Annotated in this window: 50 protein-coding genes, 1 tRNA gene, 1 pseudogene and 1 riboswitch (2 of these 53 cut by a window edge); of the genes and pseudogenes, 20 read left to right on the top strand and 32 right to left on the bottom strand. The window is 37.3% G+C overall.

Annotated elements, in window-relative coordinates; all coding sequences use genetic code 11:
- Positions 1-11 carry the final stretch of an Lrp/AsnC family transcriptional regulator gene (locus LF887_RS09270; protein ID WP_236858845.1) on the top strand. It extends 451 nt beyond the left edge of the window, so 11 of the gene's 462 nt are visible here — the last part of the coding sequence; its start codon lies off the left edge, out of view; it ends in the stop codon at positions 9-11.
- Between the two features lie 137 nt (positions 12-148).
- On the opposite strand, the gene LF887_RS09265 is transcribed toward LF887_RS09270, so the two are convergent.
- Positions 149-931 (bottom strand): enoyl-CoA hydratase/isomerase family protein, encoded by a 783-nt coding sequence (locus tag LF887_RS09265; protein ID WP_236858844.1) that lies wholly within the window; start codon positions 929-931, stop codon positions 149-151.
- Positions 932-1,034: 103 nt separating this feature from the next.
- Positions 1,035-1,919, bottom strand: coding sequence for a 3-hydroxyisobutyrate dehydrogenase (gene mmsB / locus LF887_RS09260; RefSeq protein WP_236858843.1), 885 nt, complete (start codon positions 1,917-1,919; stop codon positions 1,035-1,037).
- 181 nt (positions 1,920-2,100) lie between these two features.
- Between mmsB and LF887_RS09255 the strand changes: the two genes are divergently transcribed.
- The gene (locus LF887_RS09255) at positions 2,101-2,418 is read left to right on the top strand and encodes a four helix bundle protein (RefSeq protein WP_236858842.1); all 318 of its coding nucleotides are present in this window, start codon (positions 2,101-2,103) and stop codon (positions 2,416-2,418) included.
- 104 nt (positions 2,419-2,522) lie between these two features.
- Here LF887_RS09255 and LF887_RS09250 read toward each other — a convergent pair whose 3' ends face one another.
- The 10 genes from LF887_RS09250 to LF887_RS09205 form a co-directional block, all read right to left on the bottom strand.
- A complete protein-coding gene (locus tag LF887_RS09250; protein WP_236858841.1) occupies positions 2,523-3,599 on the bottom strand; it encodes an enoyl-CoA hydratase/isomerase family protein in 1,077 nt (358 codons plus the stop codon).
- A gap of 131 nt (positions 3,600-3,730) precedes the next feature.
- Positions 3,731-4,891, bottom strand: coding sequence for an acyl-CoA dehydrogenase family protein (locus LF887_RS09245; protein WP_236858840.1), 1,161 nt, complete (start codon positions 4,889-4,891; stop codon positions 3,731-3,733).
- Between the two features lie 90 nt (positions 4,892-4,981).
- Entirely contained in the window at positions 4,982-6,478 is a 1,497-nt protein-coding gene (locus tag LF887_RS09240) for a CoA-acylating methylmalonate-semialdehyde dehydrogenase (RefSeq protein WP_236858839.1), read from the bottom strand.
- Positions 6,479-6,612: 134 nt separating this feature from the next.
- Positions 6,613-8,064: a bifunctional 2-methylcitrate dehydratase/aconitate hydratase gene (locus tag LF887_RS09235; protein ID WP_236858838.1), complete on the bottom strand. Its 1,452-nt coding sequence runs from the start codon at positions 8,062-8,064 to the stop codon at positions 6,613-6,615.
- 152 nt (positions 8,065-8,216) lie between these two features.
- Positions 8,217-9,371 (bottom strand): 2-methylcitrate synthase, encoded by a 1,155-nt coding sequence (prpC, locus tag LF887_RS09230; protein WP_236858837.1) that lies wholly within the window; start codon positions 9,369-9,371, stop codon positions 8,217-8,219.
- A gap of 1 nt (position 9,372) precedes the next feature.
- On the bottom strand, positions 9,373-10,269 hold the full coding sequence (prpB, locus tag LF887_RS09225) for a methylisocitrate lyase (protein WP_262912518.1): 897 nt from the start codon (positions 10,267-10,269) through the stop codon (positions 9,373-9,375).
- Positions 10,270-10,723: 454 nt separating this feature from the next.
- Positions 10,724-10,917, bottom strand: a riboswitch (cobalamin riboswitch).
- 485 nt (positions 10,918-11,402) lie between these two features.
- Complete coding sequence (locus LF887_RS09220) at positions 11,403-11,573, bottom strand: hypothetical protein (protein ID WP_236858835.1); 171 nt, start codon at positions 11,571-11,573, stop codon at positions 11,403-11,405.
- Between the two features lie 248 nt (positions 11,574-11,821).
- Complete coding sequence (locus LF887_RS09215; RefSeq protein ID WP_236858834.1) at positions 11,822-12,742, bottom strand: carbohydrate kinase family protein; 921 nt, start codon at positions 12,740-12,742, stop codon at positions 11,822-11,824.
- Between the two features lie 61 nt (positions 12,743-12,803).
- Positions 12,804-14,150 carry an MFS transporter gene (locus LF887_RS09210; protein WP_236858833.1) on the bottom strand — a complete coding sequence of 449 codons (1,347 nt, stop codon included), beginning with the start codon at positions 14,148-14,150 and terminating at the stop codon, positions 12,804-12,806.
- 6 nt (positions 14,151-14,156) lie between these two features.
- Entirely contained in the window at positions 14,157-15,593 is a 1,437-nt protein-coding gene (locus tag LF887_RS09205) for a mannitol dehydrogenase family protein (RefSeq protein ID WP_236858832.1), read from the bottom strand.
- A gap of 160 nt (positions 15,594-15,753) precedes the next feature.
- Between LF887_RS09205 and LF887_RS09200 the strand changes: the two genes are divergently transcribed.
- The 5 genes from LF887_RS09200 (at position 15,754) to LF887_RS09180 (ending at position 21,534) form a co-directional block, all read left to right on the top strand.
- A complete protein-coding gene (locus LF887_RS09200; RefSeq protein ID WP_236858831.1) occupies positions 15,754-16,761 on the top strand; it encodes a LacI family DNA-binding transcriptional regulator in 1,008 nt (335 codons plus the stop codon).
- Positions 16,762-16,931: 170 nt separating this feature from the next.
- Positions 16,932-17,876, top strand: a complete 945-nt coding sequence (locus LF887_RS09195; protein WP_236858830.1) for an MBL fold metallo-hydrolase — start codon at positions 16,932-16,934, stop codon at positions 17,874-17,876.
- A 508-nt stretch (positions 17,877-18,384) separates the two neighbouring features.
- The gene (locus tag LF887_RS09190; protein WP_236858829.1) at positions 18,385-19,269 is read left to right on the top strand and encodes a helix-turn-helix domain-containing protein; all 885 of its coding nucleotides are present in this window, start codon (positions 18,385-18,387) and stop codon (positions 19,267-19,269) included.
- 78 nt (positions 19,270-19,347) lie between these two features.
- On the top strand, positions 19,348-20,433 hold the full coding sequence (locus LF887_RS09185; protein ID WP_236858828.1) for an SMP-30/gluconolactonase/LRE family protein: 1,086 nt from the start codon (positions 19,348-19,350) through the stop codon (positions 20,431-20,433).
- Between the two features lie 60 nt (positions 20,434-20,493).
- Positions 20,494-21,534 (top strand): aldo/keto reductase, encoded by a 1,041-nt coding sequence (locus LF887_RS09180; protein ID WP_236858827.1) that lies wholly within the window; start codon positions 20,494-20,496, stop codon positions 21,532-21,534.
- Positions 21,535-21,818: 284 nt separating this feature from the next.
- Here the strand turns inward: LF887_RS09180 and LF887_RS09175 are convergent, their stop codons facing one another.
- Together LF887_RS09175 and LF887_RS09170 are read right to left on the bottom strand one after the other, a co-directional pair.
- Positions 21,819-23,024, bottom strand: coding sequence for an MFS transporter (locus LF887_RS09175; RefSeq protein WP_236858826.1), 1,206 nt, complete (start codon positions 23,022-23,024; stop codon positions 21,819-21,821).
- A 2-nt stretch (positions 23,025-23,026) separates the two neighbouring features.
- Entirely contained in the window at positions 23,027-23,863 is an 837-nt protein-coding gene (locus LF887_RS09170) for an oxidoreductase (RefSeq protein WP_236858825.1), read from the bottom strand.
- Between the two features lie 364 nt (positions 23,864-24,227).
- On the opposite strand from LF887_RS09170, the gene LF887_RS09165 reads away from it, so the two are divergent.
- Together LF887_RS09165 and LF887_RS09160 are read left to right on the top strand one after the other, a co-directional pair.
- Positions 24,228-25,157 carry a helix-turn-helix domain-containing protein gene (locus LF887_RS09165; protein WP_236858824.1) on the top strand — a complete coding sequence of 310 codons (930 nt, stop codon included), beginning with the start codon at positions 24,228-24,230 and terminating at the stop codon, positions 25,155-25,157.
- Between the two features lie 113 nt (positions 25,158-25,270).
- Positions 25,271-26,209, top strand: coding sequence for an alpha/beta hydrolase (locus LF887_RS09160; RefSeq protein WP_236858823.1), 939 nt, complete (start codon positions 25,271-25,273; stop codon positions 26,207-26,209).
- 125 nt (positions 26,210-26,334) lie between these two features.
- Here LF887_RS09160 and arr read toward each other — a convergent pair whose 3' ends face one another.
- The 3 genes from arr to LF887_RS09145 form a co-directional block, all read right to left on the bottom strand.
- Positions 26,335-26,739, bottom strand: coding sequence for an NAD(+)--rifampin ADP-ribosyltransferase (gene arr, locus LF887_RS24405; protein ID WP_410681152.1), 405 nt, complete (start codon positions 26,737-26,739; stop codon positions 26,335-26,337).
- 393 nt (positions 26,740-27,132) lie between these two features.
- On the bottom strand, positions 27,133-27,831 hold the full coding sequence (locus LF887_RS09150) for a LytR/AlgR family response regulator transcription factor (protein WP_236858821.1): 699 nt from the start codon (positions 27,829-27,831) through the stop codon (positions 27,133-27,135).
- Entirely contained in the window at positions 27,828-29,495 is a 1,668-nt protein-coding gene (locus LF887_RS09145) for a histidine kinase (protein ID WP_236858820.1), read from the bottom strand. The genes LF887_RS09150 and LF887_RS09145 overlap by 4 nt, the downstream gene beginning before the upstream one ends.
- A gap of 110 nt (positions 29,496-29,605) precedes the next feature.
- Here LF887_RS09145 and LF887_RS09140 point away from each other — a divergent pair, with 110 nt between their 5' ends.
- Positions 29,606-31,981 (top strand): TonB-dependent receptor domain-containing protein, encoded by a 2,376-nt coding sequence (locus LF887_RS09140; RefSeq protein WP_236858819.1) that lies wholly within the window; start codon positions 29,606-29,608, stop codon positions 31,979-31,981.
- Here LF887_RS09140 and LF887_RS09135 read toward each other — a convergent pair.
- Positions 31,959-33,047, bottom strand: a complete 1,089-nt coding sequence (locus LF887_RS09135; protein ID WP_236858818.1) for a hypothetical protein — start codon at positions 33,045-33,047, stop codon at positions 31,959-31,961. The genes LF887_RS09140 and LF887_RS09135 overlap by 23 nt on opposite strands.
- Positions 33,048-33,399: 352 nt before the next feature.
- Here LF887_RS09135 and LF887_RS09130 point away from each other — a divergent pair, with 352 nt between their 5' ends.
- The 5 genes and pseudogenes from LF887_RS09130 (at position 33,400) to LF887_RS24400 (ending at position 38,172) form a co-directional block, all read left to right on the top strand.
- Complete coding sequence (locus tag LF887_RS09130) at positions 33,400-34,428, top strand: rod shape-determining protein (protein ID WP_236858817.1); 1,029 nt, start codon at positions 33,400-33,402, stop codon at positions 34,426-34,428.
- Between the two features lie 439 nt (positions 34,429-34,867).
- A complete protein-coding gene (locus LF887_RS09125; RefSeq protein ID WP_236858816.1) occupies positions 34,868-35,365 on the top strand; it encodes a hypothetical protein in 498 nt (165 codons plus the stop codon).
- On the top strand, positions 35,362-36,201 hold the full coding sequence (locus LF887_RS09120) for a helix-turn-helix domain-containing protein (RefSeq protein ID WP_236858815.1): 840 nt from the start codon (positions 35,362-35,364) through the stop codon (positions 36,199-36,201). The genes LF887_RS09125 and LF887_RS09120 overlap by 4 nt, the downstream gene beginning before the upstream one ends.
- Positions 36,198-36,647, top strand: coding sequence for a nuclear transport factor 2 family protein (locus tag LF887_RS09115; protein ID WP_236858814.1), 450 nt, complete (start codon positions 36,198-36,200; stop codon positions 36,645-36,647). The genes LF887_RS09120 and LF887_RS09115 overlap by 4 nt, the downstream gene beginning before the upstream one ends.
- 110 nt (positions 36,648-36,757) lie before the next feature.
- Positions 36,758-38,172 (top strand): annotated as a pseudogene (locus tag LF887_RS24400) (aldehyde dehydrogenase family protein).
- Between the two features lie 132 nt (positions 38,173-38,304).
- Here the strand turns inward: LF887_RS24400 and LF887_RS09100 are convergent.
- From LF887_RS09100 to LF887_RS09085, 4 genes are all read right to left on the bottom strand, one after another.
- Entirely contained in the window at positions 38,305-38,826 is a 522-nt protein-coding gene (locus LF887_RS09100) for a GNAT family N-acetyltransferase (protein WP_236858811.1), read from the bottom strand.
- 837 nt (positions 38,827-39,663) lie between these two features.
- Positions 39,664-41,823 carry a peptidase domain-containing ABC transporter gene (locus LF887_RS09095; RefSeq protein ID WP_236859492.1) on the bottom strand — a complete coding sequence of 720 codons (2,160 nt, stop codon included), beginning with the start codon at positions 41,821-41,823 and terminating at the stop codon, positions 39,664-39,666.
- Positions 41,823-42,905: an HlyD family secretion protein gene (locus LF887_RS09090; RefSeq protein WP_236858810.1), complete on the bottom strand. Its 1,083-nt coding sequence runs from the start codon at positions 42,903-42,905 to the stop codon at positions 41,823-41,825. The genes LF887_RS09095 and LF887_RS09090 overlap by 1 nt, the downstream gene beginning before the upstream one ends.
- Positions 42,906-43,487: 582 nt before the next feature.
- The gene (locus LF887_RS09085; RefSeq protein ID WP_236858809.1) at positions 43,488-43,664 is read right to left on the bottom strand and encodes a hypothetical protein; all 177 of its coding nucleotides are present in this window, start codon (positions 43,662-43,664) and stop codon (positions 43,488-43,490) included.
- A gap of 277 nt (positions 43,665-43,941) precedes the next feature.
- Between LF887_RS09085 and LF887_RS09080 the strand changes: the two genes are divergently transcribed.
- The 4 genes from LF887_RS09080 to LF887_RS09065 all read left to right on the top strand — a co-directional run bounded on the left by LF887_RS09080 (position 43,942) and on the right by LF887_RS09065 (position 46,647).
- On the top strand, positions 43,942-44,274 hold the full coding sequence (locus tag LF887_RS09080) for a transposase (RefSeq protein WP_236858808.1): 333 nt from the start codon (positions 43,942-43,944) through the stop codon (positions 44,272-44,274).
- Between the two features lie 19 nt (positions 44,275-44,293).
- Positions 44,294-45,184, top strand: a complete 891-nt coding sequence (locus tag LF887_RS09075) for a transposase (RefSeq protein ID WP_317207805.1) — start codon at positions 44,294-44,296, stop codon at positions 45,182-45,184.
- Positions 45,185-45,323: 139 nt separating this feature from the next.
- Positions 45,324-45,677, top strand: coding sequence for a transposase (locus LF887_RS09070; RefSeq protein WP_236855726.1), 354 nt, complete (start codon positions 45,324-45,326; stop codon positions 45,675-45,677).
- Positions 45,678-45,696: 19 nt separating this feature from the next.
- On the top strand, positions 45,697-46,647 hold the full coding sequence (locus tag LF887_RS09065; protein WP_262912550.1) for a transposase: 951 nt from the start codon (positions 45,697-45,699) through the stop codon (positions 46,645-46,647).
- A gap of 141 nt (positions 46,648-46,788) precedes the next feature.
- On the opposite strand, the gene LF887_RS09060 is transcribed toward LF887_RS09065, so the two are convergent.
- The 4 genes from LF887_RS09060 to LF887_RS09045 all read right to left on the bottom strand — a co-directional run bounded on the left by LF887_RS09060 (position 46,789) and on the right by LF887_RS09045 (position 49,595).
- Positions 46,789-46,873 (bottom strand) — tRNA-Ser (locus tag LF887_RS09060).
- Between the two features lie 376 nt (positions 46,874-47,249).
- Positions 47,250-49,022: a S41 family peptidase gene (locus LF887_RS09055; RefSeq protein WP_236858807.1), complete on the bottom strand. Its 1,773-nt coding sequence runs from the start codon at positions 49,020-49,022 to the stop codon at positions 47,250-47,252.
- A gap of 70 nt (positions 49,023-49,092) precedes the next feature.
- Positions 49,093-49,329 (bottom strand): DinB family protein, encoded by a 237-nt coding sequence (locus LF887_RS09050; protein ID WP_236858806.1) that lies wholly within the window; start codon positions 49,327-49,329, stop codon positions 49,093-49,095.
- Positions 49,305-49,595 (bottom strand): hypothetical protein, encoded by a 291-nt coding sequence (locus tag LF887_RS09045; protein ID WP_236858805.1) that lies wholly within the window; start codon positions 49,593-49,595, stop codon positions 49,305-49,307. Before LF887_RS09045 ends, LF887_RS09050 begins: the two co-directional genes overlap by 25 nt.
- A 177-nt stretch (positions 49,596-49,772) precedes the next feature.
- On the opposite strand from LF887_RS09045, the gene LF887_RS09040 reads away from it, so the two are divergent.
- Complete coding sequence (locus LF887_RS09040; RefSeq protein ID WP_236858804.1) at positions 49,773-50,918, top strand: tetratricopeptide repeat protein; 1,146 nt, start codon at positions 49,773-49,775, stop codon at positions 50,916-50,918.
- Between the two features lie 54 nt (positions 50,919-50,972).
- Here LF887_RS09040 and LF887_RS09035 read toward each other — a convergent pair whose 3' ends face one another.
- The 6 genes from LF887_RS09035 to LF887_RS09010 form a co-directional block, all read right to left on the bottom strand.
- Positions 50,973-51,530 carry a DUF6624 domain-containing protein gene (locus tag LF887_RS09035; protein ID WP_236858803.1) on the bottom strand — a complete coding sequence of 186 codons (558 nt, stop codon included), beginning with the start codon at positions 51,528-51,530 and terminating at the stop codon, positions 50,973-50,975.
- Between the two features lie 2 nt (positions 51,531-51,532).
- Entirely contained in the window at positions 51,533-51,943 is a 411-nt protein-coding gene (locus tag LF887_RS09030) for a GNAT family N-acetyltransferase (RefSeq protein WP_236858802.1), read from the bottom strand.
- 42 nt (positions 51,944-51,985) lie between these two features.
- On the bottom strand, positions 51,986-52,543 hold the full coding sequence (locus tag LF887_RS09025; RefSeq protein WP_236858801.1) for an AAA family ATPase: 558 nt from the start codon (positions 52,541-52,543) through the stop codon (positions 51,986-51,988).
- Positions 52,544-52,661: 118 nt separating this feature from the next.
- On the bottom strand, positions 52,662-53,189 hold the full coding sequence (locus LF887_RS09020) for a hypothetical protein (RefSeq protein ID WP_236858800.1): 528 nt from the start codon (positions 53,187-53,189) through the stop codon (positions 52,662-52,664).
- Between the two features lie 422 nt (positions 53,190-53,611).
- Positions 53,612-55,108, bottom strand: coding sequence for a sodium/proline symporter PutP (putP, locus tag LF887_RS09015; protein ID WP_236858799.1), 1,497 nt, complete (start codon positions 55,106-55,108; stop codon positions 53,612-53,614).
- Positions 55,109-55,284: 176 nt separating this feature from the next.
- Positions 55,285-57,671 carry the 3' portion of a M1 family metallopeptidase gene (locus LF887_RS09010; RefSeq protein WP_236858798.1) on the bottom strand. It continues 178 nt past the right edge of the window, so 2,387 of the gene's 2,565 nt are visible here — the last part of the coding sequence; the start codon falls outside the window, past its right edge; it ends in the stop codon at positions 55,285-55,287.

The following is a 57,671-nucleotide window of genomic DNA, read 5'->3' as shown; positions in this document are numbered from 1 at the left end:
TAACGATTTAATTGAAAATTTTAAGAATGGAGAATTAAAAATTAATCATGACATCAATTTTACACCTTTTACTTGCTTGAGGGTACAATTTTTCACTTTTTATTTTCAATTCTCAACTCTTAATTTTTTCATTTTTAACTCACTATGTCTAGTTTCCTTTAAACTCCGGGCTGCGCTTCTCTATGAACGCTCCGATACCTTCGTTGTGATCTTCTGTAGTGAATAATTCTCCAAATAAGGCGGCTTCCTGTTGTAATCCATCTTTGATATGCAGTTCAAAACCTGTATTTAAAGACTGTTTTGCTTTGGCTACAGCCACCGGACCTCTGGAAGCAATTGTTTCTGCAAGTTTCTGAGCTTCATTCAAAAGGTCTTCCGGAGCAAAAACATGATTCACAAATCCAAATTCTTTACAGGTGTCTGCAGAATAAAATTCTCCGGAGAAAACCATTTCTCTAGCCTTATATAATCCGATGGCCCTGGGTAAGCGCTGGGTTCCGCCAAAGCATGGCAATAATCCTAGAGTTACTTCAGGCAGTCCGAATTTAGCTTTTCCGCTGGCCAGAATAATGTCACAGGACAATGCTAATTCACATCCTCCTCCTAATGCAAATCCATTTACAGCAGCAATTACTGCAAATGGCAAGGTTTCAACAGCATTAAAAGCATTCTGAGCAGCTATTGAGAAATCTTCAGCTTCTTTTGGGCTCATTCCCTGCATTGCTTTGATATCCGCTCCTGCCACAAATGCTTTGTCACCTGATCCGGTAATGATCAGCGCCCGTATATTTTTATCTGTTTTTATTTCATCGGCAAATGATTTCAATTCTTTTAAAACGTTTTCATTCAAGGCATTTAATGCCTGTGGTCTGTTAATGGTCAAAGTCCCGATATGACCGTCCTGCTGGTATAATAATGTTTCGAAATTCACTTTTTTAATTTTTTAATTGATCTTTGAGCAGTTGAAAATTGAAAGTTATAAAGAAGTCGAGATGACATTCCATTTTTAATTTTTAATTTTCAATTCTCAACTATTAAAGCTCTGCGTTCAGAAACTGAATAATACTGGAAAAATCTGTTTTTCCTTTTCCGGCTTCGCTCCACATTCTGTATAAATTCAGGGCTGTATTGCCGAGAGGTGTTGATGTTTTTGATTCTAATCCTGCTTCAGCAGCCAATCCAAGGTCTTTTGCCATAAGGTCTACCGCAAAGCCTCCGGAATAATTTCTGGAAGCAGGTGCATTTTCCATTACTCCCGGATAAGGATTATACACCTCTAAAGACCAGTTTTTCCCTGAACTTTTTTGCATAATTTCACTTAATATCTGAGGATTAAGACCATGTCTCACTCCGAGATTAATCGCCTCGGATGTACCAATCATATGAATCGCCAGCAGCATATTATTACAGATCTTCGCAACCTGTCCAGCCCCGGATTCCCCGGCATGGAATATGTTCTGTCCCATACATTTAAGTATTGGCCTTGCTTTTTCATAATCCTCCTGTTTACCTCCTACGATAAAGGTTAACGTACCTGCCTGAGCTCCGGCTGTTCCACCTGAAACGGGAGCATCAATCATTCTACAGCCTTTTGAAACGGCAAGTTCTGCCACAGAACGGGCAGTTACCGCATCAATGGTACTACTGTCAATCAGTAATGTATTAGGTTTCAGATTATTTATAAATTCTTCAGAATACAATTCTGCAACGTGCTTTCCGGAAGGCAGCATAGATATCACCACATCTGCTTCTCCGCCAGCGGCCAAAGCAGATCCAGCAATTTTTCCTCCAGCTGCCTGCAGGGTTTCTAATGCCGTTTCCGAAAGATCAAAACCAATAACGTTATGACCGTTTTTCATCAGGTTTACCGCCATCGGCCCACCCATGTTTCCTAATCCTATGAATGCTATATTTGACATTTTTTAATTAAAAATTGAGAGTTAAAAATTGAAAATCACTAATTTATAATCACTAATTGAATATTTTAAATGATTACCACATTATAAAGAATGAAATACACTTTTTTAATTATTTAGAAAATTCTATGTAAATTGAGTTAATGAAAGAAAATGTCGTTTAAAAAAATCTTATGTCTTTGGTTTGCAAATTATCAAAGTATATCAACATTTGTCTTCTGAAAAAAGAGAGTTTGTTTTATCTAAACAACTTCTGCGTTCAGGGACTGCTGTTGGTGCTTTGATACGTGAAGCAGAACACGCACAGAGTACCAGAGATTTTCTCCATAAAATGAGTATTTCCCTCAAAGAAGCTAATGAAACTCTATATTGGATACAATTATTAAAAGACAGCAGTATCATTGACATTTCTATTTATAATTCTGTATTTCCACAAGCTGAAGAAATGGTTAAACTTCTTGTATCTATTGTAAAAACGACTAAAATTAAATTGAAAATGTAAAAAATTGAAATTGAGAATTAATTAGAAAAAATTATTTATTTTCAAACATTCATTTCCTGTTCCCAACTACCAATTTTTAATTTTCCATTATTAATTTTTCATTCTCAATTTTCAATTTTCAACTCATAAAAATACGAGTCTATCCATTCTTCAGTGATTTCGTCCAGTGTTGCCGGGTGCCATTTCGGAGACCTATCTTTATCTACTAATAAAGCTCTTACGCCTTCTGCAAAATCCGGGTGTATGCAGCATTGGCATGAAAGATTCAGTTCAGACTGGAAAACTTCTTCCAGACTTAACGTTTTACCTTCTTTCAGCTGCCTGAAAATAATATGAGCAGAGCTTGGAGATCCGGCTTCGAAACTTTCCAGACCATTATTGATCCAGTCGTCTTTATCTTCTTGATTAATTATTATTTCCCTGAATTCTTCCAAAGATTTCAAGCCTTCGAATTGCTGAATAAACGACTGATGTGCTGACGCCTGTGATTCAGGAATGATGATATCTTTTGAAATATTTTCCAGAATATCAGAAACTGTTTTATGATAAGATCCATTCCATTCTGTCTGTAGAAGATCTTTTAGAATTGTTTCTTTTGAAGAAGATTCTATATAGTAATCTGCTAATCCTAAGAATTTGCAGTCGGCACCATCCAGCCTTGCCCCTGTCAACCCAAGATAGAATCCATAGGCGGAAGGCATTTTATTCAAAAACCAGGTTCCGCCTACGTCAGGATATAACCCGATTGTAATTTCCGGCATGGCCAGTTTACTTCTTTCAGTCACAATCCTGTGTGATGCTCCGACCATTAAACCAATTCCCCCACCCATTACAATTCCGTGTCCCCAAACGATGACAGGTTTCGGATAGGTATGAACAGAATAATCCAACTTATATTCTTTTGAGAAAAAATCGAAACAATCCTGAGGAACTTCAGTATCATCAATAGAACGCTGTACAATAATGGCATCATACAGCTTTCTGACATCTCCTCCCGCACAGAATGCCTTTTCACCTGCACCCTGAAGGAATATACAATTCACCTCATCAGATATTTTCCAATCATCCAAAACAACTTTCAGTTCTTCTATCATTTCTAATGACAGCGAATTGAGCGTTTTCTCAGAATTAAGGGTGATGATTCCGACTTTATTTTTTATTTCTGTTACTATTAAACCCATTTTTTAAGTTGATTTTTTTAATTGAAAACTGAGAATGAATATCTGAAGGAGTAATATTTCTGATGAATTATAAAACCATTATCAATTTTTAATTCCCTATTATTAATTTTCCTCATTTTTCAATTCATTAATTATCTTATCTGCAAAGTAGCTCCTTCTTCAAGAATTTTTCTTGAGATGACCAGTTTCATAATTTCATTGGTTCCTTCTACAACCTGATGTACTCTGGCATCACGCATTAATCTTTCTACCGGAAAATCCTGTGTACATCCATAGCCTCCTAAGATCTGAAGGGCTTCATTACAAATATTAAAACTCATATCAGTAGCCAGCCTTTTGGCCATTGCACAATAGGTTGTAGCATTAACGTCTTTGGAATCAAGCTTAAATGCTGCCAGTTGTACCATTTGGCGGGCTGCAACCAGTTCTGTGGCCATATCCGCAATTTTAAACTGAAGCGACTGAAACTGAGCCAAAGACTTCCCGAATTGCTGCCTTTCATGCATATAACGCTGAGCCTGATTAACAGCGCCCTGAGCTGCACCTACAGAGCAGGTTCCTATATTGATACGGCCTCCGTCCAACCCTTTCAGTGCAATTTTAAATCCTTCGCCTAATTTACCTAAAAGATATTTTTCGTCTACCTCAACATCGTCTAAAAATACAAAACGAGTTGGCTGAGTATTCCAACCCAGTTTTTTTTCTTTTTCTCCAAAGCTGATTCCTTTAGTATCAGAAGGTACAGCAAAAGCACTGATTCCTTTCGTGCCTGATGCACCTGTACGGGCCATCACAATAAGTATATCGCTTTCTCCGGCTCCAGAAATAAACGCTTTGGTTCCGTTAATAACGTATTGACTTCCGTTTTTTACGGCTGTAGTTTTCAGTCCTGCCGCATCTGAGCCTGAGCCCGGTTCGGTAAGGCAGTAAGAACCCAATAGTTTACCTGATGCCAGATCCGGACACAATTCTTTGCGAATCTCTTCATTCCCAAATTCATCCACCATCCATGAAACCATATTATGTATGGTAATATAGGCTGTGGTTGAAGGACAGGCAGCAGCCAATTCTTCAAATATAATGGCAGCATCCAATCGTGATAGTCCCAATCCTCCGGCTTCCTCACTTGTATAAACTCCGCAGAATCCCAGCTCTCCTGCTTTAGCGATAGCTTCTCTGGGAAATTTCTTTTGGGCATCCCACTCAGAGGCATAGGGAAACAGCTCTTTTTCAGCAAATTTTCTAGCTGCATCCTGGAATGCCAGTTGGTCTTGACTTAGGTTAAACTCCATTTCCTTTAATTAAAAATTGTTTTAATTGAGAATTGAAAATTATTGGCAGAGAATGAAAATCATTTTCAATTCTCAACTTTCAATTTTTCACTATTTAAGATTTATTGTCATATTCACATGACCTCCCGGTACGTCTTCTTCAAACCAGCGGGCAGTAATAGTCTTGGTTTCAGTATAGAAACGAACGCCCTGTTTCCCGTAGGAATGTAAGTCGCCGAAGAATGATTTCCTCCATCCTGTGAAAGAAAAAAACGGCAATGGTACAGGAATAGAAAGATTCACTCCAATCTGTCCTACCTCAATCTCGTGCTGGAATTTTCTGGCAGCGGCTCCGGAGTTGGTAAAGATCGAAGTTCCGTTTCCGTAAGGATTTTCATTAATGATCCTGATTGCTTCATCTAAAGTTTCCGCCTTTAGCAATAATAATGCAGGTCCGAAAATTTCTTCTTTGTAGATATCCATATCAACGGATACATTATTAAATAAGGTTGGTCCTACAAAATAGCCTTTCTCATACCCTTCTACTTTACAGTTGCTTCCGTCTAATAATACTTCAGCTCCCTGATCGTATGCACTTTTAATTAATCTCAGAACTTTTTCTTTAGATTGCTGATTAATCAATGGGCCGAAAGCTGCAGATTCATCAGACCATACTCCAGGTTTGATGGTTCCTAAAGCCGTTTTAATATCTTCTACCCAATTCTGAGCCTCACCTACCAATACAGCAACACTGATTGCCATACAACGCTGACCAGCTGCACCACAGGAAGCTCCTACAAGGTTATTGATCACCTGCCCTTTATTGGCATCGGGCATTACCACCATATGATTTTTTGCTCCTCCAAAAGCCTGAACTCTTTTCAGATTGTCTGTTCCTGTACGGTAAACATGTTCAGCAACCGGAACAGAACCCACAAACGAAATAGCCCTGATGTCAGGATGGTTTAAGATATGGTTAACCTGATCTTTTGAACCGTGAACAATATTCAGGACTCCTTTGGGGAATCCTGCCTCTAAAAACAGCTCTGCCATTTTCATGGAGGTCATAGGAGTCTGCTCTGAAGGCTTTAAGATAAATGCATTACCACAGGCAATGGCCATAGGAAACATCCACAAAGGAATCATTGCAGGAAAGTTGAAAGGTGTAATTCCCGCACAAACTCCAAGAGGCTGTATATAACTGTATGTATCAACTCCTCGTGCTACATTTTCTACGGTCTCCCCCATCATCAGAGTTGGAATATTACAGGCATGTTCCACCACTTCTATTCCGCGCCATACGTCTCCCATAGCATCAGCAAAGGTTTTTCCGTTTTCTCTGGACAGAATTTCGGCAATTTCTTTTTGGTTTTCCTTTAGGAGCTGCTGGTACTTCAGAAACAGCCTTGCTCTTTCGGGAGTGGCTACTTCTTTCCATGTTTTGAAAGCTTCTTTTGCCGCTTCAATAGCTTCATCTATTTCGGATAGTTCTGTAAGAGGAACTTCCGCCAGAATTTCCTGTGAAGCAGGATTTTCTACAGGAAGATAGTTTTTAGTTGTACTTTCTGTAAAATTTCCATTAACTAATATTTTTATTTTTTGTGACATAGATTTTTTTTAGTGGAGAATAGAGAGTTGAAAATGGAAATTGAAAAATGGAGAATGGGAAATGCAATAACACCTCAACCTCTATATGTTTAATAACTTTTCATTTTCAATTTTCAACTCTTATCCTTTCATTTTTAAATTACTAAAAGATCAACAAATTCATTGACATCAAGGTTGATCAGTACATCATATTCCAAGGAATTTTCAAGAATTGTTCTCTGTTGTTTTTCAGGGAAGATACGGGCGAGATTGACTTTATATTTTTTGATCAGCTCAGGAATACCTTCTTCTCTTCTACGCTTGTGGCCAATAGGATATTCTACTACAATTTCATCCAGGATAGTCCCATCGTTCAATTCTATAGTCATCGCATTGGCAATGGAGCGTTTTTCCGGATCATGGTAATCTGTTGTAAACTGAACATCTTCTACGCATTCAATTTTATCACGAAGAATATCAATTCCGGGATCTGAAGCAATATTATCTTCATAGTCTGCCGCAGTGAGTCTGCCGTAAATCAATGGAACGGCAACCATGTATTGGATACAGTGGTCACGGTCTGCAGGATTGTTTAATGGTCCTTTTTTATCAATAATTCTTATAGCAGCTTCGTGAGTACGTATTGTAAGTTTTTTAATATCATCTGTTGTTTTTCCAAGGTCTTTTAATTTTTTGTGTAATGTCATTGCTGCTTCTACTGCTGTCTGTGAATGAAATTCTGCAGGGAAAGAAATTTTGAAGAGTACATTTTCCATCACATAAGAACTGTAGTCTCTCTGAAATTTAAACTCATTTCCTTTGAAAGAAACATCATAGAATCCCCATGTTTTTGCTGTTAAAACAGATGGATATCCCATTTCACCTGTTTTAGCGATCAAGGCAAGACGTACTGCTCTTGAGGTGGCATCTCCTGCAGCCCATGACTTACGCGAACCTGTATTCGGAGCATGTCGGTAAGTTCTCAAAGACTGCCCGTCAACAAATGCTAATGATACGGCATTGATTATTTCATCACGGTTCAGGCCGATCAGTTTTCCAACGACTGCTGTTGAAGCCAGTTTTACCAGTAATACATGGTCTAAGCCAACTTTATTGAACGAGTTTTCCAACGCCATTACTCCCTGAATTTCGTGAGCCATGATCATTGCCTCCAGCACCTGTTTCATTTTTAGAGGAGCTTTTCCTTCTGCCATATTGGTTCTGGATAACCAGTCTGCTGTTGCTAAGATTCCTCCAAGATTGTCCGACGGATGTCCCCATTCTGCGGCCAGCCAGGTATCATTGAAATCCAGCCAACGGATAATAGCTCCGATATTGAATGCTGCCTGAACAGGGTCTAGCTGAAATTGTGTACCAGGAACTTTTGCTCCGTTTGGAACGATAGTCCCCTTTACTATAGGTCCTAAAAGTTTTGTACATGCCGGATAAGTCAATGCTTCCAGGCCACACCCGATTGTGTCTAAAAGACAGTAGTGAGCAGTCTTCCAGGCTAAATCATTTTTAATTTCGTAGTTTAATACATAGTCTGCAATATCTGCTAATACGTTGTCCGGTTGTGGTCTTTCGTTTGAAATGTGTGAGCTCATTTTTTATAATTGAAAATTTTGATTAATTGAGAATTGAGGATAAGAATTGAAAGTGGGGAGTTAAAAACTGATCACCAACTGCTTACAGAGTTTAGTCTGGGCATTATTAATAATTAATTTTCCATTTTTCACTTTCAATTTTCAACTTTGAACTATTTCCTCTCGTTGATAGATATAAATTCTTTGTTTTCAGGGCCTGTATAATTGGCACTCGGTCGGATGATCTTCCCATCCTGTCTTTGCTCTATGATGTGGGCACTCCATCCTGTTACTCTTGAAATAACAAATAGAGGAGTGAACATCAGAGTAGGAACTCCCATTAAGTGATAAGAAACGGCGGAAAACCAGTCAAGATTCGGGAACATCTTCTTTTCTTCCCACATGACGGTTTCCAGTCTTTCTGCGATATTATACAGCAGCATATCTCCGGCTTCTTCAGAAAGCTGCTTAGCTACCTTTTTGATCACCACGTTTCTTGGGTCTGAGATGGTATATACCGGATGCCCGAATCCAATGATGACTTCTTTATTGGCGATACGCTTACGGATATCTGCTTCTGCTTCATCCGGGGAATTGTAACGGCTTTGAATTTCAAATGCTACTTCGTTGGCTCCTCCATGCTTTGGCCCTCGCAAAGCACCAATAGCCCCTGTTATACAAGAATAAAAATCGGAAGCTGTTCCCGCAATGACACGTGCAGTAAAAGTGGACGCATTAAACTCGTGCTCAGCATAAAGATTTAGAGATATTTCCATTGCCTTTACCCAGGAATCAGGAGCTTTTTTGCCATGCAACAGGTGTAAGAAATGCCCACCAATAGTGTCATCATCTGTTTCAACATTGATTTCTTTACCATTATGAGTATAGTGATACCAATATAATAGCCCTGAGCTAAATGATGCCAGAAGTTTGTCCGCAATATCTCTTGCTCCTGCCATATTATGATCATCTTTTTCCGGCTGAATACTTCCGACTGCAGATACCATTGAGCGCATGACATCCATTGGGTGTGCTGCTGCGGGAATACTCTTTAAAATATTTCTTACAGAATGAGGCAATCCTCTTAGAGACTTTAATTTTGCTTTATAGTTTTTCAACTGGGAGGCGGTAGGCAGCTGGCCGTATATCAGAAGATAAGCAACTTCCTCAAACTCTGTTTTTTCTGCCAGATCCAGAATATCATATCCTCTGTAATGAAGATCGTTTCCGCTCTTTCCTACACTACAAAGCGCTGTATTCCCTGCTGTGACACCCGAAAGAGCGACGCTCTTTTTAGGTTTAAATGTTGGTTCGGTGCTCGTTGACATATCAATTATTTTGTTTAAAAAGGTTATCTAATTTTTGTTCGTAATTATAATATCCGATGCTTTTATAGAGCTCTTCCCTTGTTTGCATCGTATCCAGTACATTGGCTTGTGTGCCTTCTTTACGGAGATGTTCGTATACATTCTGAGCTGCTTTGTTAGCCGCACGGAACGCAGAAAGTGGATAAAGAATCAACCCTACCCCTGCATTTTTCAATTCTTCTACAGTATACATTTCAATCATTCCGAATTCTGTTATATTGGCTAATACTGGGATTCCTGTGGCATCAACAAATTTTTGATAAAAGGTTAGGTCCGGAACGGCTTCTGCAAAAATAAAATCTGCTCCGGCCTCTTTGTAAGCTACTGCTCTTTCCAGTGTCTTTTCAAGACCTTCATTAGCGAAAGCATCTGTTCTGGCGCCAATTACAAAATTATCATCACTACGGGCATCCGCAGCAGCCTTCAGTCTGTCTACCATTTCTTCTTTGCTTACCACTTCCTTTCCAGGGCGGTGTCCGCAGCGCTTTGCACCTACCTGATCTTCAATATGTAATGCGGCTGCTCCGGCCTTGATCAATGATTTCACCGTTCTTGCCACATTAAATGCAGAAGGACCAAATCCAGTGTCTACATCTACCATTAACGGGAGGTCGCAAACATTGGTAATACGCTGAACGTCTATTAAAACATCTTCCAGCGTCGTAATTCCCAGATCCGGAATTCCTAAAGAACCTGCCGCCACACCTCCACCGGAAAGATAAATAGCATTGAAGCCAGCCTGCTGTGCGAGTAACGCATGATTGGCATTAATAGTTCCAACAATCTGAAGAGGACTTTCTTTTTCCATGGCCTCCCGAAATTTCATACCGGGAGACTTCAAACTTTCACTTTTAGTCATTATAATATTTATTGTTTAGTTGAAATTTGTTCGTAGAAGACAATAGACAAACATTGCAGTAAGCAGCTCTATCCAATGATGGGCGATAAAAAGTAATGAACGGAAGAGAAGCAAAGTAATGCTCTCCGTTTTCCGAAATTCGGAATTTTGAATAATTAAGTTCCTGCAAACCTGTTTGTTTCCAAGTCTGCTGCTCCTGCATAAATAATCGAGATCGGATAGATACACTTTTTAACTTTTTATGTTGATTAATAAAAAGTTCCTGATAAACTTCACAATACCTTTGGGAAAGAAAACTATGGAAAAGGAAAATACGGTGAACGATAGCATAATGAAAAAGCATACTGCTCCATTACCTATTTGTATCACAAAATAACATGACCTGACAAAGATTTTTGACCAAAATGTTATCCATATCGTATCATACCTGACTATAAGCTTCAGACCGCGAAAGCATCGTCAATTCGAAATAGGCAGGTCTCCTGACTTGTAACAGTTTTTATCGTCCTTCCCATATCCCGGGTATACAGTGGACCTTTATTTTGATAAAAACCTTATCCGTTACTTACAGTTGCGCGACAGTTCGTGATTTGCACACGATTCCCTTTTAATACACAGCTAAGTGTAACCATTTTCGGTTGATAAAGAAGGTGTTAAGAACTCCTTGGTGGTAAATATAAGTATTTTATGAAAATGACCAAGAGATTTTATGCAAACAATAATTATTCCAAGCTAATCAACTGTAAATGTATCATTTAAAAAAACACAATTAACAGTTCAGACATTACAATTTAGGCAATAACATTAATTTTTCGTTACTAAATTCATAAGATATGACGGTAAAATATTAAACCAACCTAAATAAAAACCTTATTTTACCTTTGCTTGACATTCACAAATAACAGATGTTTTCAAGGAAATTTTTGCCCTTTTTTACAAAAGTATTTTCTGAAATTTTCGCATAGGTAAAATCCGTATTGAGTGTCTGAAATTTTTACTGAAAACTTTACTGAAATTGTATTTTCAGAGACTTTATCGTAAGACATTTTACTTTAAAATAAGTTTCGGCCCATTGCTTTTAGCAATGGGCCAAAACTTATTTTTTACCGCTTTCAACAAGCGGAAATATTATTTTATTTTAAATCTCTAGATTTTAGCTCTTCCTGTAATTCCCAGTCGACTTTTTTTGAATTTATGACAAAAGGAATAAAAACAACAGGTAAAAATGTAAAGAATCCAAAGCCATTTTTCACTGTACTGTAAATAGAAATACCAGCCATAAACCCTACTATCACTGCATTCATTATTTTGTTTGAACTGGCTTTTTTCGCTCTTTCTATCAGTTCCTGATTGTTTAACTCATTCAGTTTATTTTCTATTGGTTATTTAGATTTAAAGGTTACGAAATTTATACTAAATTGTTGAGCTAAAACATCCAACAGTATAAATAACCAAGATACAAAAAATATTTTTCCAATAAAATAAGAACAGCTAAAGGATCAGTATTCCTTTAGCTGTTCCGGTTGTAATGTTTGAGTTCATGTTTTGAACCTTAGCTGAGAGCAGTAACGGGATAACGGTTTTTAAATCTTTTAAAATCTTTTAAAGTATATTCCGGGCAGGCGCCTTCCTGTGAAGTAATAAAGGCCCCCAGTGAAACCGCCTGAGTCATAATCTCATGAGCAGAAGCTTCATTCCCGATCCTTTTGGATAAAAATCCTGCCAAAAATGAATCTCCGCTTCCCACCGTATCTTTAACCTCAACCGGGATTGTAGGATAGAGATAAAAACGATCATCTATAGCATACAATGCTCCTTTACTTCCTTTAGAAATAATAATTTCCCGAATCCCGAATTTGTCCTGCAGATATCTGATACTGTCTTCTTCGGTTTTATATTCTTTATCTAGAAAGTCCAGAACCATCCTCAGTTCTGCTTTATTGAATTTTGCCAAATGAGTTTTATGCAGCAGTTCGTTAATAATTCTGATATCGTAATAAGGTGCTCTCAGATTGATATCGAAAACATTATAACTTCCTGTTTCAAGCAGTTCAAATAATGTATTTTTTGTTTTTTCATTTCGGGCAGCCAATGTTCCAAAGACCAAAGCATCTGCTGTTCTGGCAGACTTAAGATTTTCAGGTGTCGTTCCTATAAAATCCCAGGCTACATTTTCTACAATATCATAATGGGCATCGTTATTTTCATCCACAGTAGCAACAACAGTGCTTGTAGGATATTCCTGATTGATCTGAATAGTATCTGTAGGAATCTGCCAGTTTTTAATCTTTTGCAGCAATTCGTGACCAGGTTCATCATCTCCTACGCTGCTGATCATCTCTACATTTAGACCCATTTTAAAAAGGTGGTACGCCACATTGAAGGGTGCTCCCCCGATTCTTCTTTGAGCCCCGGGAAATATATCCCAAAGAACTTCTCCAAAACAGACTATTTTATGTTTTTTTTCTTCCATTATTAATTGAATTATATTTTTCTAGTGTTGATAGACTAAAGATAGCTGAGAAAAGTGATTATCAGCTTACGATATCTTTTTCTCTTATTCTGGAACCGAACAGGGCATAGCAAAGCATCAGTAATTCACAGATTACCGTAAGAAACCATGTCCATCTCCAGGACCCGAAAACATCTGCCAGACCTCCCTGAATAAGCGTAAAAACGGCTCCTCCAAATACGGCAGAAATAAATATTCCTGAAGCTTTTGAGGTATATTTGTTTAACCCTTTTATAGAGAGTGAATATATACAGCTCCACATAGATGAATGCAGAAGACCGATAGCCACCAGAAACCAGAGATTCTGAGTAACCATAGAAACCAAAGCAAATACACCCGCTAAAATAGTTGTTACAATCAGCTGAGCTCTCGCAGATATTTTGTTAAAAAAGCTTGATACAGATCTTCCTACAAGAAATCCACCCCAATAAAGTGTAGACAACAAAGCATGAATTCCAAAATCAACTCCGCCAATGATAATATCTGTTTTACCAAAGAAACTGATCGGGTGTCCCGAATCCATAAGCTCAAAAGCATAAAGATTAATATTGGCTCCGATAGCCACCTCTGTTCCCACATAAAAGAATATTGCAAGAACTCCCAATACAAAATGCCGGAATGACCAGATACTTCTCTCCAGTTTTTCACCATCTGCAGCTCTTGTGTTCGCAATATCCGGCAGATAAAGCCTTTTAGTTACCATAATAATGATCAGGATACACAGGATAAGCATTGAAAGCGGAAACAGCAATTGTCTTATCTCAATACTTTCTATCGAAATACCGCTGAACATTACAACTGTGACAAAAAAAGGTGCTGAAGTAGTTCCTATAGAGTTAATGGCCGTTAAAATATTCAGACGCTGAACAGGCTGAGTACCTTTCATTTCGTAAGAGGCTGCATAAGGATTCACAACCACCTGAATAATCGCTGCAGAAGTTCCCATCAGATAAGATCCTACAACAAAAATCACAAATGCAAAAGGAATGACGGCATCTTTAATACCGAATTTCAAATCGGGATACTGAGATCCGAACCATGATGAAGACAGATACATAAACAGTCCTGAAATCATAAACAAAAGCCCCCTGAGAATGGTATTTTTATATCCAAAAGCATTTACCCATTTACTTCCCAGTGTCCCATTCAGCAGGTAACCCAGAAAAAAGAAAAAGGTAGTCATTGTCGTAAATGTATTTTTGAGGCTTCCTGCATGACTGAGAAAAGTGAACTTCAAAGGAGCCTGCAGCTGTTCATTTACCGTAGTCAGAAACCCAACGATAAAGTAAATAAATGTAATGATCGCAAAGGGAAGAATGGGATTATCAGACTTTCCTCCCGAAGACTTTATATCAGTTGGTGTGATCATGGCAACTTATTTTATAATTGATTTTAAAACAGGACCACATCCTTCTTCTTTTATTGCACTCACAAAACCCGTATATAAGCCTGTAAATTTATTTGAGTCCTTAAGATTCGTTCCTTTAAAAGCTGATAATTCTAGAAAGTCAAGTGGTTCCTGGCTTTTGATCAGGTTTTCATCATTTGCTGTAAGCCACGGCTCTGCAATTTCATAGGAACTGCCAGAATCATCAGTTTTATACTTCAGATAATGCCTGTAGGAAGCAATCAGAAAAGCAGGGCGGACAAGATCGGCATCAGCTTTGATCATATTATCAAGATTAGGGATAATATACACAGGAAATTTTGAAATTCCATCAAAACACAGACGGCTCACCTGGTCACTCACACTATGATTGGAAAATCTTTCGATAAGTGTGTTTTTGTATTCATTGAGATCTGTATTTTCAGGAGCGGGAACAAAAGGAGTGATATCAGTATCCATGAAATCGCGGATAAATTTTATAATAGTCTGATTTTCCATTGCCTGGTCCACTTTTCGGTACCCCATCAGAAAAGAAGGATAAGACAACAGCGTATGTGAAGCATTTAAAAGACTAAGTTTCATATTTTCAAAAGCGGTCACATCATTGGTAAATTCTACTCCTGCTTTCTCCCAGGCAGGCCTTCCGGCAATAAAATTGTCCTCTATCACCCATTGTTCAAAATCTTCACAGTAAACGGGAGCCAGATCATCAATTCCGCTGTTGCGGTTCAGCCGGATAATGTCTTCAGATGTTGTGGAAGGAGTAATTCTGTCCACCATACTGTTGGGGAAAGTAACATTGGTATTCACCCATTCCGCAAGTTCTTTGTCTACGGCTTCTATAAATGCTGTAAAAGCTCTTTTGGCTGTATTACCGTTATGCTGAAGGTTATCACAGGAAAGTATGGTAATTCCTCCGCTATTTCTCATTTTTCTGAGGCGTAATCCTTCTGCAATAAACCCGAAAACAGTGGAAGGAGTTTCCGGACTCTGTAAGTCGTGCTGTATTTTCGGATCATGTAAAAGAAATTCTCCTGTTTCTTTATTCAGATTATAACCGCCTTCTGTGATCGTTAAGCTGATTATTTTCACATTGGTGTCAGCAATTTTCTCTTTTACGGCCTCAGGATCTTCTATTCCCCAGATGAGTTCGTTTAATGATCCTATTTTATAAACCTGGTCAGTTCCCGTTCTTCCGCACACCGTAAGTGTATACTCAAGATTCTGAGCTCTCAGATCACGAACAATTTTTTCATCTGAAGGCAGCAGACATACACCACATATTCCCCACTGCCGCTGATCCTCGGATTCCAGTAAAATGTTGGTATAAAACTGCTGGTGGGCACGATGGAAGTTTCCTACGCCAATGTGTAAAATTCCGGACGTTATTTTTTGAGTATCGTAATGATAAGAAATTGCATTCATATAGAGAATTAATAGTATTTAATCAATGTGTTAAAACTATATTAACAAACAGTTTATCATTTGTTTTTTTTGAAAAATTTACACTGGGAACGTTCTCAAAATCCCGGGCACGTTCCCAATTGCCGATTTTTTCACTAATTTTATCCCCAAAGATGGCCCAATGAAACGTATTACCATTAAAGATCTATCAAAATTTTTGTCATTATCTACGTCTACGATCTCCCGGGCGCTCCTGAACGATAAAAATGTTAATGAAGAAACCCGGAAACGGGTACTGGATGCAGCCGGTCAGTTAGGATATAAACCGAACCTTACGGCTTTAAATTTAAAGTCCGGACAGTCAAAGACGATAGGTGTCGTAGTGCCTGAAATGGTAACCCCTTTTTCAGCAAAAGTTCTTGAAGGAATTCAGAATATAATGTATCCTCTGGGCTATAGGCTGGTGATTACCCAGTGTGACGAAAATCCTGTCATTGAACGAAAAAATCTCCAGCTTCTGGAAAGTTTTGATGTGGATGGCATCATTATCAATTTATGTCATGAAACGCATAATAATGATATCTACCAGCGCATCATCAATCAGGGAACTCCATTAGTTTTTTTCGACAGAATTCCTGATAATTCTCTGGATGTTTCCAAGGTGATTGTAGATGATTATGTCCAGGCATCCCTGATGGTGGAATACCTGATCAAAACAGGAAGAAAAAGGATCGCTTACATTATGGGTCCACCTACCATCCGCAATGTCATAGAAAGGCTGAACGGATATAAAAGAATTCTGAATAAATACAATATTTTTGATGAGCAGCTGATTGTAAAAACGGAAGGAATGACTTTTGAACACGGCAGAAATGCAGCAGAGCAATTATTGCAGAAAAATATAGAATTTGACGGTATTTTTGCGTTCACTGATACCCTGGCCATTGGAGCTATGAACTATCTTTTTGAGCATAACATAAAAATTCCCGGTGATGTAGCCGTTACCAGCTTTTCCGGCACGGAATTATCAACCATGACCTACCCTCAACTAACGAGTGTACAACAGCCACTGGTAAAGATGGGTAAAGCGGCTGCGGAATTAATTCTGGAAAAAATAAAAGACCACTCAAAACCCGGCAGAACAGTCTTAATGGATGCAGAGCTTGTATACAGAGGTTCTACTCTTTAGTTTTTAGCAGCTCGACCTGATTTGATAGCTTATATATAGAATGAATTATTAGGAGGTATTAATTTCATTTTAAGAAAAGACATTGCTGGCAAACCAGTGTATAATCGATAAAAAATAACGTAAATTTGCTCTATCCTATCGCTAAGTATAGGTTTTCTAGTTTTAAAAGAATGAAAAAAACAGCACTTACTTTATTTGCTCTTGTTGTGCATATTTTCTGCCAGGCGCAAAATTTTGATCTTATTCCACTGGGGATTTATGGCGGAGAGCAGGAAGATAACCTATCCGCTTATTTAGTTGGAGCACCGAAAGATAATGCATTTATCTGTCTGGATGCAGGAACAGTAAATGCAGGAATACGGAAAGCCATTGAATTAAAAAGCCTGAATGGCCCTGAAGAAAATGTTCTTCGGGATCAGATCAAGGGGTATTTTATTTCTCATGGTCATTTGGATCACCTATCCGGGCTTATTATCAACTCCCCTGCTGATTCTAAAAAAGATATCTTCGCAATTGCACCGGTGCTTCAGATTCTACAGAATCATTATTTCATTACAGATACCTGGATTAATTTTGCAGATCAGGGCCAGAAGCCTATTCTAGGAAAATATCATTATAATGAACTTCAGGAAGGGGTGGAAACTCCTGCAAAAGAGACTCCGTTTTTTTTAAAAGCTTATGAACTGAGCCACGTTAACCCTTATAAAAGCAGTGCTGTACTGGTGAGAAGAGATGATCATTATCTGCTTTATCTTGGAGATACGGGTGCCGACCGTATTGAAAAATCCCAACAATTAGACAAACTTTGGGAAAGTGTTGCTCCGCTTGTAAAAAAAGGCCAGCTTAACACCATATTAATTGAAGTCTCTTTCCCAAACAGCCAGCCTGAAAACCTGTTGTTTGGCCACCTTACTCCTAATCTTTTATTAGAAGAGCTGGAAAAACTGAAAGAAAAAACAGGGCAAAACAATCTGAAAAAACTGAATATTGTAGTCACTCATAGAAAACCGACAAAAGATAATCCGGAAATTATAAAGAAGGAATTACTCAAAAATAATCCTTTACAGATCAACTACATCTTCCCGGAACAAGGCAAAAAAATCAGTTTACCTTAATAGAAATGAGACAGAAGCCTGTCTCATTTTTGTTTTTATAAATCATTTGTTAATTTTTAATAAGCTTATAATTTGCGGTCGAAGTGTCTTTATCTACCGAGTAGCCATCAGCTAAATCGAGAATCCAACCGTCACCTGAAATTTTCTTCCATTGAAGTCTCTTCTTCAATAATTATTGAACCGTTATAATGTTTAAAAATTTTATCAAATTTTGCTTTTAGAGCAGTAGGAATACTAATTTTAAATTCATCAATAAATAAATCCGTCAGATCTGTTTTTACTGTATTTTTTCCAGTTTGAATTAATTAATTTTAATAATTTTTTGGGTCTGCCGAGCTATTATAAGGATGGATTATTATGATATTTTTTTCATAGTTCGGCTCTTTACCATAAGACCCTGCTAATATCACTGATAATTATGACCACTTCTATAAAGGCTTCTTTTCTTTTATCCGGACAGTAGGATTCAAGATTTTATTTTCCTTATTTTTGTTATATAATATAGTATATGCACGTCGACAAATATACAGGAGAAAAGAAGGTACATCCGGGGGAACATATCATTTTAACAGCAGAGAACATTGCGACAACCGAGATATGCAGACAAGAGCATTCTCAACCCGTTCACAAGCAGAAGATGCTGAAGGATCATTTCCTGTTGTTTGTTACTCAGGGTACCCATGAAGTACGGTTGGGAAATGATTGCTATTTGGTTCATAAAGGCGAAATGGTACTTCTCAAAAAAGCAACCTATGTGGAGTTTGTAAAGCGTGGTAATCCGCATAATGATTTCATCTATGAAAGTGTTTCCTTCTCTTTAAAAAAAAGTATCATTGTTGACTTTATAAAGCTCATTGAGATCGACGGCTATATCAGCACTTCATCTGTAGCCGAAGATGAGGTTCTTATTCATCCCTATGGCGCACGCCTTCAGACATTCCTGGAATCGCTCAAACCCTATTTCGATGATAATGAAGAGGTAAAAATGGGATTATTCAAACTGAAAATCCTTGAACTGCTGTATGATCTTTCCCAAACGAATGCCCAGTTCCTACAACAGCTGATAAGACTGAACCAACACGAACCTTCTGATCTTCTGCAAACTATGGAGGCTCATTATCTTGAACCCTACTCCATCAGTGATCTTGCACTCATATCAGGAAGAAGCTTATCCAGTTTCCGCCGGGATTTTGAAACCACTTTCCATACAACACCTGCAAAATGGATCCAGGAAAAACGTTTACAAAAAGCTCGTGAGCTGTTTCTTACCACAGAACTTCAAATCACGGAAGTATGTTATGAGATTGGCTATGAAAACGTTTCCCACTTTTCCAGATTATATAAAAGTTTCTTCGGATACAGTCCCAGTGAAACTAAAAGTCAAGTAATTTGAATTTTTTAGTACAGTCCTTTTTATTTTAATGTCTGATATTTGTTGAAGCGTAACCACGCGTTCTTCAAGAAATAAGACATGAAAAAAATAATTCAATTCGCTGTAGTCTTAAGTTTCGGATATACAGGATTATTTGCACAGCAAAAGCATTCTCAGAAATTAACAACTGTTTTTGAGGATCAGGATCACCAGCTGACTGGAGTCGCCGTATCTGCCTCTGAAAGAGTATTTACCAATTATCCCCGCTGGGGTGAACCTTACAGGTATGCTCTGGTAGAAGTAACAGGTACCAGTACCTCCGTCCCTTTCCCGGATGAATCATGGAATGAATGGAAAGGTACGGGTGACAAAATGAAACATTTCCTTTGTGTACAGGCCGTTATAATTGATGATCAGAACTCAATGTGGGTAGTAGATGCCGGTTCTACACAACCTTCTCAGGATAACGATAAAGGTCAGAAGCTGGTTAAGATCAATCTTACTACCAATACCGTAGAGAGGGTCTATCCTCTTGCGGGAGCTTCTGATGGTAAAAGTTATATGAATGATACACGGATTGACACCCGTAAAAAACTGGCCTATATTACCAATTCCAATGAAGGAGGAATAGTGATTGTAGATCTGGTATCCGGAAAGGCACGCCAGGTTCTTTATATGGCTAAAGCCACTCAGACCGATCCTGCCTACCAGGTAAAAAGAAACGGGAAAACATTGCTCAGAGACGGCCAGCCTTTTCATGTACAGTCGGATGGCATTGCTTTAAGCCCTGATGGTAAACAGCTTTATTTTAAGGCATTAACAGATAATTCTCTTTATCATATTTCCACAGCAGATCTGAATAACGAATTATTATCTGAAGCGGAACTGGAAAAGAAAGTAGTATTTGACGGAAAATTTACGACTAGTGACGGAATGGCTTTTGACCATAAAGGCAATCTATATTTAGGAGATCTGGAAGGAAGAAAGATCATTCGTATTACTCCGTCATTGAAGACTGAAACCGTAATCCCGGCCAATGAAGAACTTGCATGGCCGGATAGCTATCACATTACTAAAGATGGATGGCTCTACATCAGCTGTTCGCGTATTGACGAGCAGCCTCAGTTTCACCAAGGTAAAAGTGAACGTAAAGGATCTTACAAAATATATAAGATACACCTTTAAACAAAACTTCTCTAAAAACATCGCAAAAAACAATCTAAATTAATACAAAATAAATACATTATGGAATACAGACTATTAGGAAATTCAGGATTATACGTGTCCGAGCTCTGCTTCGGAACTGGAACTTTTGGGGGAGTACATGGTTTTGAAGCATGGGGAAGCACTCAGGTAGCTGATGCTAAAAGAATCATTGACATCTGCATTGAAGCAGGAATCAATTTTTTTGATACAGCAGATATTTATTCTCAGGGAGTTTCCGAAGAAATTTTAGGGAAAGCCATCGAAGGAAAAAAACGGGAAGACCTTATTATTTCCACCAAATCCACATTTCCTTTTGGTGAAGGGCCCAACAATCAGGGATCTTCCCGCCAGCGCATCATTCAGCAGGTGGAAGGAAGCTTAAAACGGATGAATACAGACTATATCGATGTGTATCATATGCATGGTTTTGATGCTGTAACTCCTGTGGAAGAAACCCTAAGAGCATTGGATGACCTTATTGAAGCCGGAAAGATCCGTTATATTGCCTGTTCCAACTTTTCAGGATGGCATCTGATGAAATCACTGAGCATTTCTGAAAAATATGGCTGGAATAAATATATTGCCCATCAGGTGTATTATGCTTTAACGAATAGAGATTATGAATGGGAACTGATGCCACTCGCCGAAGATCAGAAAGTTGGAGCAATCGTTTGGTCTCCGCTTGCAGGAGGAAGACTTGGCGGTAAATTCAGCAGAAGTAAAGAATGGCCTACTTCAGGGCGTGTAGCAGAAGGTGGAAGCCCTGTACATGAAGACAGCATCGAAAGAGAAAATCTTTACCGTATCACAGATGTTCTGGAAGCTATTGCTGACGAAACGCAGAAAACAGTCCCCCAGGTAGCTTTAAACTGGCTTCTGCAAAGACCTACCATTTCAACTCTGATTATCGGAGCCCGCAATGAAGAGCAGCTAAGAGATAATTTGGGAGCAACAGGCTGGAAATTAACTGAGGAACAGATTCAAAGGCTTAATGATGCAAGCAAAGCAAAAGCACCATATCCGTACTGGCACCAGACAGAACGTCCGAAAATAAATCCGGCAGTCAATATTTTCATATAGAATAAGCTATTTTTTAATCAAAAGGTAAGGAAATGAGGTATTTCATATTCCTTACCTATTTTTTTCAATCTTTTTCTTATAATACACTGATCGGGTGATAATCAAAGTTTTCACAGGCCATGGCACTTCCCGAAAATAAATAAAAGTATAAAAAACTAAAATGCCTCAATAAAACTACTCTGTTAATTTTATTGGGGCATTTAAGCATGAGCCAGACAAAGGAATTATTCAAGCAATAGAACAATTATCTCATTATTGAATCACATTATTTATTCAAATTCTCTTTAGTGGGCCAATTGCTCAGGACTTAAGTAAGACTCCTCACGTTCGGCGTTGCTACTCTCTTGATATATTCCTCTTACTCTGGGATGAACAAAAGTTAAAGCAAATGCAGACAACAAAAATGCTACACTCATCCATATAATGTTATGAACACCCGTAGATTTAATTACCCAGCCCCCGGCAACGGTTCCAAAAGTTACCCCCAAATTAAAAAAAGACGGGACAAAGCTATTCGTAAATTCCAATGTTTCTCTAGGTATTTTGTATGCACCACGAGTATTTCCAATAAGAAATCCGGATGTATGTACAAATCCCCAGATAAAAATAATAACTGTCATTGGGATAAAAAAGGTCCCGAAGAAATAAGCCAAAATTTCCACCAGAATAAGAGCAACAGGAAAATAGCGAAATCCTAAGCGTACATTTTTGCTAACCATTTTGCCTACGATCCAATTGCCAAAGATACCGGCTATCCCGAACAGCAGTAACATTAAACTTACCTCCGTCCCGTTCATATGGGTAATTTTGGTAAAGTAATCGGCAAGGTAACTATAGGTAGCAAACATCCCTGCTATTTTCAGCAGGATATAAAGATAATTTATCCATACAAATGGCTCCTTCAATATGGCCAGGTTTTGGGTGTTGCCTTTCGTTCTTTCAACCGGAGTAGACGGTACTACTACAAGTAAACTCAGAAAAGCAATAATATTAACAATTCCAGAGATGATAAAGGATGCCTTCCAATTAAATAAATCAGCAAAATAAGTGGTTAACGGCACCCCTATCACCGTTGAAATACTAAGACCCATCATGACAATAGATATAGCTTTAGGAGCGTCTTTAGGAGCTACCTGCTTCATACCCAATGTAAGCGCTATGGCCCAAAAAGCAGGATAAAAAATCGCAGGTATTATTCTGGAGATTAATAAAACTGTAAAGTTTGACGCTAATGCAGACATGACGTTGGAAATCACAAAAGTAGCGAGTACAAGAAGTAACATTGTTTTTCTGTTTATATTTTTGGTGAGCGCTGTGATGAAAGGACCACAAAGCGCCACTGTAAGTGCAAACCCGCTCATCAGCCAGCCTGCTGTATCAATAGAAACATTAAAAGTCTTGGCCAGAGCCGGCAATATTCCAATGACACAAAATTCACTTGTGGCTACGCCAAATACACCAAGTGAGAGTGCATATATTGTTTTATTCATTTTTAATTTATAAAATCTGTTGAAAAGGTAATTTCTTTAAAACGTTCAAATTCTTCATTCAGCTGATGAATCTTCGTTTGAACCCTTTTATAGGCATCGGTTCCTAAAAGCAGGCGTAATGGAGGCTGTTCCATTTCTGTAATCTTCACAATTGCTTCCACCGCTTTTTCCTGATTACCAGGTTGTTTGCCATTATTGCCGAGAAAAATATTTTTATATTTCCCCGCTGTAGAAGCATAATCCGAGATTTCATTTTTTGCGATCCCCAGAGAGCTTCCTAAAAAATTGGTACGAAATGCACCAGGTTCTATCAATGTAACCTTGATTCCCAATCCTTCAACATCAAGTTTTAAAGCCTCAGTTAATCCCTCAACAGCATACTTACTCGCATTATAAATACCAAATCCGGAAGAACTTACGAGGCCGGAAGCAGAAGAAAAATTGATTATATGACCACTTCTCTCCTGACGCATAAAAGGAAGAACATACCGCAGCAGGTTAAAAGTTCCCATTACATTCACTACAAAAACCTTTTCAATTTCTGATGAAGAAGCTTCTTCAACAGCTCCGAGGAAGCCATAACCGGCATTGTTTATTAAAACATCAATTTTTCCATGTTTTGTAATAATCATATTCACTGCGGCCTCTACTTCACTCTCTTTGGTAATATCCAAACTGATCACTGTAAGATTATTATTTTCCAAAATAGAGGGCTCAAATTGATTACGATCCCTTGTGGTTGCAATTACAATCTGATCTTTTGCTAAAAGGTATTTCACTGTTAACAATCCCAATCCTTGTGAGGCTCCTGTAATAAGCCATGTTTTTTGATTTTTCATATTTTTTGTATTATTTAAATTAATATTCCGTTTTAGGGTCGTTACTTTATCTTCAAATTGATAGGTCAAAATTAGGCAGTTTAAGATTCCTGAACCTTATTGAAAAAGTAATATGACTTATGAATATCAAACTGCAGTATCTGTTTCCGAAAGCTCAAAAATATTTTTCACCTTATCTTATAAGTGAGTTATATAATAGGAATAACAGTCATACTTATATTCTAAGGTGTATTGAAACAATCAGTTGTTGCATTGCAATTTTAATGGGAATCAATCCATTTGATTTTCATAAAATATAAGAGGTTATTCATAAAAAACTACAGCCGACAATTTTCTAACTTTGTAATTATTAAAATTATAGGTCATGGCACAGTCTTCTGAAAATAAAAAAATAGATCTGTTAAAAAATATGGGTGATATTTTACCTGTATTTCATGAGTCTTTTAATAATAGCAACATACAGGTAGTAAGCCGAAAAGATGATCCCTGCAAAAATTATCTCTCCCCAAATCGCAGAGATTTTTATAAGATCCTTTATTTCTCAAAAGGCTTAAGTGTACTGACCATTGGCGTGAATACCTATTATCTGGATAATCCGACAATTGTTTTTCTGCACCCCAATGAGATCGTGTCGTGGAAAAATCTAGACGAAGGTGCTGAGGGATACTTTGTTCTGTTCAAAAAGAAATTTATTGACTCAAAGCCCATACTAAAACTGGCTATGGAACACTATGAGCTCTTCTCAAAATCTGAAAAAAATGTTATTCAGTTGAAAAATGATCATATTCCGTTATTTGACCACTGGCTTGAAGAAATGATGGGCGAAATGAAAACAAAGGACACCTTTACCGAAGAAAGACTTCAGACCTATATACAGATGGTTATGATTGAAGGTGTAAAGGTAGGCAACTTTCCTGCTCCAGGCATGGTATCTGAAGAGTACAGGCAGGTCCATGACTTCTTTCAGCTATTAGAAGATGAGACTTCGCAGATTAATGTCAACCATCCTATCAAGATTAAAACAGCGAAAGAATTTGCTCATTCGCTGTCTATACATCCCAATCAACTGAACACACTGCTCAAAAGACATACAGGCCAGAATGTGAGTACCCATATTAAAACACGGCTTTTGGAAGAAACAAAAGCGATGCTCATACAGACCGATCTGACGCTACAGGAGATTGGGTACAGTATAGGTTTTGCCGATCAACCCAATTTCACCCAGTTTTTCAAAAAAAATATAGGGCTTTCTCCCCTGGCCTTTAGGAAAAATTACCAACAGGCAGCTCGGTAAAATCCTTATAATGAAAAATTTTATTTCATACTGAAAAATAGGTTGGCTATACCATCTGTTTAGCACCATTATTGAAGGATATTATACCGACCATCATTAATAGTCTTTATCACATGAAACCTTATATTATCATTCTTGCATTACTGTTTTCTACAGCTGCTTCTTTAGAAGCTCAGAATTCCGGAAACAGATTCCAGCAAATCGGTTCACCGAAACAAATTGATTTATGGCCTGGATCTATGCCAGACGATCAGCGTGCCATAAGACCGGATGAAATAATAAGTAACAAAGGATCTGTCACCAATGTTTCTACCCCAAGGCTCATCGCACACTATCCGGCACACCCTAACGGAACTGCAGTTCTCATTATCAGTGGCGGCGGATATGCTCATATTGAAACAGGTAAAGAAAGTACCCCAACAGCCAACTGGCTTCAATCAGAAGGGGTGACAGCATTTGAATTAATTTACCGCCTTCCACTGGAAAACTGGAAGACAACCAATGTTCCTTTTGAAGATGCACAAAGGGCCATGCGGGTTATTCGAAGCCAGGCTAAGAAACTTCATATCAAAACAATAGGTATAGTAGGCTTTTCGGCGGGAGGACATTTGGCAGGTATCATTGCAACAGAACCGGACAAACGCTTCTATCAACCTGTTGATGACATCGATTCTTTATCTGCAAAGCCCGATTTTGCCGCGTTGATTTACCCCGTAATTTCTATGCTGCCTCCTAATAACAAAACCCATGCAAAAAGAAGCATCCTTGGAGATCATCCTACTCAGCAGCAAGAGGCTGCATTTTCTGTAGAAAGACTAGTTACCACAAACACTCCTCCTACGTTTCTTGCCCATGCTACAGATGACCCTATTTCACCGGTAGCTAATAGTTATTTGATGGATGAAGCCCTTAAAAAAAACAATGTACCTGAAGAAATGCATATTTTCCCTACAGGAGGGCACGGCTGGGGGCTTGGAAAAAAAGGAAGTTCAGAATCTGAATGGCCAAACCTTTTTAAAGACTGGGCCAGCAATAATGGCTTCTGGAAATAAGTATAACAATCAAATGAATGCCTCTTGCTCTTGCTTTAGGTATTAATTATAAAATTCCTTTCTGCCATAACAAGAGCATTTTGTCTTTGAGTCCTTTAAATTCTCTAATTTGAAAACATTAAAAATCAGTTTATAATCTCTCCTTTACCATCTTCTAATTTTTCACGAAACTTCTGAAGCTCTCCGGAATCGGGTTTAACCCAATCTGTAGTTTCTCCAACAATTTTTAATGGCATCTGTGAACGATAAGAACGGGTAGGATTGCCAGGAAATTTTTTATCCGTCAGGTTCGGATCATTTTCATAGCTTCCAGTTGGTTCCACAATATATACTCGCTCGCTGCCATCACCTTTAGCTAATGCAGCAGCAAGCCCTGCCCCATTAACCAGTGCTGTAAAATAAATATGATTCATTCTGAATTCAGATTTATAGTTAGAATCACCGCCTGCCATCAGCAGATCTCCTTTCTGCAAATCTGCTTTAGTACCATGGTAGAAAGGACCTTTGTCTGTAGGATTCCCGTTAGACAAAGCCGCCAACTCAGTATATTCTTGGGCTTTTTCCGGGTTAGACAGCTCTTCACAGCATTGGGCAATTTTAGAATAAAGGCCTGGAAAAGCACTGTTAACGGAATCATCATTTATTCTTAAAGCCAGCTCCAGGGCTATTTGCAGCCATTTTAACTGATCAGCGGGCATTTTCTGATGCCTGGATATATAATAAGCGGCAAGAAATTTTTCAAGTTCATTTTCTGCTTCATTCCAACCCTGCATAAATAGTTTCTCTGCTTCTGCAGGTTTGCCTGCCGCTTCCAGACTCATTCCCTGAAGACAAAGTTTAACAACGCTATTGAATGGTGAAAATTCCATGTTTTTATTATTTTATTTGTTTTATTATTATTCGGAATAACTAACCACAAAAGATCATACTATTCTATTTTTCAAATCTTTGTATCTTGACCGCCCTACAGGCAGTATTTCACCGCTTTTAAGCAATACACTATAGCGTGTTCCGGTGTTCACAAGCATCTTTTCGACTTGTATAAAGTTGACTAAATAAGATTTATGAACCCTTTCAAATTGGTCAGGGAGAAGCTGGTGCAGTAATTCAAGGGACTTATCATGCAATTCAGTCCGTCCATTATTAAGATGAAGCTCGGTATAGATCCCGGCTCCTTTTATATAAACTACTTCTGCAATATTGATGAGCCGTACCTGTCCGGCCTTCTTTACAGCCAGATATTTAATATCCTCCTCAACCTTTAAAGCAGGGCTCACAAAACGGGTCAAAGCTTTAAAAAACCTTTCCTGATCGAAAGGTTTAGGAACAAAATCAAGTACTCCATAAGCAAAGGCTGTGATTGCTTTATCAATATTGGCTGAAACAATAATGGTATGAAAAGAAGACGCCACCATATGTTCCAATATTTCAAATCCATTATCCCCATTGAGGTTAAGATCCAGTAAGAGAAGATCCGGAATACGGTCTGCAATCTGATCAAGACCTTTCTGCAAAGAATCACAAATACTGATCTCAACAGATGTACTGGCAAAAAAATCAGTAGTCATACGTTCGAGGCGGCGGGCAATTCTGGCCTCATCTTCTATAATCAGTATATTCATTGTTTTAAAATATAAATTGTAGATATCCACCCTCCTTCAGCAGCCACTGAATCGAATGTCCATTTCTGGCCGTAGCTTTCAGTAAGCCTTGCTTTTATATATTTAAAACCATTTCCTCCGGACCGGTTTGTCACTGCCTTCCGGTTTTTGGCAAATGTTTCAAAGGTATATTGATTTCCCTTTTTTCCTAAAGCATAAGAAAGCACAAATTTCACGGTATTTCCCGCCAAAGGTTCGCTGTGGGTTATGCCATTCTCCAGTAAAGTATGGATAATAGCCGGAGGTATAAGCTGTTTCTCGTCTATTCCAATCTCCTCCCACTGATAATTAATTTCCTTCCGAAAACCCATTATAGATATATGCTGCCTGCAAAGCTCAAGTTCTTTCGTGATGGGAATCAGAGTCTGTTCGGAAATCTCGTTCATGATATCAAATTCTGCAGCCAGTGCCTGTATGAAGCGGGAACCTTCCCTGGGAGATTCTTCTACCCAGTCCATCATAGAAGTCAGCGTATTTCTTAAAAAATGAGGCTGAATATTCTTTTTCAGCAGCTCCAGCTGCAGTCTTGAAGAAAGCAGCACCGCATTCTGATGTTCCGCTTCAATGACACTAGCACGAATGGAATGAAGGTAAAGCATACTCAGTACAATTACTGTAAAACTGATAAACAAGCCATAGTCATACAAAACAAATTTATTAATCAAAGCACTGATCAAAAGAGCTGCTAAAGCAATAAATCCTCCTTTTTCTTTTTGGACAATACCATTAAGGACTACAATGAAAGCAGCAATAAGCATTGCCAAACTATACAGGCGGGCGGTAAGATCGTAAGAGCCATAATGAATGATATAAAGCAAGATAAGTGATATGAGCAGTACTGCCATCAGCCATCTTCCTTTTTTAAAATTAAACTGAATGATGAAATATAAAGGAACCAGCAATGCATTGGCAAAGGTTAGCCAACCTACAATCTCAAGGCGAACAAAGAAATCAGGATAGGGAATAAAAACATGAAACTTAAGATATTCAATAATCAGTAAAGCACAAAAGAGAAAACATACGGAACCGAAGATAAGGATATCCCATTGTCTGCGTTTGCTGTTCAGATAAAGAAAAAAATAATACACTGCTGCGATGAGGAAAGCTCCGGCCATCAGGTTCATATATGACATGGTCACCAAAGGCTTTGTCAATAAAGCAGTGTAACTGTTCATCTTAAAGCTGATAGATCGCTGCACATCCGGAAGAAATGACTGTGACGAGCGTAGAGCGACTGTATGAAAGCCCGGACTGGCGAGATGATCGGGAATCCTGTAATAGCTGCTCTCCGTACCCGGAATTTCCGGTTTCCCCTGTTGAGGAAGATGCCCGTTCCTGCCGATAAGCTCCCCATCCCAATACACCTCGAAAGAGCCAAACGATTGAATCTGAAGCCCCAAAGGTTTCAACTGGTTTTCTACCTGACGTATTTCAATATGTGTTCTGGACCAAAATATCCTGTCTGAGGTATTTCCTCTAGTCTGAGACCAGTCTTTATCATCAAAGTCTTTAGCTGCCCATTCTTTATTATCCCCCGTCTTGTAGACAGGTACCGGTTCTTCATTACGGATAATCGGTTTAGCCAGTACAGTGAGTAAAGTTAATAAGAATAACAGGTTGTGCATGATGTAAATATACAAGGTAATTTCCAAAAATTCATGACCATTCAGAAGCACATAGAGCCGTTCAGAAGTTTTCGTCAACGGGAGCCTTACCTCTCCTCTAACTTTACATCATGAAACTATTAGCAACCATCCTCCTGATTATGATCACTGCTCCGTTTTCTTTTGCGCAAAATGGTCAGATAAGCGGTATTATTCATGAAAACCAGACTACTGCTGTACCTTATGTAACAGTTACATTAAAGGGTAATACAGAAGCTCCCGTTGCAGCCGGAATTTCGGATAACAAAGGCATATTCCGGCTTGAAAACATTCCCGAAGGACATTACACAATCAGCTATCATCTGATCGGGTTTCAGACGATCACCCGGCCTGTCCAGGTAAAACCTGATGAGGTGATACATCTCGGAACCATAATTTTAGAACCTGATACAAAACTTCTGCAGGAAGTATCTGTAACAGCACAGCGTTCATCCGTCAGCCTAAAGCTTGACAAAAAAGTTTTTGAAGTAGGTAAAGATGTTCTCTCACAATCAGGTGCTGTCACAGATTTACTCAATATTGTTCCTTCCGTCAGTGTCAGCCCTGGCGGGACGATAAGCCTGCGTGGTAACAGCAGTGTATTGGTACTTGTGGATGGGCGGCGTACAGGATTGACACAAAGTAATGCACTGGAACAGCTTCCTGCAGATCAGGTAGAACGTGTAGAAGTGATTACCAATCCTTCCTCCCGTTTTGATGCAGCCGGTTCAGCAGGGATTATCAATATCATTCTTAAAAAGAATAAAAAGGCTGGTTTCAGTGGACAATTAAGGCTGGTTGGCGGTATTCCCAATGAGACCCGTATAAGTCCAAGTTTAAATTATAAATCCAATAAAATCAACCTGTTTGCTACTTATGGCATCCGGCTGTCAGATTATGTTGGCTTATATACCATGCAGCAATCAACCGGACTTTCCGGCACACCGGTTTACCTGAATCAACGTCAGGATGAAGACCGTCATGATGACGCAAGGCTATTGTATCTTGGAGCGGACTTCAAAATCAATGACCATAACACGATTACTACTGCCTTTATGCGAAACTCAACCAATGACCATGATAAAACACAACTCAACTATCTCTATTCAGGAAAAAAAGGCATTATTGACAGCAGTCTCAGCAGAAAAGGTGAATCATGGGAAAAACGAAGCTATAACCAACTTGAATTTAACTATACCAGAACATTCGAAAAGCCGGGTAAAAAATTTACGGTAGATATGCAGTACGATTTCTGGGACAGTGACAAAGACTGGAACTTATCAACCGCTAAAATATTACCATCTGCAATGAATCTGCCAATGATCAGGACAGGTTCTTTCGGAAAAAGTAAAGACCTGATGATTAAGACTGATATGATACAGCCGTTAGACAGCACGTCTACTCTTGAATTTGGTTTAAAAATGGAAGACCGCAGGGTAAACAGTGATTTTATTGCACAGCAGGAAAATCCGGGAGGCTGGGAAATCATTGATCAGATAGACAACCATCTTTTATATAAAGAACTGATTGGAAGTGCTTATATACAGTTTTCCGGCAAAAGAGGAGCTTTCAGCTATCAGGCCGGACTGCGTGGTGAGCTTACCCATATTGGTATTGAAGACCGTACAGGCAGCTACACCAATCAGAAAGATTATAACCGCCTCTTCCCCACTTTAAACCTCAGTTATCATTTTAATGCCACAACGAATCTGCAAGCCAGCTACAGCAAACGTATCAACAGGCCAAGGCTGGGTATGCTTTACCCGTTTAATGAACTTACAGATCTCAGTACCCGTTACGTAGGAAACCCGGATCTTAACCCCTCTTATGCCAATGTATCTGAAATTGCATTCCTTAAAAACTGGAAAACACTTACGTTTAATCCTTCTCTTTATTATCAGCGGAACAGCGGGGTTATTGAAGATTATACTTTCCGGGACGCCAAAGGTTTATTTATCACCATGCCGGTCAACATCAATAGAGAAACACGTACCGGCTTTGAACTCTCTCTGCTTTATAATCCCTTTAAGTGGCTTCAGGCCAATGCTGAACTTAATGTATTTCATTATAAGGAACAGGGCAGCTACCAACATCAAAACTTTGATTATTCAGCCAGTACATTTACGGCACGTGTAAGTTCCCAGTTAAAATTAAAGAATAAGCTTTCTTTTCAGGCGGTCTACAATTTCAGAGGACCCAATGCGACCGCCCAAACCCGGGCAGCCGCCGTCCACGGTATTGATTTCGGAGGCAGCAAAACTTTTCTGAAAGATAAAGCAACCCTTACCCTGGATGTAAGCAACCTGTTTGGGCTCCGAAAGTTTAACAGCAGAACCATTGGATCTGATTATGAAATTAATCAAACCAGTATTCCCAATGCTGCCCGGTATCGCCTTACATTGGTATACCGGTTTAATCAGAAAGATAATCAGTCGGTACGACAGGCTAAAAGCGGTAACAGAGATTAGTGTGAACTTCTACAGGGACTATATTTCCAGGGTCGAAAGAAATGTTCATCTTTTCAAATTTTATTTCAAAATGTGGATTATCAATAAACCTTGACTTATATTCAGCAATTAGCTTTTTAGATTTCTCTTCTCTATTTATCTCCTCCACGGTGATTGCTGAGCCGTTATAATGTCCGGATATTTTATTAACGGAACTTTTCAGATCCGCGGGAATAATAATGCTTTTAATAAATAAATCTGTCAGGTCAGTTTTTGCTGTAACTTTTTTGTTCCAGTCCCGGTCTTTCTGGTATAGCAGATAACCATAAACGGGAGTTGTATGATAGGCAAATGATCTTACAAAAGTGGGATTTTTTAAAAAACCATCTATTCCCTTCCGGAAAAAAACAATGGTCTCCGCTTTATTTCTGCCACTGGCTATGATCCCTGTAAATTCAGCGAGACCTTCATTCAATTCTAATAAATTTTCAGTTTCTGCTGAATTGGTATAAAGTATATTTCGGTATTTTCTAAAGGTAAGTGCATGAGTAAGATGCTGCTGCATTTCTTTTTCCGAAGATGACTGAAGTGCTTTCTTCAATGCTTCTGCTTCCAGACGCAGATAGATTCTTCCCTCTTTAAGGTCAAGATGGTTATTCTCAACATTGTTAAGCACAAATCCTAATGAAGGCTGAATACGGTGAAATGACTCATGAGCAAGCAGATTAATTCGGTCGGCTTTATTCTTAGGAAGCGGAAGCATAATCATAGCCCATCTTTTACCGCTCCAGCCGACTGCCGTATTAGCAATATTCACATTGTCAGGTAAAATTCCTGTATAGATATTCCCATTGGGTTTCAACTGAGCTCCAGTGTCCGGTTCATCTGCAAACAGGGTTCTTGTTTTCGAAGCAACTAAAATCATAGGACCGTATAAATCTTGATTCCAAAGTCCGGTGTTCTTTTTTGATGCCATTTTAATCTCATCAAAAAAAATAGAAATACTGTCACTGGAAATTTGTTGTTTTTGTCCTTTTGCGCTATAGACAGACCAAAAGAGCAAGGTTATAAAAACGGTTTTTCTCATTATTGTAAAAATTGAACAGCTTTTAGGCCTCTAATATAATAAATTAGCGAGCAAAGTATGGTATTCTGGTTTCCTTCAGACAAACAAACTGTTCATATATTCATTGTTTTTATAAATCAGATAGACCTTAACGTGACAATAGTAATAAGCAGTTATTGTATTTTTTACATGGTGGTGCTAAAAAATTTTTAAAAGACAAACTCATGAAAGACAATACTCGATCTGACGACTTTTAAACGGCTACAATTGTCTCAGAGGAATAATTAACACAACTTTAACTTCTGCACGAAGTCTGCCGGCAAGTATATCAATACATAAAGCGTATTTTAGCAGTCTATAAAAGAATGAATAGATGGGATTATTTGATATGTTTACACAAGAGATTGCAATGGATCTAGGAACGGCTAACACTCTGATCATACATAATAACAAAATCGTCATTGACCAGCCTTCTATTGTCGCTATTGACCGATCTACCGGAAAGCCCATTGCAGTTGGAGAACAAGCCAAACTTATGCAGGGGAAAACTCATGAAAACATCAAAACGATACGTCCATTAAAAGATGGGGTCATTGCCGATTTTCATGCTTCCGAACACATGATTAAAGAATTTATCAAACAGATACCTGGAATCAGAGGTAGATTTATTCAGCCTGCTCTCAGAATTGTAATATGTATTCCTTCAGGAATTACTGAAGTTGAAAAAAGAGCTGTTAAAGATTCTGCACTGAAAGTGAATGCCAAGGAAGTAAAGCTAATCTATGAGCCCATGGCAGCCGCTATTGGAGCAGGTATAGATGTTCAGAACCCTGAAGGAAATATGATTATTGACATAGGAGGCGGAACTACTGAAATAGCAGTGATTGCACTTGGCGGTATCGTTTGTGATAAGTCTCTGAAAATAGCTGGCGATGTGTTTACAAATGACATTGCTTATTTTCTGAGATCACACTATAATCTATATATTGGAGAAAGAACCGCTGAAAGAATAAAAATTGAAATAGGTTCCGCCCTGGAGGAACTTGATTATCCTTTAGAAGATATTCCGGTTCAGGGAAGAGATCTGATCACAGGGAAGCCAAAAGAAATCATGGTCAATTACAAGGAGATTTTCAAAGCTCTGGATAAATCGATTATGAGGATTGAAGATGCTGTTTTGGAAACACTTTCTCTTACTCCTCCAGAGCTTGCAGCGGATATCTATAAAACAGGTATTTATCTTGCCGGAGGCGGTGCTCTGCTGAATGGGCTTGCTGACAGAATACACAGAAAAACAGGACTCCCTGTATGCGTTGCTGAAGATCCTTTAAGAGCTGTTGTTCGTGGAACGGGCATCGCACTTAAAAATATAAATAAGTTCAGATTTCTTACAACGAGTTAATTTCCGATATTAAATAGAAATTATTTCCGATTAAGTAAAAACGATTAAACTTTACCAACTACGACCAAGTCAATGGAGCAAAAAATGCTTCATTGACTTATCTTTATGCTCTCATCCTTAGCTGGAAATAAACTTGGTATTTCGGAACTGCCTTTTATCTTTTCAGCCCGCAAAATTTAACTACGGACTTTATTACATCATTTAAGTCTATACTGTAATATGGCTCACCTGGACCTGAAATATCAATATCTCCAGATTGATTTATTTTTTATTCCCTATATTTATGCTACCAGAATGATATCAATTTGTTTTACCACTTATAAAGTATTTTCTGACCAATTTTGAGCTGTACAGTAAATAATTTTTGAGCTGTAAAGCAAATGATTTAACTCTTAAAAGGTTGACCTTTGTTTTATAAAATTTAAAATAATTAATCAAGATGGACGTCTTAAAATTAAGTACAGATTGGGCTCATTCCGAAGTATTTTCAGCCAAAATAGCGGCATTGATCGGCTTGTTTTTTTTTATGGCATCAATTGGTTTTTGGCAATTGGGCAAAACCGTTATGGCCAATGCATTTGTATGGCCTTTATTAATTGCAGGTGGTTTAATATTTACTGTAAGTGCAGGCTTGTATTTTACCAATAAGCCACGCATCTCACAATTTGAAAAAGCATATAAACATGATACACAGGCATTCGTAAAAACCGAAATAGAGCGAACTTCAAAATCACAAAAGGAACTTGCGCTTGTTTTTAAGATTCTACCCTGTATTATCATTGCTGCTGCTTTATTAATCATGTTTGCCAATACCCCAATGTGGAGAGCAACAGGAATAACCACTATAGCACTGATGATTGTTTTGTTATTGATAGATAGTAATACCAATGCCAGAAATACAGCATACCATCAGGCACTAAAAACAATCACACGATGAATGAAAGTATATTGCCTGTAACACAATTTCTTGAGGACAGCTTTGTATACTCCTGTTCATTTGACAAACAACGTGGACACGAACAATTTGTACCTCATCACACATTAGCTTTTCAGTTTTCGGGAGAAACGCATATACAGCTGTCCAAAGGCACATTAGTACTTCGTGAAAACCAAATGTTACTAGCGAGAGGAAACCAACTGACAAAATCCACAAAAATTCCGGGTAAAGACAAAGAATACAAAAGTATGTCGATACTGCTTACCGATGCTGTATTACGACAGTTCGCCGCTAATAATCCATCAGGCAGCAAGAAGATATACTCTGGAGAAAACAATATACTGCTAAAACCAGATGCGCTTATGGAAGGCTATTTCCACTCCCTGCTTCCCTATATTGAACAGTCAAAAGGCATCAGTAGGAAACTGACCGAAATAAAAATAGATGAGGCAATCGAATTGCTGCTTAATTTAAGTCCGGATCTCAAAAATTTTCTTTTTGATTTCACAGAACCTTTTAAAATAGATCTTGAAAAATTCATGTTGCAGAACTATCACTTCAACGTTCCGATAGAAAATTTCGCCAGGCTTACCGGAAGGAGTCTTGCAGGCTTTAAACGGGATTTTGAGAAAGCTTTTCAGACCTCTCCACGCAAATGGCTTCAGGAGAAACGTCTTGAAGAAGCCTATAGGATTATTCATATGGAAAATAAGAAGCCCGCAGATATCTATATTGATCTGGGATTTGAGAATCTGTCACATTTCTACACCTGTTTCAAAAAGAAATACGGGACCACCCCTGCCGAAAGTTTAACAATCAAAAAAATAACAAAATGAATTACGATCAAAAAATTCTGGAAGCGGAAGATCGACTGGCCATTCGTGAACTGGTAGACCGCTACGCCTATTGCGCAGATACAAGAGATGCAAAAGGACAAATGGCCCTTTTTACCAACGATACAAATTTTGAGGTCTATTACGACCCTAAAGCAGATAGCCCCTCAGAAGTATATACTGGCAGACCGTCTCTATTTCCTGTCTTTGACAATCTGAACTCGTATTCTGCTACGATGCACTTTAACGGGCAGAGTACAATTTTATCTCTAAACGAAAATACTGCGACAGGAATTACCTACTGTATTGCTCATCATCAGACCTTTGAGAATAATATCCAGAAATTAATGGTAGCTTATATCCGTTACAAAGACCGGTTTGTAAAGCAGGATGAAAAATGGTTTTTTGCAGAACGCAAATTGCTCGTTGATATTATTGAAAACAGGTAATCAATAAATTTTTTCGTAAGTGAGCTTTACAGCAAATCATCTTTGAACCATAGGCGAAATAGTATCCACGACAGATTTATGATTTTTGTATAAATTAAAATTACAAAAAAATGAAAGTAATTAATAAAATTTATATCAATGGTGAATTTATAACGCCTAATGGTACTGAAATTCTGGAATTGATCAATCCTACAAGTGGTCAGAAAATGGCAGAGGTAACACTCGCTGATAAGGTTGACACTCAAAATGCAATTCATGCTGCAAGGATGGCGTTCAAAACCTTTTCAAAAAGCACAAAGGATGAACGTATCACTCTTCTGGAAAAAATACGCTCAGTAATCATCAAACGCCAAAAAGACTTAACCGATGTGATGGTTGAAGAATATGGCGGAACCTATCAGTTTTGCTCAATGGTTTCTCAATTCGCCATTGACGATTTTACAGCGATGATCGAAACATTGAAAAATTTTGATTTCGAACGTACTATAGGTCACTCAAAACTTCGTCTACAGCCTAAGGGGGTTGTCGGTATTATTATACCCTGGAACATGAGCAATGGATTTATCTGTACCAAATTATCAACAGCTATTGCAGCAGGCTGTACAGCCGTTGTAAAACCCAGTGAAATGAGTGCCCAGCAAACACAGATCATAGCCGAATGTTTTCATGAGGCAGGTCTTCCAAAGGGTATTGTTAACTTTGTAACCGGAATGGGTGATGTGGTGGGTGCTGAAATCACCCGCAATCCGGGAATTGATAAATTGCATTTACCGGTTCTACAGCCGTAGGAAAAATTATCGCTAAAGGAGCCGTTGATACCATGAAAAGGGTAACATTGGAATTAGGTGGAAAGTCGCCGAATATCATTTTAGATGATGTTGATTTAGAAACAGCAATACCCACCGCTATAATGGGTGCTTTCCTGAATAGTGGACAAGCCTGTGCAGCTGCTACCCGCTTATTGGTTCCCTATGATAAATTAGAACAGGTAAATGTAATTGCAAAAAACACAGTTGAGAAAACAAAAGTTGGTAACCCAAAAAATGAAGATACAGGTATAGGTCCTATGGTAAGTAAAAAACAGTTTGAACGGGTACAGGAATATATTAAAATCGGACTGGAAGAAGGCGCAACGTTATTGGTTGGCGGCCCCGGAAAACCTGAAGGGCTTGAAGCCGGAAATTTCGTAAAGGCAACGGTTTTCACCAATGTAAAAAACAGCATGCGTATCGCCCAGGAAGAGATTTTCGGGCCGGTATTAAGTATTATACCTTATAAAGATGAAGAAGATGCTGTAGCTATTGCCAATGACACAGCTTATGGGTTATGTGCCTATGTCAGTTCTTCAGATCAAGAGAGAGCCTATCGGGTAGCTGCCGAGATTGATGCAGGAAGAGTCTGCATTAATGGTATTCTGCACGATTCCAAAGCACCGTTCGGCGGTTTCAAACAGTCTGGTATTGGAAGAGAATATGGTGAATTCGGACTGGAAGAATATCTTGAACCTAAAGCCATTTTGGAATAATATCCGCAACACGCCTGCTCTATTGGTATGCGAATGCAAAAAACCAATAAAAACTGCGGTTGACATCATTCAATCGCAGTTTTCATTTGAACCAAAAATAAATTTTTGGAAAGTATACTATTCAGAAAAATGCTACATCCAAACGTCTAATTCAAAAAGGCAGCAATTTCTTTCATTTTGATAATGAGCCGGTAGTTGTTCTGTATCAGTAAGTTTGACCATACCTAAAAAATTGAATCCGGCCGATGTGTAGTGTTCTATTAACTTTATATTATTTCCCAATGTGTCAAGGCGGACAAACCGTTTTCCTTCTTGTTTTGCATATTCCCTGGACCATTTTACTATTTCATCGATATATCTGTTACCTCGCAATTCAGGATTTGTACAAATTCGATGTATATAAATGCTGTCGTTTTTGTCTTTGATTCCCCAGATTTCCTTATCCTCAAATGTGATCGTCCAATTGCAGGCTATTGTACCATCAAAAGTTATTTTCCACTGTCGATTTTCATTGATTTCCTTTTTAAGAAACGCATCTTCAAAGTAAGGCCAAACTACCATTTCCCTTTCCGTCTGGAGCTCCCTTGCCGCTTGATAGAGTGCCATAATATCAGTTACATCAGATAGCGAACAGTTTTTGATTTTTATATTCATCTAATTTTTTTTGCAATTTCTAAATTATTCATATCGGATAAAATCCGAATCTTGTTATTATTTAAAGTTTCCCTTCGGGGACCATCGGATCAGGTGCAAAAGTTATAGGGCAGCAAGGATTATCTTAAGCGATCACGAACTTCTTAAATTATACTTCCAGAATTTCTAGTTGAACACTTTGATATCCTCAAAGCAGATATTTATTTTCAAGAAAAAAGCTGTATTCATGATGAATTACAAGATAGATTATTAGAGTCCAAAGGTTTTCTTTCTGAAATTATTGTAGATGATGACCCATTAAGAGGTAAAATTGTCAAATTTCAATATGGATTCTATAATAAGACTTGATAAAAATGACTCCTTTAAATCGTAGAAATGACAGATATTTTGAGGAACTGTTGAGATTTACCCGTATATTCCCAAATTACAAAGCTGTTATTACAAAAAGAAATTCTCTATAAGCCGCAGAACAAGCACACCTCTTTTATGAGGTTTTAACAAAGAGAAATTCTCTCCAGTTTTAGAGGAGATTTTCGTTTCTCTATATACGCAGCAACAAGACTGGATTGTTTCACTTATTAAAAAACTGATTTTCAAACGTTTATCAAAAACAAATGGCACATTCAATTTTAGCCATTTTTTGACTGTTTTTTAGTGTTCAAAATGCACTATATTCCCACTAAAATAATTGTTCCAAACCATTAAAAAAAAGCTGCCTTTTATCAATTCCTTTCTGTAAACTACTATTTCTAACAGCCAATGTGATAAATGATTGATTTATAGTCTTTTAATAAAATAAAATAATAGATTGAAATTTAACTCATTTTCCGTTCGTTTTCAACTCAATCTAAGACTTTGCTTTTCCCACATAGACTTATATACCGAATTTTTAGAAATGAGCTCATCATGGTTCCCTTGTTCTATAATTTGTCCTTCTTTCATGACAAGAATGGTGTCAGAATTAGCAACCGTACTTAATCGGTGAGCTATGACAATCATTGTTTTACCTTGATTTTTAAATTCTTGTAATGTTTTCTGTATAACAGTCTCTGCTTCGGTATCTAACGAAGATGTTGCTTCATCTAAAATTAAAATTTCAGGATTCTTATACAAAGCTCTGGCAATAGCAATTCTTTGCTTTTGTCCCCCTGATAATAAAGCCCCGTTTTCCCCTAAATAAGTCTGAAAACCATTCGGAAGTTTTTCTACAAAGCTTAATATTCCTAAGTTTTTAGTTATGCTAAATACTCTCTGCATATCAGGAAAATCATCTCCTAATGCAATGTTTTCAATTACATTTCCCGAAAACAAATCTATCTGTTGGGGTACAACCGAAATTAAACTCCTTAGTGAGTAATTTGAAATGTAGTTTATATCATAGTCTCCAATTAGAATTTTACCTGATTTTAAAGAATATAAATTTTGAATTAAAGCTGCTAAGGTAGTTTTCCCACTTCCACTTTCTCCTACGATGGCAGTTGTTTCTCCTTTTTTTAGTATACAATTAAAATCAGTAAAAACATCAACTCTACTTCCATAGCTAAAATTAACCTCTTTAAATTGAATATCTCCGATATGTTCAGTTGCCAAATCAATTTTTTCTGTGGTTTCTTCCCGTTCCAAATCCATAATTTCAAACAAACGGTCTGCTGCTATTAAAGCATTCTGTATTGTTTTATTCATCCCTATAAGCTCAGCAACAGGACTTGTAAAGTAACCTATTAAAGCATAAAATGATAAAAGCTCCCCAGGAGTAATAATCCTATCTATAACATATCCTGAACCTACCCAAAGCAATATGATTGTAAATATTCTGGACAAAAGCTCAGATGAATTACCTGCAAATAAGGCATTAAGTACAGACTTATATATTGTTTTTAATAATTTGGTAAATGCATTATCTGTTTTATTATTGGCAAATGTCTCTATTCCAAATTGTTTGAGAGTTCTGACTGAATTGAGAGATTCAACTAAATGAGATTCTAATTCTGCATTTTCCTCCATCATTTTTCTCTCTACTTTCTTATTTAGTTTGTTTGTAAGCCAATAGACAAAAAAATACAACGGAATAACTAAAGCTGTAATGAGTCCCAGTTTCCAGTAATAGGTAAACATTAAAGTAAATGAAAAAATAACAATAAAAATATTTACAAATATTTGAATAGCAGCATCATTGATGAATGTTCTTATTTTTACAGCATCATTTACCCTTGAAATGATTTCTCCCACTTTCATGGTATCAAAAAAACGTTGTGGAAGCTTCAATAAATGTTTATAGTAACCTAATATCAGGTGTTTATCCATTTTTTGTCCTGTTTGCAGAACAAGAATACTTTTCATAGCTCCTATAAAAATCTGAAATAATAAAATGACAATCATACCTACAGAAAGTAAGTTTAAAAGTCTTCTATTGCCATCAATCAAAACATAATCCGTAATTTTCTCTATATAAATTGATGTGGACAGCCCTAAAATAGTATAGACTAATGCCCCTAATAAAGCCTGAATTAAGATGCTTTTATGGGGTTGTATCAGATTCCAGAATCTTTTGTATAGGATGGTTTTTTCATTTTTTTGCTCAAAATATTGATTGGGCTCTAACAGGACCAGAACACCAGTCCATATTTTGGAAAACTCTTCATTAGTATATTCTTCAACTTTACCAAAAGCAGGGTCCATCACGGAAACCTTACTTTTAGCTACTTTATAGATAACAACGTAATGATGATATTGTTCTTTACTTACAATGTGAGCAATAGCAGGTAATGGAATGTCTGGTAAAACATCTGCCCCTCCTTTCACTCCTTTAGCATTAAACCCCATTGATTCCAACCCCTGTACAAGTCCTAATACATTAGTTCCTCTTGTATCAGTATGGCTTAATTGTCTAATTTTAGCAATAGGCATTTTTAATCCATAATGAGCAGAAACAGAAGCCAAACAAGCTGCACCACAATCTTTTAAATCATGTTGTTTAATTAATATATCTTTTTTCATCATTTCAATTTCGGATTAAACCAATCATCTGCTTTATCAAATAACAATTGCCATAAAGTACGGTCTATAAGGTGGAAACGGGCTGTAAGGGTCATTCCTTTTACAATTTGTCCTTTATACCCATTTTTTAGTTCCAGATAATTTTTATCCATTTCACAAAGAACCCTGAAGCAAGCTTCTCCCGTTTGTTCATTAATCTTTACATTTTGGTCTATTTCCTGAACCTTTCCATCTAGCAGTCCCCATTGGTTATAATTGTAAGTATCTACTTGAAATTTTACCTTTTGCCCTACTTGGATAAATCCTATATCTTTGGGAGAAACCAAACATTCGATAACCAAAGATTGTTCGGGAGAAATTTCTCCTACCGTTTGTCCCTGAACTAAAAAGTTCCCTATTTGAACTCCTGAAAAATTAACCAATCTTCCTGAAACGGGAGCTGTGATAATGTAATTTTTTTGTTCTTGATTGATACGTTGAATTTCTGAACTGAAAGAACGTAATTGTCTTTCAACTTCTCGTTTTTGTGTTTGCCATTGTGCTATTTGTTGTTCTTTAATATTGGCAATTTGTTTAGAAAACCCCTGATGGTCATAATAATACTTGTCATATTCTGCTTTGGGGATAACCCCTTGCTTATAAAGCAGAACAGCTCTGTCTAAATCTTTTTGAGCTAAAGATAGCTGAGTTTGAACCTGTGCAATTTTTTCCTGCATGGCAGAAAGTTCCCTTTGGTATTGTTCTGTCTGTAAGCTACTATATCGCCCCTTGGTAAGTCTGTTTAAATCCTGTAACTGTGCTGCATAATCTTCACTCTGACTATTTTGCAGATGTTTCTGAGTATCTAATTGTTCTGCTGTTATAACAAGTAATGTATCTCCTTGTTTCAGAAATTGATTATTCTTTTCTAATTGAGTTTTTATAACTCTGCCACTTACCACTGAACTAAGTTTAGTGTTTTCATTTACAGAACGAACTACACCTTTTGAAGAAGAAGAAATGGGGATTTTAACAATGGGTAGAGCAACCAGAACCAAGCCAATTAATAGTAAAATACTAATGCATATGAATTTCCTGACCATTATTTAGTGTAACTTTTAGATACTTTGGCATAAGCTAAAAAACAGACAAGATTGCTACAAAAAGCATTAAAGCAATGGCTATAATTACTCCAATGTTAAATTGATTTTCTTGCAAATTTTCCTTTTTTTGCTTATGCATTGTAGTTATTGCTAATGGGTTTACTTTTGTTTATGGCATATACTTTAAAATTAATCTCTCTTTTTTCTTCCTTCTTTATGCCAATTGTGATATACATTAAAAAAATTAATGAAATAAAGATGAGAACACTTACTAGAATAATTAGGATTCTGCTTTTATCTAAAAAATTAAACATCTAATAGTATGATTTAGTAATTAAAATTAACAAGGCTGCATTTATTATACAGCCTTGTTTTAAAATTTATTAACTTTCCTTCAAATTAAATTTACATATATTCCTTAATCCAAAATTTGGATATTTTAAAGGGGTTATATGTTTTATATTTCCTTGCAAGAAAGATATAAATAATCAAATCTGTTGCAATAAAGAGTGTTGCAAATATAATATCAAACATAATAATCAGTTTTTAACAAAATAATAATGCCTATATACGAAAAATAAATTAATGGATACCTCCCCAACCGTAATCACTGCCATTATAAGTACCACCTCCATTTTGTGCAAGCCAGTTTCTATAAGCAAGTGTTAGCCCAGCTCTAAATGGACCAAAAAAACCTCCTTCTGTTTTCTTCATTTCGTTTGTACTTAATTCTTGTACATTTAATTTTGATAAATTCATTTTCTTAATTTTTAAAATTAATATTTTTTAATTCTAAAAAACATTCGTGCACTGGTGTTTTTTAATTTATGCTAAGCTATATCTTTATATAGAGAATTCCAAACTAAGCAGCCCATATAATAGCAAATCCATAACCAATCTTTAAATTTTATAACTTGTTAACATATTCTATTCTAAATTTAATCACAATGTATTGAAAATTTAAATGTAATTATTAAGAAATATTTGGATCAGTCTCAAAAGTTGGGGGAATGTTTAGTGGTTGTATCTTTGTCTTATGCTAAGCGATTACGACCTTCTTAAATTTTTACTTCCAGAATTTCTAGTTGAACACTTTAATATCCTCAAAGCAGATATTTATTTTGAAGAAAAAAGCAGTATTCCTGAGGAATTTAAAGAAAGACTGCTGGAATCAAAAGGCTTTTTACCTGAAATTATTGTAGATGATTACCCATTAAGGGGTAAAATCGTAAAGCTTCACGTGAAAAGAAGAAGATGGACCGATAAGTCTTCAGGAGAAATCCTTCAAAGAAACTGGCAGGTTGTAGCTAAAGGAACACGCATGACAAATGAATTTGCCGTCTTCTTAAAAAAAATTAGCAGACACTAAAGCTCTTCCTCTCAAAGTTATAGCAGAATTTTTTGGTATCAAGGGTAAAACCTTCCAGAGACAATACAAGAATAAACTCAGCGAATATCATAGCTGGGAACAAAAACCTCACGCAGAAGACTGGATCATTTATCCTGAAAATCTCTCAGCATCCTTATCCTTAGACGAAGTTGCTTTATCTGATGGAGAACTGTATACCGTTCTTACCTCCAAAAGAGCCAAAGGGAGAAAAGGAAGTATTGTTGCAATTATAAAAGGGACTCAGAGTGATTTTGTCATCGCGCATCTTTTAAAAATCAGCAGGAGACTTCGTATGAAGATAAAGGAAATAACTTTGGATATGGCGGGCTCCATGAAGCGTATTGCTAAAAGATGCTTTCCTAATGCAGTACAGGTGATCGACCGCTTTCATGTTCAAAAGCTGGCTCTGGAAGCCCTTCAGGAAATAAGGATCAAACATCGTTGGGAAGCCCTTGAAATGGAAAATAAGACTCTTGAAGAAGCCTCTGAAGAGCAAATTTTAAAGACGGAAGTATTTGAAAACGGAGATGCCCGAAAACAGCTTCTGGCAAGAAGCAGGTATCTGCTTTACAAGAGCCGGGAAAAATGGACGCTGTCCCAGAGGCAAAGAGCTTCCATCCTTTTTGCTCAATATCCTGATCTGGAAAAAGCGTATGGATTAACGGATGTATTAAGAAAGATCTATAATCAGCCTATTACAAAATCTGTGGCTATGACTAAACTTGCGCATTGGTTTAGAAATGTTGAAGAAGCAGATTTTAGATCTTTTTCCACCTTAAGAAAGACCATAATGCACCATTACAGAGATATTCTAAATTATTTTGATAAAAGAAGCACTAACGCAGCGGCTGAATCTTTCAATGCTAAAATCAAAAACTTCAGGATGTAGCTCAGAGGGGTGAAGGACAGATCGTTTTTTTTATTCAGATTAACCAAACTTTTTGCTTAGCCCCCAACTTTTGCACCTGGTCCATAATGGATCAGTCTCAAAAGTTGGGGGGAATGTTTAGTGGTTGTATCTTTGTCTTATGCTAAGCGATTACGACCTTCTTAAATTCTTACTTCCAGAATTTCTAGTTGAACACTTTGATATCCTCAAAGCAGAAGAATATTCTGGTGAACTTCATATTTATTTTGAAGAAAAAAGCAGTATTCCTGAGGAATTTAAAGAAAGACTGCTAGAATCAAAAGGCTTTTTACCTGAAATTATTGTAGATGATTACCCATTAAGGGGTAAAATCGTAAAGCTTCACGTGAAAAGAAGAAGATGGACCGATAAGTCTTCAGGAGAAATCCTTCAAAGAAACTGGCAGGTTGTAGCTAAAGGAACGCGCATGACAAATGAATTTGCGGTCTTCTTAAAAAAAATTAGCAGACACTAAAGCTCTTCCTCTCAAAGTTATAGCAGAATTTTTTGGTATCAAGGGTAAGACTTTCCAGAGACAATACAAGAATAAACTCAGCGAATATCATAGTTGGGAACAAAAACCTCACGCAGAAGACTGGATCATTTATCCTGAAAATCTCTCAGCATCCCTATCCTTAGACGAAGTTGCTTTATCTGATGGAGAACTGTATACCGTTCTTACCTCCAAAAGAGCCAAAGGGAGAAAAGGAAGTATTGTTGCAATTATAAAAGGGACTCAGAGTGATTTTGTCATCGCGCATCTTTTAAAAATCAGCAGGAGACTTCGGATGAAGGTAAAGGAAATAACTTTGGATATGGCGGGCTCCATGAAGCGTATTGCTAAAAGATGCTTTCCTAATGCAGTACAGGTGATCGACCGCTTTCATGTTCAAAAGCTGGCTCTGGAAGCCCTTCAGGAAATCAGGATCAAACATCGTTGGGAAGCCCTTGAAATGGAAAATAAGACTCTTGAAGAAGCCTCTGAAGAGCAAATTTTAAAGACGGAAGTATTTGAAAATGGAGATTCCCGCAAACAGCTTCTGGCAAGAAGCAGGTATCTGCTTTACAAGAGCCGGGAAAAATGGACGCTGTCCCAGAGGCAAAGAGCTTCCATCCTTTTTGCTCAATATCCTGATCTGGAAAAAGCGTATGGATTAACCGATGGCCTTAGAAAGATCTATAATCAGCCTATTACAAAATCTGTGGCTATGACTAAACTTGCGCATTGGTTTAGAAATGTTGAAGAAGCAGATTTTAGATCTTTTTCCACCTTAAGAAAGACCATAATCCATCATTACAGAGATATTCTAAATTATTTTGATAAAAGAAGCACTAACGCAGCGGCTGAATCTTTCAATGCTAAAATCAAAAACTTTAGGATGCAGCTCAGAGGGGTGAAGGACAGATCATTTTTTTTATTCAGATTAACCAAACTTTTTGCTTAGCCCCCAACTTTTGCACCTGATCCGGAATAGGTCATATAAATCGTGACCTATTTTGATTTTTTTTGATAGTAGTGCAAAAACAGAAAATGCTGTAAACATTGATGTTTACAGCATTTTAGCTTATTTTAGTTTCTCAACCTGCGGAGAGAGAGGGATTCGAACCCCCGGACCTGTTACAGTCAATAGTTTTCAAGACTATCGCAATCGACCACTCTGCCATCTCTCCATAAACTCCGGTAGTACCGTTGTTTTTCAGTGGTGCAAATATAGAAAGTTTTTTAATATTGACAAAATATTTTTTCAATAAAATTATTTTTTTTAGATTCAATAAGCATTCAACTCACTTAAAAATCAAAAATAAAGTATATTAAAATCTAAATACCAATCATTTAAAATCAAAGAGAACTTCCCGATGTGTTACTATGTTTTTTAAGAAATATTTTTTAATCCTAGTAATATTCCTTAGTAATCTCTCCTTTGAATTCCCGTTTACAGATCAGGCTCAAACATCTGTTCACCAATTGCTCTTATCCCCTTTTACTTTCAATGAAAATTATCCATTTTTCAAAAAAAACTTACTCTATTTTCATGGTTGATCAATATTATATCCGTTCTTTCTGAAGCTCTAAAACTTTTTTTAGATAAACATCAGTCTGGTCTAAAAATTCCTGATCAGTCTGGTGAACTTCAATATGAGGAATAATCCCCTGTCCTTTATGCTGATCCGGAAGGTTTTGGGCATCCTGAATGACATGAACAATGGAAAAACCTGTCTGTATACCGGTATTGGGCAGTTCATAAACCAAGGGAAGGTGCCCGTTGTGCTCATAATACCCTCCAACTGTTTCTTTTCCAATGACCACTGCATTGGTATATGACTTAATCAGGGAAGCCAGGTGCGAAGCTGCGGAAGCTACACGTTGATCTACCAGCAGATAAAGCTGTCCTTTAAAGGTTTTTTGATTAGGAAGAATCAGCGGATTTTTATCATCAGTCCAATAATATTTATCCTGAATCTGTTTAGGATAAAGCTGTTTCAGATAAGTATTCAATCCGTATTTATCTTTTACGCCATTGGATAGGAAAAGGGAAATAATCACCAGCTTTTCGTCTAATGGAACCTCATTAAATTTTGTATAAGCATAATGGCTGTCACGGAAAGGCCTTTGTGTAAGGTAAGAAAAGACTTTTTCATAAAGCGCTCCTGTTCCACCTGTATTTCCTCTTAAATCGACAATGAGATTCTTCACCTTTTCCTGCTCTAGTGTATTTATCATCTGATCAAGAAAAGCACTAAATCTGGTATATGCAGGATCTTCCTTGCCTGTTGCAAAGTCAAAGCCTCTTACAGATAACCGGTATATCCCCTCTCCTTCTTTATTAAAACTGTATTTTTCTGCCATCAGCTTCTTATCGAAAGAAAGTGAATGCCGTGAATCCTGTAGTTTTCTGAAACTCTCCAATGATATCCCAGGCAGGGAAACATTATTTATCTTTCCATTCCACCGATAGCTGATTTCATAATTTTTGTGAGTTCCAAATTCCATGTAAAATTTATCAATCATTCCCCTTTCAAATCCTGCTGTTTCTCTATAGGGCATTGAAAATCCGTCGGAAAAATAGTATTGAGAAAAGCGGTTGATCATCTCTTTTGCCGGAATACCATTCACAGACAGTACCTCAGCGCCAAGAGGCACCACAACCTCCTTAGAATCCTGCAGCAGCCGTCCGTCAATATTCGTTAATGTAACAGGAAGATACTCCGGCTTCTGGGTCATATAATAAGAAGCATGATTGGGCAGATCAGTATAGTTATGACAGCTGCCTTCAAATCCTGTGACTTTGGCAATCACCTTGTAAAAATCAAAGATATTTTTACAGTTTTCAGCTTCCTTCTCTGCCTGCTGATAAATGCTGTCAATCTGTTTTTTAGCCCTGTAAACATATAGTCCTGAATTTGCTTTTTCTCTTATAGAACGGAAAGTATGCAGGTCTTCCACAAACTGACCAGCACTTAACTGATCTTTTAAAACCTGAACATTTTTAGATTCTGTAATAGTAACTTTAGCAGGTTTACTCTTTTCTAAATAAGACTTAGCCCAGATTTTAAGTTCATATATTTTACCTTTCTCAGGGGTAAAATATAACCTTTCCACACTTTTTATTCCTCTCGAATCATCCTGATCTTTTACTTTTTTTCCATCCATAAATAGTGCTAAAGCCAGATTGGCATCAGACGACTGAACAGAAATCCAGACAGATTTATCAGACTGAGGTGAGTATTTCAGGGTATCACCCGGTTTCAGGTATGTATTGGTTTGAGCATAAGCAGAATTTACCACTAATAAAAAAGGAATAATGAAAGGTTTGGCCATTGTTATTTTTTAAAGGGCTAATATATACAAATTACGGCAGCCGGTTTAACAGGTAGAAATGTTTTACTTCTTACAGTTGAACGCTTACTCCCCATACTTCTTCTGCAGAAAGTCCATAGATCTGAGGTGTCTTTACATCAGGCAGATTGAGGTATATGTATATTTCTTCTCTGTGATGAATTTCATGTTCTATCATTGCACGAAGCCATTTCCAAGTTGAAATTTCACTATTGGCAGGTGTTAAACATTTCCGGTAAAGATCTTCATTGGACAAATTATTAATTATTTCCAGTGTTTGTCTGTGCATTTCATTAAAAAAATCACGGTATTTTCATAACCGTCTGCCAGGTCTCTTCTACATCCCTGATAAGCACTTTTTCTTCCTGAAATGGTTTCGCAATACCTATAGCGTTCAATGGTGGCAATATATCTGATCTGATCTCCAATGGTAAATTTCCCGGGTTTAGAGGGAAAATCTACATGTACAGGAGATACTGATTCAATGATTCTGCTTGTTCCTTCTCTGATTTTTTCACCGTAATCAACAAATGATTTCACAGATTTTATTTCCATTGGTTAAGCCTTTAATCAAATTAACAGTCCGTTTTATCATTTGAAGATAAGAAATCCTGAAAAAGAAGATTATAATTTCTGATATAAATTATTCAAAACATCAAAAAAGCGTTTAATAACTAATCACTAAATTTGGAAAATTATTAAATATCTGATATTTTAGTAAAAAAAACAATAATGATGAAAATTTGGCTTTCTTTATTGATTGCTATTCTGAGTTTCAAAAATATATCCGCTCAGTCTGCAAAAATTGACCCCGAGAAACTGCTTGAATATTATGAAAACCAGCGCTATGAAGATGCTGCCAAGTACCTTCAAAGTATATACAATGAGAATACAAAGGATATAAAGGCGCTCAGCCAAATTGCTTACTGTAATCTGATGGCAGGGAAACTTCCTGAAGCTGAAAAAAGTTATCTGAAAATCAACAGTCTGCAGCCTAACAATTTATCTGCCTTATTCAGTCTTACCAGCATCAATTCCAGACGGGGTAATGCTTCCAAAGCAAAATCTTATCTTCATCAGATTATTCAGTTAGACAGCCTCAATTTCAGTGCTTATAAACAGCTTGCAGCTTATGAAGATGTTCCTGATGCAAAACTTAAATTTCTCAAAAAAGCCAATACACTGAAGACTGCAGATCCGGATGTAGCGTATGATCTTTCTATGGTTTACCGGGAGCTTAAAGAATATCAACAGGCATATGATATTTTAAAAACAGCTATTTCTGCAGATCCTGAAAATTTTACTCTACAGCAGGCTCAATTACCTTTAGCCAATCAGCTAGGCAAGTATCAGGAAGTGATCGAGACCGGCGAAAAATTGTTGAAAATCAATGCTGACGTCAACGTTATGAATGATACAGGACAGGCCTATTTCTATGTAAAAGATTATCAGAAATGCATTAATCTGTATAAAGTTCTTGAAGATCTGGGGATTCAGAATGAGGGAACATTGTATTATATGGCTTTGAGCTATCGTGAACTAAAGGATTATGATAAGGCTGCAATCTATGCTCAAAAAACCATTGATGAAGCGATTTCAGATCATACTCCACTTTATTATGCTGCGCTGGCAGGTATTTATGAAGCAAAAAGCCGGTACAGTGATGCACTGGCAGCTTATAAAAGAGGACTTAGTTTCGGACAGAGCAATATGATCTGTTACCGTTTAGGCCTTCTATATGACCTTAATCTAAAACAGCCTAAAAATGCGGTGGTCTATTATCAGTTGTATCTCAAAAACAAACCTGACCAGGAAAGAGAAAAGGAACAGATTATATATGCCAGAGAGAGAATGACTGCTTTAGCGCAAACTAAATAGACACCATATCAGGAACATTCTTTATTAGTTTTATAAAACGTTAAACTCCATATATTATATCCAGCCAACTTTCTTCCTCCAAATATTATATCCTTTATCTTTCGCCTCAATTTCCGGAATATTTTCCGGAGTCGGGATCCAATTAATTTTTTCCTGGGATAATGGCAGCAGATTGACCTTTTCGCGCTCCTTATTAAGGTTGTCTTTATCTTCAACAGGATAAATTCCTTCAGGAATAATTTGTGTTCCGTATTTTTGGGGTTTACTTTGGAATACCTGAATGCGGTCATACAAATAGGCTGTGTTCCTGGCATCCAAATCATTACTGTTTTCTTCCATCATCTTATAACACTGTTTCATAAAATCAGGCTCCCCAATGGAATGCTGTACAATCAGCCATGCAGCATTACTTGCATTTTCACCTACTTTTGAAATGGTTGGAAACCCGATTTCTGCGATAATTTCACGCAGCCTTTTTGCATTATCTGTATGAACTTTTTCCATTTCGGGATGATAACCGGCTGACAGCTTTCCTTCAGCTAATAACTGCTGTCTTATGGCTAAATCTTTATCTGCCAGTTTCAGCAATTCTTTGGCGAAACTCTCATTCATTGTTATAGTTTTTTTATAAGATATTTGGGAGATTCTGTATAACCCTGCCTATAATAAAATTGATGAGCTTTTTCTCTTTTGCCGTTACAGTGTACTTCTATACGATCACACTTTCGCGTTCGCGCTATTTTCTCACAATATTCTTCCAACTGTTTTCCAAGTCCTGAACTTCTGAAATTTTCATCAACCGAGAAATAGCTGATTCGGGCAAAATCTCCTTTAAGCGCAATCTGTGGAATAATATGAATAGATATAAATGCGGTCACTTTTCCTTCGGAATTTTCCACTACTGTTAAGTATTCATCGGGATCATTTAAAAGATTTTTAATTTTTTGAGCAATAAATTCCCCTGTATCAGGATATCCAAGCTGATCCAGTAAAACTGCAACAGCATTCTGATCTTCTTTTTTCATTTTCCTGATATTCATTATCTTATATATTTTAGACAACCGAAGTTACAAAAACATTTGATTCACTTTGATAGTTTCAAGAATAAAATCTGCTCTTTTTTCTACTGTACCTTTAGGGACTTCAATAACATGATAATCGTAGGCCAGATAGATCTCCTTGATACAGTAAAAAGTGGATACAGCTACCTCAAAAGTTTGTTTTCGTTCCTGATCGTTTTCATAAATTTCTTTCCAGGGCGGAAGAATAAAAACATTTTTATGATAGATCATTTCAGCAGATTTGATTTGCATTTCTTCAGAAACAGGTATATTTTCCAGTTTAAGATATCCTGAGGTATCTAATATTCCCCGGTCAAAGAATATGATTTTAGAATCAGCCCCTGAGTTTATCTCCTGAAATCTTTCTAAAGAAGCATTGAACATCAATTCTGCAAAATACTTTTTATTGAGCCAGGGAAGCCCGTTTCCATTCAGAGCGATCTGTTCTTTGATTATTCTACGGCCTTCTTCAGGAACTGTCTGAAATCCCCGCCTCTGTAATTCATCCAGCAAAGCTGTTTTCCCGGCACCGGGGCCGCCAGTGATGATACATAGTTTTTTCATTAAGTTTAAATAATATTTGGAATAAGTACAACTTCACGTCAATCAGAAGTATTACCCTCTTTTCAATCGTGATGTTACACCTACTGTGACAGAACCTTTATTTCAAATTTTACTGATATTACAAATTAAGGATTTGTTTTATTTGTTCTTTTTCCAGCTTTTTCAATAGGATACTTTTAAAATTATAATCCGTATCCAGTCCAAGGGATAGATGTTCATCTGCATCATAAAATGTCAATGCATTGACATCAGCTTTGCCAAAGAAGACCAAAATATTCTGACACTGAACATCAAATAAGATTTGAGTGGTATGATATGTTCTTTGGGCAGCCTTATTATCATGTAAACAAAACTGATACCTACCTTCAGCAGCATGAATATTTTCCATGAAGTTTTCAGGTATAATATTTTTCCCATTAACAGATACAAAGGTAATATTGACAAGGCTTTTTGATACTTTATCAAACTTAAATGTGATAAAATTTCCCGTTTCCCCGTCATAATTATCTATTGTAATACCTTCCTGATAAACAGAATATGCATCAAAAATTATTTCAAGCGGTATTCTGCCCGTATCTTCATAAAAATGATAGACCAGAGAAACATCCTTTAGATTTTCATTAGGTATAATTGATAGATTAATCATTAGTTTTTCTTTTTTAGGGCAGTCTATTCTGCAAGGCAGATTGCTCTGATAAATTTGTACTTTTTAACAATAATTTCACCAGCGCTGTTATTTTAAATTACCATTTTCAAAGTGAAAATATTCCAGTGAAGCAAAGGTAAACTTCTGTATAAATTTTGATTCTTTTTGGTTTTTTGTCCGAATCGTAAAAAAGCCTTCCTGAATTGTACAATCATAAAATCCTTTATCTACAGGATATTTATTCAATATTCCGCTTAATGATTTTTTTATCTGTGGTTCAGCATTTGCGGATGTGTAAAAATACCCGCTGGAAAATTTGTACCTTCACCTGCAAAAATATACACTGCATTTTTAATTTGATAAAAATAATAAATTAATCGTTTCCAGGTATATGATCAATGAAATATATACAGAACTGAATATTATTCCTTCATAATTTTCTTCATTTCATCAAATTCCTGCTCAATAATCATATCAGGTTTGTAGGTAAACAAAGAAACGACAATATTGGCTAATAAAGAGAGCGTAAATCCAGGAATTATTTCATACCAGTCTTTCAGCGGATGCTGAAGGTAAACCCAGGCCAATACTGTTACTCCTCCTACAAGCATTCCGGAAAGACCTCCCTGCCAGGTTGTTTTCTTCCATAGAAGTGACAGTAAAATAAGGGGTCCGAATGCTGAACCAAAACCAGCCCAGGCATTTCCAACCAGATTAAGTATACTGTCTTTAGGGTCCAGCGACAGAAGCCCTGCAATAATTGCTACCAGTAAAACAGAAAGTCTGCTGGCTATCAAAAGTTGTTTTGGAGTTGCTTTTTTATTCAGAAAAGCTTTATAAATATCTTCTGTTAATGAACTTGACGTTACCAGTAACTGAGATGAAATTGTACTCATTACAGCCGCAAGAATCGCTGTAAGCAGAAATCCTGCTATAAACGGATGGAATAATATTCGGGAAAAATAAATGAATATTGTTTCTGCCTCGGTCTTTGATCCATCAAATTTCAACATGGTTTCCACATCAAATTTCTGCAGATAAGCAATCCCTATCAAACCTATGGCTAATGCTCCGGCAACGGTAAAGATCATCCATGTAATACCTATTCGTCTTGCTTTTACAAGATCTTTAGGTTTATCAATCGCCATAAAACGGACTAAAATATGAGGCTGACCACAATAGCCAAGACCCCACGCCAACAAAGATGCAATACTTACGGTAGTTGTCCCTCTGAATAAATCAAGATATTTCGGATCTTTAGTTTCAATCAACGAAAGCGTTTCACCAACACTTCCAATTTGGATAACCGCTACAATTGGTACAATCACCAATGCCAGCACCATAATGGTTCCCTGTACAAAATCTGTAAGGCTCACAGCAAGAAATCCTCCTAAAAATGTATATAAAACAACCACCACACTTGTTAAAAGTAAACCTACGGTGTAATCCATCCCAAAGGCCGATTCAAATAATTTTCCACCGGACACCATCCCTGCTGAAGTGTAAAGGGTGAAAAACACCAGAATAAAAATGGATGAGGTGATCTTGAGAAGATGGTTTTTATTTTTGAATCTGTTTTCAAAAAAAACAGGTAGCGTAATAGCATTCTGAGCTACTTCTGTATAAATTCTGAGTCTCGGTGCAACAATTATGTAATTGAGATAAGCCCCAATCGTTAAGCCAATAGCGATCCATGCACTGGAAATACCCGACAGATACATGGCTCCGGGAACTCCCATCAGCAGCCATCCGCTCATATCAGCAGCACCGGCAGACAATGCCGTTACCGCAGGGCCCATTTTCCGACCACCTATTAAAAATTCTTCAGAATTGCTTGTTGATTTTCTATAAGAATATATGCCTATACCTATCATTAGCAACAGGTACAGTCCCACAGAAACCGCTTCATATACTTGCATATTATTTTTTATGAAGCCGAATATAATGATTTTCCGGGTCAGCCGCAAAAGCTGATACAACGTTTTTTGAACCGCAAATGTATGAACGCTTTTATCCCTTTATTAGTGGATGATAATATAGATATTTCATAAAAACTGGATCTGTTTATTTTTGTTCATAAAAGCAAAGGTTGTTTTTATTTTATAAGCTTCTGAGCTCTTTTCAGGTTATCTGAAGCCTGCAGGATCTTATTTTTCAATATTGGATTATAATTCGGATTTTGTAATAAAAACTGATTGACCATATCCAGAGCTTTTGGGTTTTGGTAAGCTCCTAATGTGGAACGGAGCCAGTTATCCGGGAAGAAGATATCTCCCGTTTTTTGAATCTCCTGCAGCAGCTCTAAAGTCTTTGGAACGTAATTAACAGAAGTCTTCTGTCTCAAAGGATGATGCAGATAAGTAAGAGAGGCACCCACTGCAGACTCATTGGATCTGTTTTGTTTTTCTGAAAGACCATTAAAAAATTCATCACGGATATCTTTGTCCGAAGAAGCTGCTTTCATAATGATTTTAAAGCGATTTATCCTGTCCGGGTTTTTTATTCTCGTTAACTGTTCCTGTAGCAAAGAATTGTTATCATTATTCCGAAGTGATAAAGCAAGCGCTAGATTGGTAAAGTCTTCATCATTGAGAGATACATCTTGTGGCGGAGTCTGGGATTTCCAGATCGCATATAGGTTGTCATATGCCTTTGAGGATTGAAAAATCCCCTGATAGCAATCGAATAAAATTTTCTTATTATTTTTTGCTGTCTGTACCTGTAATGCTTTCCATACTGTATTTTCCAGATTTTCAGAAACTTCAGTTCTTTTATTTTCTGGTAAAAAGCTCCAGTATACTGCAGAAATATAACCGGTAATAAGACGGAGATTCAGTTCTGAAGTTTCATTTTGCAGCTGTCCGGTAAAGAAGTCCAATAGTTCCTGAGGTGAAGCTCCTGTGCCGCCCAACATATTTTCGTATAAAGAAATGTAAGCACTGGCACGGTTTATCGGATCCTTTACTATAGAAAATTCAGACATTGCAGATTTATCAATCCCGAATACCCCATATCCAATCCCTGAAGAATTCTGCAGGACGAAAAAAGGTTTGCTCTTTCCTTTTAATTCCAGAATTTCCTTCTGCGCTCCTGATAATTTAACATCAACTTTCTCGACTGTTCCAGGGTAAAATAAACTTATCTGAAACTCCTGTGGCCAAACTTTCTGCTCTTTTCCATATTCTGGATGCTGAGAAACGGTAAATGTTTCTATCTTGTCACCTTTATATTTTATGTTGTAATCCACAACAGGTCTACCCGGATCATTAACCCAGACTTTGTTCCAGCTTTGCAAATCTTCCTTAGTATGCTTATCAAGAATATCAATCAGATCCGGCCAGGTTGCATTGCTGTAAGCATATTTTTTAAGATATTCTTCAATTCCTTTTCGGAAATCTTCTTCACCAATCAATAATTCCAGCTGGCGCATCATAATGGGGGCTTTATTGTAAATGATAGGCCCATACATCATCCCTGCATTTTGAAGGTTATCCAGAACCTGTCTGATCGGGTTCGCTCCCAAAGTACGGTCTATAGAATAGGCCGCAGGAAAATGGGTGGTTAAAAATTTAAGATCATAAACTGCTTTGTCCGAAGCCGCTCCTGTACTTTTATCGGCCATAAAGTTTGCAAAAACCTCTTTCATCCAAACATCATTAAACCAATCCATCGTAACCATATCTCCGAACCAGAGATGGGCAACTTCATGAGCAATAAGGTTTGAACGGTTATTGAGTTGGCTTTGTGTAGCACTTTTATCTAAAAACAGGGTTGAATTCTGAAACAAGATAGCACCTGGGTGTTCCATTCCTCCAAACTGAAAATCCGGTACCGCAACCATTCCGTGTTTTTGGAAAGGATGCGGAATATTAGTCCATTTTGTAAAATAATCCAGTGAATTCCGGTAGAGGGTAAAAATAGAATCCATGCTGTTTTTTATTTTCACAGAATCTGTTTCACGGTATAAGAGTTTAGAATCCTGTTGATCTATTTTTTCTGTAAAGGTTTTAAAATCTCCTGCAGCAAAAGAAAACAGATATGTAGGAATTACATCTGACTCCTTAAAATGGAGGATTTTTTTCCCTTGTTGTAAGGTTGTATTTTCAAGTTCTCCATTAGCGATGGCACTCCATTTTTCAGGAATTGTTAATGTTAAAGAATAATTAGCTTTCAGATTAGGCTGATCAAAACACGGGAACATGGTTCTTGCACGATCCGGTACAAATAAAGTATAGAGATAGCCGTCACGTCTGTTTAATGCAGAATTTCCGGCAAGAAAAGTAAAATTGATCTGATTAAATCCTGATTTCAGGTATTTTGCATCAATAATGATATGTTCGTTTTCCAAAACCGGTGGAGTCGTCTGCCCGTTTACAGATACAGATATCAACGAGGCTGCTTCTTCTTTAAAATCGATTAATAAAGGTGCTTCGTTTTGTTTTTTATAATGGAAAGAAAGAACTTCTGCCCCTGATATTCTTT

The sequence above is a fragment of the Chryseobacterium sp. MEBOG06 genome, assembly GCF_021869765.1.
Classification (GTDB): domain Bacteria; phylum Bacteroidota; class Bacteroidia; order Flavobacteriales; family Weeksellaceae; genus Chryseobacterium.
This window is presented reverse-complemented; position numbering and strand designations above follow the sequence as displayed.

Bases quoted from the DNA above. Each gene is read 5' to 3' on its own strand.
- mmsB (WP_236858843.1), bottom strand. From the start codon at position 1,919: ATGTCAAATATAGCATTCATAGGATTAGGAAACATGGGTGGGCCGATG.
- LF887_RS09250 (WP_236858841.1), bottom strand. From the start codon at position 3,599: ATGGGTTTAATAGTAACAGAAATAAAAAATAAAGTCGGAATCATCACC.
- LF887_RS09245 (WP_236858840.1), bottom strand. From the start codon at position 4,891: ATGGAGTTTAACCTAAGTCAAGACCAACTGGCATTCCAGGATGCAGCT.
- LF887_RS09240 (WP_236858839.1), bottom strand. From the start codon at position 6,478: ATGTCACAAAAAATAAAAATATTAGTTAATGGAAATTTTACAGAAAGT.
- LF887_RS09235 (WP_236858838.1), bottom strand. From the start codon at position 8,064: ATGAGCTCACACATTTCAAACGAAAGACCACAACCGGACAACGTATTA.
- prpC (WP_236858837.1), bottom strand. From the start codon at position 9,371: ATGTCAACGAGCACCGAACCAACATTTAAACCTAAAAAGAGCGTCGCT.
- prpB (WP_262912518.1), bottom strand. From the start codon at position 10,269: ATGACTAAAAGTGAAAGTTTGAAGTCTCCCGGTATGAAATTTCGGGAG.
- LF887_RS09220 (WP_236858835.1), bottom strand. From the start codon at position 11,573: ATGAATGCAGTGATAGTAGGGTTTATGGCTGGTATTTCTATTTACAGT.
- LF887_RS09215 (WP_236858834.1), bottom strand. From the start codon at position 12,742: ATGGAAGAAAAAAAACATAAAATAGTCTGTTTTGGAGAAGTTCTTTGG.
- LF887_RS09210 (WP_236858833.1), bottom strand. From the start codon at position 14,150: ATGATCACACCAACTGATATAAAGTCTTCGGGAGGAAAGTCTGATAAT.
- LF887_RS09205 (WP_236858832.1), bottom strand. From the start codon at position 15,593: ATGAATGCAATTTCTTATCATTACGATACTCAAAAAATAACGTCCGGA.
- LF887_RS09200 (WP_236858831.1), top strand. From the start codon at position 15,754: ATGAAACGTATTACCATTAAAGATCTATCAAAATTTTTGTCATTATCT.
- LF887_RS09195 (WP_236858830.1), top strand. From the start codon at position 16,932: ATGAAAAAAACAGCACTTACTTTATTTGCTCTTGTTGTGCATATTTTC.
- LF887_RS09190 (WP_236858829.1), top strand. From the start codon at position 18,385: ATGCACGTCGACAAATATACAGGAGAAAAGAAGGTACATCCGGGGGAA.
- LF887_RS09185 (WP_236858828.1), top strand. From the start codon at position 19,348: ATGAAAAAAATAATTCAATTCGCTGTAGTCTTAAGTTTCGGATATACA.
- LF887_RS09180 (WP_236858827.1), top strand. From the start codon at position 20,494: ATGGAATACAGACTATTAGGAAATTCAGGATTATACGTGTCCGAGCTC.
- LF887_RS09175 (WP_236858826.1), bottom strand. From the start codon at position 23,024: ATGAATAAAACAATATATGCACTCTCACTTGGTGTATTTGGCGTAGCC.
- LF887_RS09170 (WP_236858825.1), bottom strand. From the start codon at position 23,863: ATGAAAAATCAAAAAACATGGCTTATTACAGGAGCCTCACAAGGATTG.
- LF887_RS09165 (WP_236858824.1), top strand. From the start codon at position 24,228: ATGGCACAGTCTTCTGAAAATAAAAAAATAGATCTGTTAAAAAATATG.
- LF887_RS09160 (WP_236858823.1), top strand. From the start codon at position 25,271: ATGAAACCTTATATTATCATTCTTGCATTACTGTTTTCTACAGCTGCT.
- LF887_RS09150 (WP_236858821.1), bottom strand. From the start codon at position 27,831: ATGAATATACTGATTATAGAAGATGAGGCCAGAATTGCCCGCCGCCTC.
- LF887_RS09145 (WP_236858820.1), bottom strand. From the start codon at position 29,495: ATGCACAACCTGTTATTCTTATTAACTTTACTCACTGTACTGGCTAAA.
- LF887_RS09140 (WP_236858819.1), top strand. From the start codon at position 29,606: ATGAAACTATTAGCAACCATCCTCCTGATTATGATCACTGCTCCGTTT.
- LF887_RS09135 (WP_236858818.1), bottom strand. From the start codon at position 33,047: ATGAGAAAAACCGTTTTTATAACCTTGCTCTTTTGGTCTGTCTATAGC.
- LF887_RS09130 (WP_236858817.1), top strand. From the start codon at position 33,400: ATGGGATTATTTGATATGTTTACACAAGAGATTGCAATGGATCTAGGA.
- LF887_RS09125 (WP_236858816.1), top strand. From the start codon at position 34,868: ATGGACGTCTTAAAATTAAGTACAGATTGGGCTCATTCCGAAGTATTT.
- LF887_RS09120 (WP_236858815.1), top strand. From the start codon at position 35,362: ATGAATGAAAGTATATTGCCTGTAACACAATTTCTTGAGGACAGCTTT.
- LF887_RS09115 (WP_236858814.1), top strand. From the start codon at position 36,198: ATGAATTACGATCAAAAAATTCTGGAAGCGGAAGATCGACTGGCCATT.
- LF887_RS09100 (WP_236858811.1), bottom strand. From the start codon at position 38,826: ATGAATATAAAAATCAAAAACTGTTCGCTATCTGATGTAACTGATATT.
- LF887_RS09095 (WP_236859492.1), bottom strand. From the start codon at position 41,823: ATGAAAAAAGATATATTAATTAAACAACATGATTTAAAAGATTGTGGT.
- LF887_RS09090 (WP_236858810.1), bottom strand. From the start codon at position 42,905: ATGGTCAGGAAATTCATATGCATTAGTATTTTACTATTAATTGGCTTG.
- LF887_RS09085 (WP_236858809.1), bottom strand. From the start codon at position 43,664: ATGAATTTATCAAAATTAAATGTACAAGAATTAAGTACAAACGAAATG.
- LF887_RS09080 (WP_236858808.1), top strand. From the start codon at position 43,942: ATGCTAAGCGATTACGACCTTCTTAAATTTTTACTTCCAGAATTTCTA.
- LF887_RS09070 (WP_236855726.1), top strand. From the start codon at position 45,324: ATGCTAAGCGATTACGACCTTCTTAAATTCTTACTTCCAGAATTTCTA.
- LF887_RS09055 (WP_236858807.1), bottom strand. From the start codon at position 49,022: ATGGCCAAACCTTTCATTATTCCTTTTTTATTAGTGGTAAATTCTGCT.
- LF887_RS09050 (WP_236858806.1), bottom strand. From the start codon at position 49,329: ATGCACAGACAAACACTGGAAATAATTAATAATTTGTCCAATGAAGAT.
- LF887_RS09045 (WP_236858805.1), bottom strand. From the start codon at position 49,595: ATGGAAATAAAATCTGTGAAATCATTTGTTGATTACGGTGAAAAAATC.
- LF887_RS09040 (WP_236858804.1), top strand. From the start codon at position 49,773: ATGATGAAAATTTGGCTTTCTTTATTGATTGCTATTCTGAGTTTCAAA.
- LF887_RS09035 (WP_236858803.1), bottom strand. From the start codon at position 51,530: ATGAATGAGAGTTTCGCCAAAGAATTGCTGAAACTGGCAGATAAAGAT.
- LF887_RS09030 (WP_236858802.1), bottom strand. From the start codon at position 51,943: ATGAAAAAAGAAGATCAGAATGCTGTTGCAGTTTTACTGGATCAGCTT.
- LF887_RS09025 (WP_236858801.1), bottom strand. From the start codon at position 52,543: ATGAAAAAACTATGTATCATCACTGGCGGCCCCGGTGCCGGGAAAACA.
- LF887_RS09020 (WP_236858800.1), bottom strand. From the start codon at position 53,189: ATGATTAATCTATCAATTATACCTAATGAAAATCTAAAGGATGTTTCT.
- putP (WP_236858799.1), bottom strand. From the start codon at position 55,108: ATGCAAGTATATGAAGCGGTTTCTGTGGGACTGTACCTGTTGCTAATG.